The sequence below is a fragment of the Fluctibacter halophilus genome (genome assembly GCF_020687825.1).
GTDB lineage: Bacteria > Pseudomonadota > Gammaproteobacteria > Enterobacterales > Alteromonadaceae > Fluctibacter > Fluctibacter halophilus.
Map to the genome: position 1 here is coordinate 115,344 of NZ_JAJEWP010000007.1, position 57,245 is coordinate 172,588.

Below are 57,245 nucleotides of genomic sequence, written 5' to 3' on the forward strand. Positions count from 1 at the left end.
CAGCAAGACCCGTTCACTGCAGGATACCCAGTCTAAACTGGAGGCGGTCACCGAGGATCTGAGTGCCAAAGAATCGGCCTTCAGCACCTTGCAGGCGGAGCATGCCTCTGTCACCGACCACCTCAATAAGCTTCAACAGGACTACCAGCAAAGCCGTGAAAAACTGGCCCAGACCGAGCAGAGCAATGCCGAGCTGGAGGAGCAACTGGCCCAGTCGAGCGAAAAGGTGTCGGCCTTGCAGCAACAACGGAATCAGATTGCCGATGCCTTGCAATACAGTGAACAGCAGCACAAGCGTGCCCAGCAGCAGTTGCTGGAAAGTGAGCAACTGACCGAAAAACTGCAAAAAGAGCAGCAGCAACAGGCCGAACAGATCAATCAGTATGAGCAGCAGGTCAGTGGCCTGAAAGGTGAAATCACCGATAAAGATCGCCAGCTCCATGAAGTCAGCGGTCAGATCAATACCTTGCAATCGCAATTGACCAGTTCCAGTCAGACCAGTGACAAGTTGCGCGAGCAACTGCAAATGCAGCGCAAAGCCAGTGAAGAAGCGGCCAGACAACGTCGTGAACTGGAGCAGATTGTACGTCAGGCAGAATCGGAACTGGGTTCCAAAGCCCGTCATATTGAGCACTTGCAGCACGAAATGAGCAAGTTTGAAGAGCTGTCGCAGCAAGAAAAAGGCGACATGGAGAAACAGCAAAAGGCGCTGGCCGACGAACTGGCGGCCAAGCATCAGCAACTGGAAGCGATGCAGACCAAGCTGGAAGAAACCCTGCAACAGTCAGAGCAGGAGAAAGCCGAGAAAGAAGCCCAGCAGCAACGGTTGCAGCAGCTTGAAAAAGAATTGAATGATGTGGAAGCGCGCACCGCTGAACAGCAGCAAAAAATGGCCGAGGCGGACGAATACTGGAAAGCCCAGCAAGCCGAGTTGCAAGAGGCGCTGAAAGCCAAACAGCAACAATTGCAGGATACCCTGGCGACGCTGGAAGACACCACCCAGCAAACAGAAGCAGAACGCGCCGAGCGGGCCAGACAGGAACAGATCTACGCCAAACTGGAGAAAGAACTGGCCGAAATGGAACAACGGGCGGCAGAACAAAACGCCAAAATGGCCCAGAGTGACAAGCAATGGCAGGAGCACCAGAAGTCCCTCAGCGAGGAACTGGAAGCCAAGCAACAACAACTCATGCAGACCCGTCAGCAACTGGATGAACAGCAGCGTCAGGCCGATGCCGAGAAGCATCAGCGTGATGAGCAGCAACAGGCGTTGGAGCAGTTGAAGCAGGAACTGCGTGATGTGGAAAGCCGCGCCAGCAAGCAAAAAGAAATGATGGAAGGCTCCGATGAGCAGTGGCGTCAGCACCACGCCGAAATCGAAGCCCAGAAACAGCAGTTGCAAGAAGCCCTGGCGCAGGCACAGCAACAGAATCAGGCCATGCAGGAAAAACTGCAAGGCAACCTGGAAGCCCTGCAGGTGGCTGAAACCAAGGTCAGCGAAACCACGTCCGGCGAGCAGAAATTGCAGGGCGAACTGCAAAAAGCCCGTCAGCAGGCGGAAGCCCTGCAAGCCAAACTGGCAGCCCAGGAAGCTCAGGAATCGAGCCTGCAACAACAATTGGCCGAGCAACAAAAGGCCCTCGAAGAGCGTGAACGCAACATCAAGGCGCTGGAAGAACAGCAGCAGGCGTTGAGTGATTCGCTGCAAACGGTGCAAAAAGAATACGACGCCACCAAGCAGGATTTGTCCAGTCAGGACTCCAACCAGAGCGAGCTGGCAGAGCAGTTAAAAGCACTGGAGCAGGAGTTGCAGGACAGCAAGGCCCAACTGGATACCAAAGAGTCTGCATTGCAGGATGCCCAATCCAAGCTGCAGGACAGCCAGAGTAAGCTGGCCGAACAGGAACAGGCGCTGCTGGAAGCCAGTAAAGCCGAGCTGAAACAGGCACAGGAAGAGGCGCCAAAGGCGCCCAAAGAATTGCCCCCTTATGCCAAGCTGCCGTTACCCAGTTCGCCCTCCGCGTGGTTTGATTTACTGCCGTTTTTACAGCGTAACCCCGACAGTGGACCATTGGCTGAGGGGCTGAACAAGCTACTGGATGAACTGGATGGCATTATTGAGGGCATGGGGCAGGCCCTGGACAGCGAAGACAACGGTAAGCTGTTGTTGTTCGTGCACAAACTCAATCAGGTAGCTGAACGGATCAACTCGGCACCGCTACTGGATCTGGCTGCCCGCCTGGAGGCCGACAGCCGCGCCGGCGAACTGGACAACATCGCCATCTCCTGGCCCAGCATGGAACAGTCACTGCAAAACACCCAACGGGTGATCTACTCCCACCTGCATCAGGGCTAATCTATCTGTCACCCAAGTTCGGGCTAACAGCCTGAACTTGGGTGACTGATTTCGTTCAATCAACCAGGAATCGGGACAGGCGAAAACGCCTTCAACGCAAGTTGGTGCATACTGGGACGGACAAACATTGTTCAACCCATCAAGGAGGACGTGCTATGCGTTACATTCGACGGATTGTGCTGCTGGCCCTGTGCTTTACCCTACCGGCGCAGGCTGAAAATGCCGAACAGGCGATCACCCAGGCGGTGACAGACTACATAGAATCCCAAATTCATCCTGACCGTGAACAGATGGCGCGGGGACTTGATCCGGCATTAAAAAAGCGCACCTACTGGCATGACAAAAACGGTCAGCCCATGCTGCTGGAAACCGACTACGACACCATGCTTGAGGTGGCCGAAACGTACAACGCCAACGGCGACAAGTTTCCTGCCCAACCTCGCATCGAGATTGACATTCTGGACATCGACCAACGGGCCGCATCGGTCAAGCTGACGGTGGATGATTGGATAGACTACATGCACCTGTACCGTACGGATGAGGGGCAATGGAAAATTATCAACGTGTTGTGGCAGTTCCACGATACGTCTAAACACGGCTGATGTGGTGGTCCCATGCCCAACGGATGTGGGCATGGGGATCCGGTTGTTTACAGGGTGGCGGCCAGCTCTGCGCCCTGACGGATAGCCCGTTTGGCGTCTAATTCAGCGGCCACATCGGCCCCCCCGATCACGTGCACTGCCATGCCTTTGGCTTCCAGGCCGGCTTGCAGCTCCCGCAGCGGTTCCTGACCCGCACACACGATGACATTGTCGACCGCAAGGGTTTTGGGCGTGTCATTGACGGTGATGTGCAGACCCTGATCGTCGATGCGATCGTAGCTGACGCCAGGGATCATCTGTACGTGGTGATGCTTCAGTGTGGTGCGGTGGATCCAGCCGGTGGTTTTACCCAGCCCTTTGCCCACTTTGCTGGTTTTGCGCTGCAGCAGGTAGACCTCTCGTGAGGACGGTTGTAATGCTGGCTCACGCAAGGCGCCGGGGTTCTGATAGTCTTTGTCGATCCCCCAGTGTGCCAGCCAGGCATCCGGTTGGGTGGTCAGGCTTTCCTCCTCGACCAGGTATTCTGCCACGTCAAAGCCAATGCCGCCGGCACCGATGATGGCAACCCGTTTGCCGACCGGCTTGTGGTCCCGCAACACATCCAGGTAGCTCATGACACTTGGATGATCGCTACCGGGAATGTCCAGTTGTCGGGGCTTGATGCCAGTGGCCAGGATCACCGCATCGGCGCCAAGGGCGGCGATCGCTTCTTCGTCCATTGCTTGTCCCAGGTGCACCTGCACGCCGGTTTGTTTTATTCGGGTGTCAAAATAGCGCAGGGTTTCGTTGAACTCTTCTTTGCCGGGGATCTGCTTGGCGTAATTGAACTGTCCGCCAATGACCTCGGCCTTGTCATACAGATGCACTTCATGACCCCGCTCGGCGGCATAGGTCGAAAACGCCAGCCCTGCCGGACCTGCGCCAATCACTACCAGCTTTTTCGGCGTGGCGACGGTTTTAAAGATCAGTTCGGTTTCGTAACAGGCCCTGGGGTTGACCAGGCAACTGGCACGTTTTTGTTCAAACACGTGGTCCAGACAGGCCTGGTTACAGGCGATACAGGTATTGATTTCATCCGCCGCGTTACGTGCGGCTTTATTGACGAAATCTGCATCGGCCAAAAACGGACGGGCCATCGACACCATGTCGGCATGGCCATCGGCCAGCACTTTCTCGGCCACATCAGGCATGTTGATGCGGTTTGTGGTGATCAGTGGCAGCGACAATTCCTTCTTCATCCGCTGAGTGATCCAGGTAAACGCTGCACGAGGCACCGAGGTGGAGATGGTCGGTACCCGGGCTTCGTGCCAGCCGATGCCGGTATTGATCAGGGTTGCCCCTGCCTGCTCGATGGCTTTGCCAAGGTAGACCACTTCATCCCAGCTTGCTCCGCCTTCGACCAAATCGAGCATCGATAAACGGTAAATAATGATGAAATTGGGACCGACTTTTTCACGCACGGCTTTGACCGTTTCAATCGCCAGCCGGGCGCGGTTTTCCAATGAGCCGCCCCATTGGTCGGTGCGCTGGTTGGTGCGCGGGCAGAAGAACTGGTTGATCAGATACCCTTCAGAGCCCATCACTTCGACACCGTCATAACCGGCTTGCTGGGCAAGGTAAGCACTGCTGGCGTAGTCCTTGATAGTTCGCAGTATGCCCCGGTGAGTCAGAGCACGAGGTTTGAACGGCGTGATCGGCGATTTAACCGCCGAGGCAGACACGGCAAAGGGATGATAACCATAGCGGCCGGTGTGCAGGATTTGCATGCAAATCTTGCCGCCTTCTTTGTGCACTGCTTCGGTAACCACGCGGTGTTTTTTGGCATGCCGTCTGGCGCTCATGCGCCCGCCAAAGGGCGCCACCCAACCTTCAATGTTGGGACTGATCCCTCCGGTAACGATCAAACCGACGCCGCCTCGGGCACGTTCGGCATAAAACGCGGCCAACTTCTCGAAGCCATTTTTTTCTTCTTCGAGGCCCACATGCATCGAGCCCATCAGGGTTCGGTTGCGCAGTGTGGTAAAGCCCAGATCCAGCGGGGCCAGTAGATGTGGGTATGGAGATGCTTCACTCATGATCTGTCTGTTATTGTAATGAGCAGGTAAGACCAGTGTAGCGAAGATTTTCAGTCGCGCCTAGCATCAGCGCTGTACCCGATGGGCAAACATGGCTAAGCTGACCGCCTATCCGGAGTTTGTATGTTATCGAAAGCCACCCTTGACCATTTGTCCCGCCAACTGGGGCCGCTGAGATACCTCGAAACGGTGCAGTCACTGTGGAGCGGGTATGGTGAAATTGCCCGTATTGCCTTGCTCGACCCCGCACATCACCTGATTGTCAAAAGTGTCACGCCACCCACACAGGTCCAGCATCCGCGGGGTTGGAATAACCCCACCGGCCACCAACGTAAACTGCGCTCTTATCAGGTCGAGCTGGCCTTCTATCAGCATTACGCCCGGCGCTGTGACGAGGACTGTCCGGTGGCGTCCGTGCGCTATGTTGGCCAGGGGCCAGAGGGCGACTTACTGGTGATGGCGGATCTCGATCAACAAGGCTATGGTCTGCGTACCCTTAACCCGACGGCGGCACAAATACGGGCAGGACTGGTGTGGCTGGCGGAGTTTCATGGCACCTTTTTCGCCGATACGGGCAGCAAATTGTGGCCGCAGGGCAACTACTGGCACCTGGCCACACGACCTGACGAATATCAGGCCATGAGCGACGGCCCGCTCAAGCAGGCCGCACAGGCGCTGAATGCGGCGCTGCAGGCATGCCCTTATCAAACCCTGCTGCACGGCGACGCCAAGGTGGCCAATTTGTGTTTTGGCGCCGACGATGCTGTGGCTGCGGTCGACTTTCAATATGTGGGGCCGGGACCGGGCTGCACCGATGTAATGTATTTTCTCAGCAGTTGTCTGGATGGTGCAGACCTTGCGCAGCAGGCTCAGGGGTGGGAAACGGTTTATTTTAAACAACTCAGCGCTGCTCTTGCCCGCCGCCACCCGCAGGTTGACGGAGACGCGGTAGTGCAGGCCTGGCAAACGTTAATGCCGATTGCCTGGGCCGATTTCGCCCGCTTTCTGGCGGGGTGGAGTCCCTCCCACCCCAAATGCCATGATTACCTGGCCGCACAAACCGCCCGGGCCCTCAGCATGCTTTAGGACGCCGACGGTGCGGTAGTCTGGTTCAGGCCTTGAAATCGAGGCGTTTGTAGCGTCTCCGCCAGTTGATTCAATTCAAAGCGGTACAGCGCCATGGTGTGATCGATGGCCGATTCTGCCAGTGGTGAATCATCCGACATGGTGGCCTGTTCCGGATCAACGCTCCATTGCTGAAAGGTCGTGGATGCCGCCTTACAGGATTGGTTCGCCAACTGCACCAATCGCTCTTTATGGGGATTGGCCGGGCCGTTGTAGCGCACATGATGAAAGATGGTGCGGGTCAGGCGGCGAACCTGTTTATCTAGCTGACTGGCCACCTGAGTGGACGGGGAGGGCATGCGCGTCAGCGTAGAGGCCTGCCACAGATACTCAATCAGCAACGGGATTTCCCGCCACATCAGGGTGACGTTGGCAAAACCGGCCAGGGCCTGTTTATTGAGGTTGGCGCGTATGGCGATGTCTTCAATCAGCTGTTGCAGGTTGAACACCATGTGGGTGCACTGTTGCACGCGGTTTTGGCCATCGCTGTCGATGGCATACAAACGCAGACGCTGCCAATGGTCCAGGCAACTGCGCCAGCGATCCTGTTGACTGACCAGCGGTTGTGCATCCAGCATGTCAAACAGCTCTTCCAGTTTTCCCAGTAGCAGGTTGATACTGCGCGGTGCTTTGCCCGCCTGGGACTGAAACCAGCGTAGCTCCTGCCAATAGCCAATCAGTTGTCCGATCAGAATAATGCCACCGAGTGCTTCGGTCTGTTGCTGTCGGGCGTGCTGCTGACGTGTGTGTTTATGTAGCCACCATGCTGCCAATCCGCTGATGGCCGCAACGATCATCCAGGTGAATGACATATTGTCCTCCTCAGGCATTGCCCGTTGTTGAAAAAAGGGTGTCCTCAATACGCACGCTGCAACTTTCTGACCAGCTATGCAAAAAAGCAGAAAGTGCAATAAAATCAATTGAATGAAATTTTCTCTTGGCGAGGAGAGTGGCGGCATGTGGCAATTAGGGGGCGACGCTGCACCAAATCAGCGCGCTTGGTGCATGTTGTTATTTGCGTTACCTCAGATGGTCTGCACAGGACCTGCTACGTAAGACCAGTACCGCCGGTCATCCTTTTTGAACGCTCTGCCAATCCAGCTACCCGCGCACGGGTTACTCTGTCGCTATTGTCAGCCTGACGAACGCGTCGGGTGTGGAACTAAGTGGAGTAAAAGCGATGGAAACCAGTTTGTTGTTCTTTGCCATGGTGTTGAGTGGTGTCATGACGGGGGTCTATTTTGTGTTTTCGGTGTTTGTGATGAAAGCGCTGGGAGCAATACCGGTCGAGCAGGGAATGGCAGCGATGAACAGTATTAACCGCGTTATCCTCAACAGCCTGTTTATTCCGGTGTTCTTTCTGTCATCCCTGGTGGCGTTGTCATTGGTCATACTGGCCCTTGACGAGCTCAGTGTGCTGGCGTCAGTCGCCTATTTACTGGGCATGTTCCTGTGTACCGTGATGTTCAATGTGCCGTTAAACAATGCCTTGCAATCGGTCTCCGCGGCTGAACGTAACAGCACCTGGCAACACTATCTGCGGGTGTGGACCCGCTGGAACCATGTACGCACGGTCAGCTGCTTGATGGCCTTTGTTGGCTATGGCTATGCCATGGTGCAGGCATAAAAATGCCGCGCCCATATCCTTCAGGTATGCTTGCGCACTTCTCCTGGGCTGGTACCAAATGTTTTTTTGAAGGCTCTGGAAAACGAGGATTCGGACTGATAACCATAATCCAGCGCGATGGCCAGTATGCTGTCCTGGCGTTGTTGCAGTGCGGCATACGCCTGGTTCATTCGCCATTCGGTCAGATAGTCAATCGGCGAGTGGCCTATCAGTTGTTTGAATTGCACCGCAAAACTGGTGCGGGACATGCCCACTTCCCTGGCCAGTTTATCCAGCGTCCAATGGATGTCCGGGGATTGGTGAACCCGTTCGATGGCTTTTGCAATCCGGCTGTCTTCCAGCGCTCCGATCCATCCCGGTAATTGATCTTTTTGCTGCTCGAGGTACTCCCGAATTGCGGTAATGATCAAGACATCGGCCAATTTTTTCAGCACACCATCGGCACCAGGGCTGATATTGGCAGCTTCGGTCAGCAGTAGGGCGCTGATGGCATTGATGACCTGCGAACACATCACATTGTCGCGGGGAATGACGATATGGCTTGGCAACAGGCCCAATAATTTCAACGTCAGCGGATGGGTAAAGGTCACTGAACCACACACCAGACGGGCAGTATTGCCCGTGCCGCCATAGTGCAACACTTCATACCGATCGGAGACAATTTTTATGGGTAGATCATGCAGTGGGGTTGCGGGAATGTCGCTGCCATCACTGATGTGGTGACCCTGGCCTTTGGGCAGCAACACAAAGTCCCCTTTTGTGAGGGGGAACTTGTCCTTGTCGACCTTAACGGTGGCACTTCCTTCCAGCACCAGGTGAAACATCATGCACCCCTCCATGGCGGGTAACGCGATGTGCCAGGGAGCGCTCAGGGTTGAGTCGGTATAAAACACACTCTGCATGGTCATCTGGCTGAGCAATTGACCCAGTGTGCTCTCCTGCAGTGTGGTTTTAATCCGGTTTTGGTAATCAAATTGCATTGTCTGGCTCTATGTCGTCGCTTTACACATCAACGCGCTCTTTCAATCAGTGGTATCTTGGACGTAGCCTACGCTATTCAAGATCCTATGCATAGGTGTATAGCGCCTGTGCATAAGTTGCTATGTCCTGTAGCAGAATAATCCCGATAGAATGCCGCCATCGAGTTTTGACCGCAAAAATCGGCCCGCAGTTATTTTATAGCGGGGCTTAAGGAGGTGTCTTCTCTGCAGCCGGAACACCGCCAGACGAGGGCAGAAAACTGTGAGGGGATTGGAACGTCGTGACAATAGATTTGAACGATCTACAACGTACGAGCCCGAAAGCTTCTGATACTGTTCCCCGTCTCGATGCCTGGTCATTTACAGTCTGACAGCATTGCATGTCAATGCATGAAAGGCTTCGTTGACAAAGGTCGAAACAATTCATTAAACCAACGTCATTCGCTGGATTAACCTGCTCCTGTACAGCCCAACTGCGTTAACGAAGAGCGAGATATCATCCGAAACGTTGGTTTGGCCGGAACAATAGAGGTAGAGAGATTTGCACGGTGTTGTGGCAAAAGTAAAAAGGTGGAGAAAAACAGTGTCTCACATGCATATCATTTGTGAACATGGCCTGTCAGCCATTGAACAGATAGCAACGGCAGCCCGCGAGCAAGGTCTTGAGTGCAATGTGGTTGACTATGAAAATATGCTTAATGCAATCCAGAGTATCGGTAATACGTCTTTAGCGATTGCTTTTTTGCGCTATGACACAAGCGCTGCTCTTGAGGAGTATGTCGTGCAATTGCAGTCCCCTGATACGTTCGTAGTGCTTGTTGTTGAGCACTTTGAACACTACAGTGATGCGCTTAAGCAAAATGCAGACGGCTACTTGTTGATACCCTTTACAACCCGTAATGTTATCGCGCAGATTGCCAGCATCATCACTCAGCACCAAGTGGTAAACACGCTACTGAGCAATCGTCAAAAGCCGGTCAAGTCGTTACAGCACTCCCCGCGCATAGCGCTTCGGGAAGTGGGCAGAACACGGTTTATCAAACTCGATGAGATCTCCTATGTCAGAGGGGCGGGAAATTATATTGAGTTGTGTTTGAACAGTGGCAAAAAAATCTTACATTGCGCGTTAATGAAGGACATGGAGCGTGATTTGATAGCCACTCAGTTTGTACGTATTCATAAGTCGGTGATTGTGAGAAAAGATCTGATTAGCGAGTTGAGGCGAAACAGGAGTGGTTCGTATGATGTTGTGTTGGATAGTGGTGAAGTGTTTCAGGTCTCTCGTTCCCGAAAACACATTTTGGAAGCCTTGTAGTGCTTGCTCAATGCCCTAATCCATATTGGTTTGCCTTGTGGCCGTAGCTATCCCAATGGCAACGATGCAGTCATTCTTCAAGCCTGACGATTCTTGGCCATATCACCTATCGCTGTACCGAGGTTTCTGTTATTTCAGTGCAGTGCTCAGGGCCTTTTTTATTGTTAGTGACGGGCTGGCGATCAGGCCAGACGGGTCCCTGTTTGCGAACGATTCGACAAGGTTTTTGAACGCAGGGCTAAGCATTCGCCACACAGGATGTTTACTATCCCCTGTCAGACGAACAGTACACCTGACCATTGTGCATGATAGATTTGCCTGGGGAGCGCTCGCGTTATTTCTCTTTGCTGCGCTCCCATTTTTCGAACTCAATTCAACCCGTGAACTGCGGGTCATGGCAGGCGGTTAGCGTGGACGTAATTTAATAAAACGGGTTGATGGCCTCCTGAGAGGTTATTGACTGATTGAAAAGTTGAGATAACCCAATGTTTTGTTCATTTTTCTTGCGTATCGCTTGGTTGTGGATGTTGCTACCAACATCGTATGCCATGGCCGTCGTTGTCGCTGTTGACGAAGCACACAACAATTTACACACCATAGATCACAAGTACTCAGCGTTTGCTAAGGTGCTTGAACAGCATGGCTATGAGGTGGTCAAAAATACCCAGAAATTCAGTCCCGCGGCATTGCGGAATATTGACGTGTTGGTTGTTGCGAATGCTCTTCACGTCAGTGATGTAGAAAACTGGGCTTTACCCACGGCTGAGGCTTTCGACCGTGGGGAAATTGAAGCGGTTAACCATTGGGTGAAGCAAGGCGGCGCATTGTTGTTGATTGCCGATCACTTTCCGTTTCCCCGCGCAGCCCAATCATTGGCTTCCTCGTTTGGTTTCTTTTATGTTGACGGATATGTCCGTGACGACTCTAATCCGAAGCAGATTTTCAGTGTTCAAAGAGGCAATCTTACTCGTCACGCCATTCAGCAAGGAAGCGCTGCTTATGCGCCGATAAAAACCATACGAGTGTTTACGGGAAGCGCAATTTTAGCGCCGCCCAATGCTCAGATCCTGTTGTCATTGAGTGAGCATGCAAAGGCAACAATGCCAGCTGATCCCCATGATGCACCAGAGGATACCATTGAGCTTGTGGTGGGTGGATTCAGTCAAGGGGCAGTACTTGACGTCGGTCGTGGAAGAGTTGCTGTGTTTGGTGAGGCTGCAATGTTCACTGATCAGGTTTTCGAAGCTAGGATCGTTGATGGTAAGCGTTTTGAGCAACGTCACGTAGGGTTTAGTTCTGAAGGTGCGGAAGAGAATGCGCGTTTTGCCACCAATGTTATTCGTTGGCTAAGTGGAACGCTCTAATCGTATGTCTAGCCATCACCTAGCTCTCGGTACACCCAAGTGGAGAAGACCATGAATGCAGTGATTGCGTATTGTTATCAAGTCTATTTTTCGCTGTTCGGTCGAATAGCACCGCAGCGTGCGGCGGCCAAAGCGTTGGCACTGATGTTCACCGTGCGCAGGCGTGGCTTCCCCTTTATCAAGGTGCCACAACCGGATCAAATCACTACCTTACCCAGTCACGGATACTTGCTGCGCTGGGCGGGAAACAATGGTAAATCAATACTGCTGCTGCATGGATGGAACGGCACGTTGGATCAGTTTGAACGGCTGTTTCATTGTGCCCGGGCTGAGGGGTATACGGTATATGGTTTGCAGCCCCGCGGTTACGGGCCCTCGTCATATTCACAATCAAACCCTGGCTGGTTTATCCGTGCTATCGAAGAAGCTATCCACACGGTACCGGGCTTGTTTGATATTGCGGTGGGTCATTCAATGGGGGCTGGTGCGTTGGCCTATTCGGCATCTAAGGATGCAATTGCTAAACAGCTGGTATTGATCAGTGGCCCGGCGTCATTTGAAAACATTGTTACCCGCTTTGCAGCCTTGTTGAAGCTCGGAAATCAGGCCACCCGATGCTTCTCAGCGCAGGTGCAAGACATCGTCGGTTTACGTCATGAACAGCTGGACATTGAGTCGCTGGCGAGCAACATTAGTGTACCGGTGACCTTATTGCATGATGAGGACGATCCACAAATTCCGATAGCGGACGCGCGGGCGCTGGAACAAGCCCTGCCCAACGCAACGCTGATAGTCAGTCGTGGCTTTGGCCATGTGCGTCTGCTCAACAGTGACGCTACAACGGATGCCTTTGCGTCGCTGATGTCTGATCAGTCGTCGTGAAACGCCAACCTTTCAAACATTGGAAAAACGTGTGCGAAGCAGGTGCTGTGCTCCTGTGTGTCCGCGCCAGGAGAAGTTAACGATGAAAGCCCCGCTAAGCAGCAAAGTGATGATCACCATTGGTGTATTTTTCTACCTCGTTGTGATCCCTTATCTGGAAACAAACCAATCCCACGTGTTCAATCAGACCTGGCCGCCCCATGCGCGGTTTCACGAAGTCTGGCAGTTGTTTACCCACTGCGCCCTTGGCATCGTTGCACTGTGGCTAACCTGGCATCGTCAGGCTATTGCCATGGCCGCCACACTGTCGACGTGTATTATGGGAGGCGTACTGGTTGCTCACGCCATGTCTGGGGAGTATGGCGGATCGGTGCAATCGGGTAATTTGAGTAAACAAGTGTTGGGCATGGAGCTGGCTGTTTTTGTCGCGCTGGTGGTGGTTCTGTTGTCACTGACCGCTGCCTTTATCGCTCGTTCACGACTTGGGTAGTCATACTGCAAGGAGGCTGGAAATGCCTGTTAGGCACATTATCTACGGTGGACTGGGCATCGCCCTGTTGACCCTGTCGGTTTCTGCACAGGCGGCCGACGTCGCCCCATCGTCCACGTCACCCACGCCAAGCGGCGGCATTTCGTTGTCGGCGGTGACTGAACAGATTGTCGGCGAGTACGTTGAGCGGGGATGGTTTTCGGGTAATGTGCTGGTGGCGCATCAGGGACAGGTACTTTTCCAACAAAGCTACGGACTGTCGGATCGTGAAAACTGCACCGCCAATCAACCCTGTACCCGATTTAACCTCGGCTCCATTGCCAAACACTTTACCGCGGTGCTTGTGTTGCAGCAGATTGAAAAGGGCAAGTTGCAGCTCAATACACCGATTGCCCGGTTTAAGCTGGGGATTGCACCTGACATTGCAAATAAGGTAACGGTGCAGCAGTTGTTGATGCATCGGGCCGGATTTGGCGACATTTTCACGCCTCAATACATGGCTGACCCACTGGCATACGACACGCTGGAAAAGAAAATCGCGCTGCTTCGGGACCGACCGCTGCTGTTTGAACCGGACAGTGAATACCGTTACAGCAACTATGGCTACATTCTGCTCGGTGCAATGCTTGAAAACGTTACCGGACAAAGGTTTGCCGATTTGTTGCGCAATAACATTTTTACCCCACTGGGGATGGCCCGGACTTCGGTTTCTCCCGAACCTGCGTCGTCGTGTCAATCACAACGCTATCATTTCACGCTGTTTCAATCTCTGGAGAAAAGTCGTCTTTATGAGGTGCCCGGACCGGACGGTGGCATTGAATCGACCACCAGAGATGTGTTGCAGTTTTACCGCGCACTGTTTTACACCGATGGGTTGGTCAACCGCGAATCCGACGCGTTTAAAGCGGTGTTTGGTGCGCAGCCATCTCATTTTGCCGGGTTTGGCGGTGGCACCGGGATCAGTGCAGCAGTGGAATTGGACCTCGCCGCCGATTATCAGGTGGTCGTGCTGGCCAACACGGATGAGCTGGTCGCCGAACGGATATCTTCTCGCATCCTGCAGCAACTCCGCCAAGGCAGATATGATCCGGTTCGCTTGCCGGCAAAACATTTTGTTTATCAGGTTTATCAGCAACACCGCGAAAACAATACCGCAGAGGCTATACAGCAGGCCTACACGGATGCCGGCTTTACCCGGTTTATCGGCCGCGCCATCAATGAAGCCGGCATGGCATTGCTTGAACACCACCAATGGCAAGATGCGATGGGGTTGTTTGACGCGCTCATTGCATTGTTTCCCAATGCACCCCAAGCCTACGACAGTAAAGCCTATGCCTTTCTTGCTCAGGGAAAGCAGGCGGCAGCCCAAGCAACCTTTGCCCAGGCCCTGGCATTGGATCCGGACTTTTTAAGTGACTATGACGCTGATCAATATGCGGTAGAGGCGTTGTCGACGATTATGCAGTAAGGTATCTTCGCCGCCAAATCATCAGTAACAGCCACAGGTTTAGCAGTAACATACTGCCACCACCGGATGACGACGCCTTGTCATCGTCGCGGATGTTGACTGTTATCTGCCCAAATTCGCCAATCTGATCCCCGCGCAGATTAACCGTGAAACGTCTGTCGCCGTCTATGCGGTTGTTATTCATGATCGGCACAGTAATGGTCTGTATGTCATCACCTTCTGAAAACACTAACTGGCCTGAAACAGAAGCATAGTCAGTACCTGCGGTGGCATTGCCGTTTTCAGTGAAGTAATCAACCACTAGCTCACCTTGTTGGCTGTTTAGACGTATTACCGGTATCGAGATCGTACTGACGGTTTCAGCTACGCTTATGGAGGCTTGTTCAAAACTGACTTGGCCGAGGTTTATCTCCGCGGATGTCAACGATACCTGTATCGGGACACTGGTGATCGTCAGGTTCTCAGGGTATCTAATCCCTACTTCGAAGGTTTCAGTGTCTTCTCCCTCGGCATCATCCACTATGTGCACCGTGACGCTCTGCTGCTGTACGCCAGCATCAAATGTAACACGTGTCGTCAGTGGCAAAAAATCCTCACCTGCAGTTGCCGTCATGGAGCGGGTGTAGAATTCGACACTGGTTGCTTGAGAGATATCACCACTACGCTCAATGGTCAGGTAAAGGTCAAGGCCTTCCTCTGCCTGTTCTACGCTATCGATATGGGATGTGATGGCGACCTCACCGTAAATCGGCATTTCACGCCAATGGGCGTAATCGAGACGTGCATGCTCCTGAGCCAGGGCCATATGCTCGCGTAAAAGTCGTGCGTTGTCGGCTTGTTCAGCAATACCACAAGGATCGCCCTCAATAACTATGTCAGGAGAAGAATACAGGGGGTGTCTTGTTGTTCGGTCCACCGATTCATTCATGATTGTTCCGTGGCCCGCGCACTGCCAGGCGTAACTGTAGTTGGTCAGTGGATAGTTGGCTTTGTCCCGATCATGTTCCATGCCGTCGTTATGGCCCCATTCATGGGCTGCGAGAGACGAAACAAAACAGCCCGCGCCGTATTCCATCACGGCGACGGTTCCTTGAATAGAAGCCCAACCGCAATAGCTGCCACCCTGGCGAGCGCGCAAGACTAGAAGGCTGTCTGCAGAGAATCGTTCCATCTGATCATATCGTTGTGTGTCGCTTAGTACCCGCTGATAAAACCCTTGCAGACTCGGATCACCATTATCTTCAAAAAGCAAAGGTTCCACTGCAACAATCCGCCGACGCAATGGGATACCATGATTTTCCAGTGCCAGATTGGCAAACCCTGTTTGGATCTCAAGGTAAGATTGCAGCGTTTCACGGCTTGTCGAAGACGCCAGCTCAGCGGTGTACAGCACCAGAATGTCGACGTATCGAAGCTGATTGTCATCCGTACGGGGAGTTATTTTACGTTTCACGCCCTTAATCTGTGCGTAGCGTTTGTACAGATCCTCGGCCTGCAATGGCCCAGTATCTTTGCTGACCCGCGTGCTTGCCATATTGGATTGAAAGGGGAGAATACAGAACAAGGCAATGAAGAAGGCGGTTTTCGTCACGATGAAACCTCATGTGCTGCGGTTATTGAATAGCACATTTTACTGAGCTGGCGCAGATGGGGCAGCAGGATGTGATGAATAGCGTTTTCTTTATAGTGAATAGTCGAAACGGGGCAGCCAATGACGAACTGCACCTTCATATGATGTCATCAAAATGATTGTACCGTTGTCAGGGACACGTTAACCTGCGTTTTTGACCATGCAACGGAAATGATCATGCAAATTGCCGGTATGAACCATGCTCAGCGGGAGCGCCTGGCGTTCATTGATTTCAGCTTACAGTATTTCGGCCATGTCAGTCGTCAGGACCTGGTTGACCGGTTCGCTACCGGCCTGGCAGCCTGCACCCGCGATTTTGCCACCTACAAGACCCTGGCCGAAAACAACCTGGTGTTGCAACACCAGAGCAAGCAATACGTCAGAACCGATGCCTTCAAGCCCCTGTTCAAACACGACCCGGAAGTGATCCTGACGTCACTGAGCCGTGGGTTTGGCAATGGCCTGTCGACCCGAGTACAGCCCTCCGAGCAGTGCATGGATGCGGTGCGCTTGATCCATCCCAAACCAGACATTATTGCGGCATTGATGCGTGCCAGTCACCTTCAGCAGGCAGTGCGCTGTGACTACGTGTCTCTGAGCTCCGGTGCGTCCCAGAGAGTTCTTGTGCCTCATGCCATAGTCAACAATGGCCACCGTTGGCATGTGCGCGCCTTTGACCGTGCCAATGGTGGCTTCCGCGATTTTGTCTGTACCCGTTTTACCGCGGTGTCGGTGTTCAGCAATGACATCAAAGCCCATGAAGGACGAGGTCATGATGATGCCTGGCACGCAATGGTGGATCTGATCATGATCCCCCATCCGTCCATTACTCACCCGGAAGCCATCGCACTGGATTACGACATGCATGACGGCAAGCTGACGGTGCAGTGCCGCGCGGCGTTGGCGGGGTATTTATTGCGCCAGTGGCAAGTCGACTGCAGTGAGGGCTACAAGTTTACCGGACAAGGTTGTCAGTTGGCGCTTGCTAACCGGGAAGTGCTTGGCAAGCTTGAGAACCCAGGTCTGGCCCCAGGGGGACGCTAAGCGCTGCTACGGGTGGGGATTCTCAGCGGCAGGCGGGTTTCCAGTCGCGCCAGTACATTGCCCGGCGCCGAGTGGATCACGATCATGCCGCGGCTCTGTTCAAGGTAACCGAGGCTTCGCTCCAGTGGATCATCATTCTGGGCACCCAGGTGCTCAAACAAGGCCTGGGCCTCGGTCAAGACCACCAGCCAGTTGGCGGCCTGGGCATCGGCCAACAGCCGCGCAAGGGTGCGCAGGCGATCATCCTGATAACCACGGGCAAAGGCCGGGCAGTCCACCCAGCACAAGGGCAGCTTGAGGCGATGTTGAATGCGGTTGAGCAAAAAGACCGTGGGATATTCGGGCAAATCGGCCAATAACACCGGGCAATAGCGCTTCTGGCTGGCCTGGCCGGTGGCATCGTCCAACTTAGCAAGCTCTTCCTCACTCAACGACGGATCCCGTTGCAGTTTGACCGGTTGCTGAATGAGTTGCACACCCTCGTAACGTGTCGCTTCAACACGTTCGAAAGCACTGCGTATCATGTGCGCTTCCATGTTGACTCCTGCATGGACAAAGGTCTTGTACAATTGTTGACCAACAATGCCATTATTGCCAGTTTAATGCGCATTGTTTACGCCTTACATCGGGCAAACTTTGACTCTGAATCAACGACTTACAAATCCCTGCCGGACAAGGCCACAGGATGCTACACATCATCGCCGAATCCCGCTAAAATCGTGGCTGTTTTCGAAAACTTTTTGCAGTTTGCCGGCGCCCGATTGCGCCCGCGCTTCGCATAGCAATAATAACGATTAGGACGTCTATGCCCGGTTTACATCGTATCATTCTGATAGACACCCACTTGCCCGGTGTGGTGGAACTCAAACTCAATGGCCACACCAATATCTGCGGTACCAATGCGTCAGGGAAAACCACCTTACAGCGCCTGATCCCGGTGTTTTATGGTGAATATCCCAGTCGGGTAGTCCCCGCAACCCGGGACAGCTTTGAAAAGTGGTATCTGCCCCGCGAGTCCAGTTTCATTATTTATGAGTTTGCCCGCAACGAAGACGATCTGTGCCAGGTAGTACTGGCCTCCAGTGGTAACGGGGTCAACTACCGTTTTATCGGTAAACCGTTTGAGATTGAAGACTACCTGTACCCGAAAAAGGACGGTAGCCATGCCAGCGTGACCATGAATGAACTGGCCCGCGCCCTCAAGCGCAACAATGTGTTGGTTACCAACCTGCTGAACACCAAGGAATACCGGGCGGTACTGCAAAATGATCGGATGGTGCTCAACAGCAGTGCCAACAGTCGCGAATTACTGGGCTATGCGCGGATTTTCAGCTTGTGTGATCAGAAGCACCACCTGCGCCACATTGAGAAACTGGCCAAGGCGGTGCATTCCAAAGAAGGCAAAATGGAAACCATCAAGGCCATGATTGCCGCCATTCTGGAAGAGGACGGCGTGCAGCCACCGAGTTCCAACCTGAGCCGCAATCGGGTCGAAGACTGGATCCGTGAATGTCACCTGATCAAAGAGTTTGATGCGATTCGCCCCGAGTTTGCCAAGCTGGAGCAGGCTGATCATGAACTGACGGTGTCTGATCAGCGTCTGGCCCAGTTAAAGCAACAGTTCAGTTTCGACATCAGTCACCTCAGCGCCAGTATCACTGAGCACGAGCGGGTGTTGGATGATGTGATCATGGCCAGCAAGCAACACGAACAACAGTGGAGCGAGCTGCGTGACAGCCTCAATCAACAGTTGTCATCGGCACGGGCTGACAGCGAAAAGTTTGAAAAAGACCTGGATCAGGTCGAGCAGGAGTTTGAGCGCTGGCAGGCTCAGGATATCGATACCCTGCAGGCCAATGTACAACGCTTACCCCAATGGCAGAGTGAGCTGGATATGGCCAGCACCCGTTACAGCCTGCTAACCGAGAAGCATCAGGACATTGAGTCAGCCTACAACAAACGTTTGGCCGAAATTGCCGACAAAGTGGCGGCTGAGATGGACGGTCTGGGTGAGCAGAAACAAGCCCTGCAGGATAAACGTGCAGAGCAGCAGGCGGAATCCCAGTCAAAACTGCAGGACATCAAAGACGAACACCAACAGCAACGTGAAGGCTTGGAAGGCGAATTCCGCCAGCAACTGAATGATCTGAAAATCGAACAGGCGCAGGTCAATGCGGCGATCAAAAACGCCGGTTACTCAGAGTTTGAACAAAGCCAGCTGGACTTGCTCGATGCCAGCATTAAAGAAGCCAGCACTGCAGAGGACGCGGCCCGTGACAACCTGCGCAAGGTACAGCAGGGTTATCAACAGGCGGTGCAGCAGCGCGACCGCGCAACATCGGAGCTTGAAAAAGCCCGTCGCGCCTATCAGCAACAGCAACAGGTGGTCAGCGATGTGGAAGCATTGCTGTACCCCGGTGAAGGTAGCCTGCTGGAGTTTCTGCGTAAGGAGATCCCCGGCTGGGAAAGTCGTCTTGGTAAAGTCATTCGTCCTGAGTTGCTCAATCGCGTTGATCTCAAGCCTGCGGCGGCCGACGGCAACGATGCCCTGCTAGGGGTTTCTCTGCACCTGGATAATCTTGATACGCCCGCCTATGCCGCCGATGAGAAGGCGTTGCAAACCCGCCTCCATGAGGCTCAACAGATACTGGCTGAGCGACTGGAAGCCCAGAATGATGCAGAGCTTGCGCTGGCCCAGGCCAGTGAAGGGGTGCGCAATCAGGAATTGGTGCAGGCCAAAGCGGAAAGTGAAGTACGTACCGCCGAAGCCAACCGTAAGCGGGCCCAGCAAGACAAAGATCAGGTCCAGCGTGAATACGCCCAGGCCCTGTCCGAACGTAAGCAACAGAATAAAAAGCGTCTGGCTGAAAACGAACGCCAGCAGGACAAGCTGCAGGCTCAGCACAGCGAAGCATTGCAGGAGCTGCAGGATCAGCTGCGTGAAGCCCAGACCGAACACCAATTTCATTGGCAGCAACTGATCGGTGATACCGAAGAGCAACTGCAGCAGGTTGATAGCCACATTCGCAAGGTCAAAGACAATGCCGCAGCGGATCGCAAACAGACCGAGCAATGGCTGGCCAACGAACTGGATAACCGTGGCGTTGACGTTGATGAAATCGGCGAACTGCAAAAACAGATTAAGCAGTTAAAGCAGGATATTCAGTACACCGACAGCAACCGCAACAAGGTCAAAGACTACGAACGCTGGTACGAAACGGTCTTTACCGGCCACAAGGTGACCTGGCAGCAGGGCCTGGCCAAGGCCCGCAAAGCCGCAACCCACGCCGAACGTGAGCTGCAAAAGCAGGATGCCCAGTACAAGCAACAGCGCGACAGCCATAAAGCCCAGCAGAGTGAGACTGAGCAGGCCCTCAAGCAGGCCAAAGAGCAGCAGGTTGATGTGCAGAACATCCAGCGAGCGGTGGCTAAACTGACCCTGCCCGAGGCTGAAATGGCTGCCGAGCGCGGTGCCGATACGGTCAACATTGCCCAGCGTATTTCTGAAGGTCAGGCGTTGTTGCAACAGCGGGAGCGCCTGCTCGGTGATGTGAAAGCCTATGTGGAACATTTTGATCAGCTGATTGCTGCCCAGGCCGGTACCGGCTTGTCGGATACCTGGGAGCGGGCCCGCGATGAATGCGCCGTGATCAGCGAGCAGGGGATCCGTGGCATCGATCACCGCCGCATGGTCAGCCACCTGGCCCAGCTACTGAATGTGATCGTACCGCAGAAACTCAACGGCTTGCGTGAGCAGGGGCGTATCTTCGGTGCGGACCTGACTCAGTATTATCACGTACTGGAAGACATCGATAAACGTATTGCCGGACAGAGCCGACGGATTTCCCAGGAAGTGGAAGAAGAGCTGTTTCTGGAAGGGGTATCCGATTCGGCGGTTAAGATCCGCTCGCGGATCAGCGAACTGGAGTTCTGGCCCGAGTTGGCAGCGTTTAACCAGCACTACAAGACCTGGATGGACAGTGGGGCGGTGGAACTGCCGGATGATGAATACGGACAAAGCATGCGTCGGGTATTGGACATCCTCGGCAGAGCGGCGCTCAGTGGCGGCATCAGTCGTCTGCTCGACATCGAGCTGCACATTAAGGAGGGCGCCTCCAACCTGGTGATCCGCACCGACCGCCAGCTTAACGAGTCTTCCAGTCACGGCATGGCCTACCTGATCTTGTGTAAGTTCCTGCTTGCGTTTACCCGCTTGTTACGGGGAGAGGCGGATGCCACCGTGCACTGGCCAATTGATGAGCTGGGGACCTTGCACCAGAGCAACATCAAAAAGATTTTTGATGCCTGTCAGAACAATAACATCAGTGTGGTCGGGGCGTTCCCGAACCCTGAGTCTGAGGTGTTGACCCTGTTTGACAACCGCTACCTGATCGACAAAACCACCCGCAAACTGCAGGTGGTGCAACCCAAAGTCAGTGCGATTAAAGCCCGTCTGCAACAGCGTCAGGAACAAGCCAATGAGGAGGTCAGCATATGATCAGTGAACAAGGCCGTGTGCTGGAAGCCCTGCTGGGAGGCAAGTTTATCTGTCAGGTCAGCGATGAAGATGCCTGGCGGTTCCTCAAAACCGGAGGTAACGCCGAGGCGCTGGAAAGCCACCTGAATGTGCTTAACCGTACGCTGGCCAAGGCGGCCGACGGAGACGTGTTCTATGCCGCTTACCAGACCCTGGGCGACGCCGAGCGTAAAGTGTTGTCGCAGCAGTTTCAGGACATTACCGCCAACCTGATGCCGTTGGTGGAGTGGCTGTTGCTGGTTCAGCAGGCCAATGGTGCCGATGTGCCGGTGACCCAGGGCAGTGCCATCCGTCTCGGTGAATTGCAGACCACGTTGGAAGACACCCCAGCCTACGCAGAGCAACTGGCCAAGATTGCCCGCTACCGGATGTTTGGATCAACCAGTACCCAACTGGAAGGCCAACTGAAGCAGGTGTTTAAACGTCTGACCGAGCTGGGATATCTGCTCAAGCCTAACCAGGACAAGCAAATCTACATTGCCACCGGCAAGGTCGAATATCTGTACGAAGTGTTGCGTTTCATTGACGAAACCGAAGGCTTGTCGCTGGCCGAACAGGCCGAGCAAGCGGTTCAACAGGGCAGCCTGATCTAGGGGATCGTATGAACAACAACCTTCATCAGTCCGGGGTTAAACTGCTCAACGCGCTGAGTCGCCATGCCGATTTGATCATGCAGGTGTACCTGTCAGGCTCACTGAACGAAAAGCAGCACAAACCGGGGGTTATCGACAACCTGATCCAGCTGGGCATTCTGTGGCGTCCCGAAGACAGCAGCGAATTGCGTCTCAAAAATGCCGTGCGCAGTCTGCTCGAAGGCAGTTTGCAGGATGAACGTAACCGCCAGGTCGATGCCAACATCGGCTCTGCGTTGGCCAGCCTGACGACCCTGGCGGCTCACTACAAAGAAGCCCTCACTCACGGGCGCTTTGCCGAAGCCGATGCGCACCTCAACGATGTCACCGAGCATGTGTACAGTCTGACCGAGAACCTCACTAACAACGTGCGGGTGTTATTCGGCCGGATCAACAATGAGTTCGGCTATGTGGCGTCCATCGATGCCAAGATCCGTGAGAATGAACTGGCCCAGCGCCAGGTGTCGGAAATGCTCAAACAGCTCGAATTGTTCCGCTTTGATGAGCTTAGCGAGCTGGCGGGCAGCAACCGTGAACTGCGCCATTTGTTGGTGGTCACCCTGCAACAGTGCTTCTCGCGGGTGACCCAGGAGCTGGCGATTGTGCAGGCCCGACTGTTGGAACTGCTCGGCCGTTTCCGTGAGTTCCGTGGCCGCACCCGATTGCTGAAAGGCTTTTTGCTGCACATGGAGCAACAGCCCGATTTCACCCCCGGCAATTATGCCAACCTGACCCAGGTGCCGATGTTGTTCAACCAGGCCGACAGCCTGTTGGCGCCGGCCAGTGTCGATGTCTCGCGGGTTGAACATGAAGATGTGCTGCAACAACTGGTGGCGGATCTGACCGTCATCCACCGTAACACGTCGGCCCAGCCGGAGCGTGCGGCGCAGCACATTCAGGTTGAGGCGCAGGGCGCGGTTGATATGACCGATGACGCCCTCAAACAAGCGGTGGAAAATTACTTCTGTCATGTTATCGATACCGGCCAGCGTATGACAGCACTGGATTATCATACCCAGCACAGCCTTGAATTTGACCCGGAAGCCTGGTTGTATCAGGTGATTGGTGGCTATCAGGGCCTGAGTGAAGAGGAACAAGCCTACTTTGCCATCGATACCAGTGGCGAACCTCACCCGATCTACAGCGGCAACTACATCATTCGTGATGTCGAACTGGGATTACGTTAACAATACGCTATAGTGCAGCAGATACCTGCTGCGAATTATCGGCCAGCCGGTGACATAGGGACCGTTCACGGAGTAGCAAACGACATGAGTTGGTTGGGCTTTTTTGCAGGCATTGGCATTTTTCTGATTGCCATGCAGACCCTGGAACAGGCGTTACAGCGTCTGAGCGGGAAAGGCATGCGCAACCTGCTGCAACGGACCACCCATTCCCCGGTGGGTTCGGTATTGAGCGGTGGATTTTCCACCGCGATCCTGCAAAGCAGCTCAATGGTTGGCCTGATGGTGCTGGCCATGGTGGGCAGCGGTCTCCTTCCTTTGTACAACGCCATCGGCATGATGCTCGGTGCCAACCTCGGCACCACCATGACCGGCTGGCTGGTCACGATATTGGGCTTCAAGCTGTCGTTGTCGGTGGCCAGTATTCCGTTGATGGGGCTGGGTGGACTGGTGATGGTCAGCAATACCGGTCATGGCCGCCGTAAGGCCGCCGGTCAACTGGCGTTCGCGCTGGGCCTGCTGTTGTTCGGCCTGGACGTGATGAAAGACAGTGTCGCCGTGCTCAGTGAGCGGTTCGACCCGGGCATGTTTGCTGATGCGCCGTTGTGGTTGCTGTTGGTGATCGGCTGTGTGTTTGCCGCCATTATTCAGTCCAGCTCCGCGACCATGCTGATCACATTGAATGCGCTGAGCCATGACGTGATTTCGTTACCGATGGCTGCGGCAATCATTGTCGGTGCCGATCTGGGCACGACCTCAACCTTGCTTCTGGGTGGTATGACGGGCACGGCCAATAAAAAGCGTGTCGCCATGGCCCATCTGGTGTTCAATGTGTTTACTGCGGTGCTGGCCTACGCATTGTTGCTACCGTTCCTTCCCGATCTGCTGGCCTGGTTTGGCATGTCAGATCCACTCTACAGCCTGGTGTTTTTCCATAGCTTGTTCAACCTGATTGGCGTCTTAGTGATGATGCCGTTGCTGAAACCATTGGCACGACGATTGGAGCAATGGTTTGTGCACGTTGCAGAGCCGACCTGCGCTTTCCTCGCCGATGTGCCCGCGCGGTGGGACCCGATCGGTCAGGTGGCAGCACTGCGTCAGTTTCAGATCTTGTTTCAGCGCGTGCTATCCAGCATTGAGTCACGACTGTATCCACCGCCGCAACGGGCGCTAACTGAACCATCCTGGCCGGTTGACGTGCAGAGCACCCGCGCCAAGGCGCAAGTTGCCCAGCAGGGTTGTGCGGAGATGACCCAGTTTCTGGTCGCGGCCAGCACGGCAAACCATCACAGTGAAGGGCCACTGCAATTGCTCCACGGTGTCAGAGCCCTGCAGTATGCGCTGCAGGCACTGGAAGACCTGCAGGATGAGCAGGAGCACATGGAAGGGGTGACAACGGCGCTATTGAAAGGAGAATTGGAACAGCGCCTGGAACAGGAATTGTCGGTACTGGAAGCGCTTGCGCAGTCAGCCCGACAGATGCCACCCGCGGCTGACTGGCGAGCGACCCTGGAGCGGCTGGACGGGCAGATCGCACAGCGTCATGACGCTTTTGTGGTACGTCAGTATCAGTTCGGCGCTGACAACACGATCACCGTCACGGACATGACGGTGGTGATCGGGTTCAGCAAAGCCCTTGAACAATTACTGCGTCATCTGCTCAAAGGCTGCCGGGACTGGTGTGAACTACAATCACTCAGTGTTAATGAAGACGGGTCTACGGCATCGTCTTCATAAATTCCCGGAAGCGATCCTGTCCGCGAACGACCCATAAGGGTCTGGCTTCACCGGTGCCCGCCAGGCGTAACCGGGGATGTTGTTCGACAACGTCATGCAGTGCATCCTGCTGGCTTTCTTCGACGTCGACAAAAAACACGTGGTAGCCTTCACGCAACAGCTTCTGAAAGCGCTTGAACTGATAATTGGGCAGTTGAATACCAATCAGGCCACCTTCCCAGGTACAAAAACCCAGCAGTACCACTGCCAGAAATCCAAACGGCACCCAGCCTACCGGTGACAGGTGCCACTCGAACAGGTACGCAACACTGAGCACCAGCGCTGCCGAGAGCAGACCAATCACAGCGCCCACTTCGGTGGAGTGGACAACGTCTTTTTTCAACACCGATTCAATGGCATTGAGGTGGTATCGCTCAACGTCGGCATCCGCCTCACTGAGGATGTGGAGTTGGGGGGTGGTTAACCCTTTTCCTTCTAATTCGCTTTCAATCACTTTCAAATCGGCAAGATCATCACTGATGTAATAATGTCTCAACATGGTGGCACTCCTTGGTACGGGACGCCTTCGCGCCGCTCACGCATCAATTTGCGTGGGTAAAAAAATTATAGCAACGAATCTGCTCTGTATAAAAAATAGACAGATTTGACGTATTTGGTTCATCGTTGGTTGCAATTCGAATAACAAGCGCTAATTCTATAATCATTGAGAATATGTGAGAGTGGGTCATGGAAACAGCGATGGTGTTTCTGGCGGCGGCGGTGATCGCCGTGCCGGTGTTTAAAAAATTTCGACTCGGGGCGATTCTCGGCTATTTGATTGCCGGTGTGGTGATCGGCCCTTCGTTGCTGAACTGGGTCACCGATCCCAACACGATTCTGCACGTGGCGGAGCTCGGTGTGGTGCTGTTATTGTTTGTGATTGGACTGGAGCTGGAGCCGCAAAAGTTGTGGCAGCTTCGGGACAGGATCCTGTTGACCGGCGGCAGTCAGCTGCTGATCAGTGCCACCGTGTTGGCGGCGTTGGCCGGCTGGTGGATGGGCTGGCCCTGGCAGACCGCGGTGGTGGTGGGTCTGGCCATCGCGTTGTCGTCAACGGCGTTCGCGATTCAGCTGATGTCGGAGCAGGGCATTTTACGGGCACCACCGGGGCAGAGTGGCTTCGCTATATTGTTGATGCAGGATCTGGCGGTCATTCCGATTTTACTGTTAGTCAGCAGCCTTGCGCCCGCAGCTGCCGACGACGCAGCACCGATTTGGGTAGGGGGGCTGGCCATCATTGCGGTCTTGTTGATTGGCCGTTACCTGCTAAATCCCTTTTTACGCATCATTTCCCGCTATGGCAGCGCAGAGATCATGACGGCAGCTGCGTTGCTTATCGTGTTGTCCACTTCACTGGGGATGGCCAAGGCCGGTCTGTCAGCCGGTCTGGGAGCCTTTGTGGCCGGAATGTTACTGGCCAATTCAAGCTTTAAGCACCAGCTTGAAACGGAAATCGAACCGTTCAAAGGGTTGCTGTTGGGGCTGTTTTTTATTGCCATTGGCATGAACATCGACCTGGCGCTGTTGTGGGCGCAACCGGTGTTGATTGTCGGTGCCGCAGTGCTATTGGTGCTGATCAAGACCGCGATCATTTTCGCCATTTTGCGCGCCAACCGGATTGACGGCAGTGATGCGATGCGTGTGGCATTGATGTTATCCCAGGGCGGTGAATTCGCATTTGTGGTGATGGCCCAGGCCAGCAGTGATGGACTGATTGCGCCGCTGATTGCGAACCAGATCACGCTGGTGGTTGGTCTGTCGATGGCCCTGACATCGCCATTGGTGATCCTTTACAGCCAGTGGTTTAACAGCCGTGACTGCCCGCCGGTATACGACAGTCAGCGAGACACGGATGAGCCGAGGGTACTGATCGCCGGGTTCGGCCGCTTTGGCCAGATCACCGCACGGATCCTGGCGGCCAACCATATTCCCTTTACCGCATTGGACAAAGACGCACAGCAGATTGAATTCGTGCGTCAGTTTGGCAACAAAGTGTTTTTCGGCGATGCCAGTCGGTTGGATCTGTTGCGTACCGCGGGGATTGAGCATGCGAAAATTCTGTTGATTGCTGTTGACGACGAAGGGATCGGATTAAAAATCGCCGACATCGTGCGTCAGCACTATCCAGACGTACACATCGTTGCCCGGGCGCGCAATCGTATGACGGTGCGTCGTTACGCTGAACTGGGGATCAGAGACGTGATCCGTGAACTGTTTGATGGCAGTGTTGAAGCTGCCAACCATGTGTTGCGACAATACGGCTTCAGTGACAGTCAGAGTGAAACCATGACCCGCGTGTTCCGTGAACATGATGCCGCAATGCTGGCAGAGACCCTCGACAAACAAATGGACATGCAAGCACTGATTGCCCGCAGTCAGGCCGGTCGGGAAGAGTTGCAGTCCTTGTTCAGCAAGGATCACAAAGGCATCGCCGGTCAGGGCTGAGCGACGGTGTCTGACAGGCCTCTCAGGTAGGCGACCAGTTGTTCACCGGCTTCACTGATGTGTTGTTTAAGGATGCTTTTTGCCAGTCGGGTGTTTTTGTCACGAATGGCGTCAAGTAAGTCATGGTGCTCTGCCTGACTGGTGTGCAGATAGTCGAGGGTCAGCGACTGATAGCCAATGTAGCGGGCACACTGGCGATGCAGGTCGGCGATGGTCTGATACAACACCGGACGTTGGGCGGCCTGATACAACAGGGCATGAAAAGACCAGTTCAAAGCGCCATGTTGATGGGGATCGAGGGTTGTATCATCCAGTTGCTGCAACAGATCCTGTGCCTGGCCCAGGGTCTGATGGCTCAGGTGTGGGATGGCATGGGTCAGGATCAGAGGCTCAAGGTACATGCGCATCAGGTACAGGTCTTCGGCTTCGGTAGGATCCAGCGGCGGGATCATCACTCCGCGCTTGCCATGTTGCGCCAGCCATCCCTCGGCCATTAACTGCTTGATGGCATCCCTTACCGGAATGCGGCTCACGCCATACCGTTGCGCCAGTTCGGTTTGTTTTAGCGGTGTACCGACCGGTAAACGACCGGCCTGGATATCCTGTTTGAAGGCTTTATACAGGGAGCTACCGGGCTGATTAGCTGACATAGCGGCGTTGCTTCTCCATCCACAGTTGAACGATGATGCCGGTAACAATACCCCAGAACGGCGCTGCAATGTCGGCAAAATTGACCCCGGAGGCGGTGATCAGAAACGTGATCAAGGCGGCATCCCGGCTGTCCGGTGTTTGCAGTGCGGTATGTAACGCATGACCGATCACCGGTAGTAACGCCAATCCTGCAAGCGCCGCAATCATTTCAACCGGCAGGGCGGCGAACAGACTGACCACGGTAACACCGCCCAATCCCGCCAGTACGTTGAAGACCCCGGCGGACAAACCTGCCACATAGCGCTTGGCCGGGTCCGGGTGGGCTTCTTCGCTGGTGCAGATGGCTGCTGTGATGGCAGCCAGGTTAAAGGTAAAGCCGCCAAACGGTGCGAGCAGAGTGGTTAAACCGCCGGTGGTGGTGATCAGTGGAGATACCGGCTGATCGGCATAGCCGGTGGTTTTAAGCACCGTCACTCCCGGCAGGTTCTGTGCGGTCATGGTGACAATGTACAAGGGCAGTGCAATACCAAGCCAGGCCTGCAGACTGAATTCCGGTGTGATCCAAACCGGTGTGGTTAATCCCCAGACCCATTCGGCATCGCTGAGACGACCGTCGACAAGGGTCCAGCAGACGCCCAGCACCAGCACACCGACGATGGCCAGACGTGGTCGCCAGCCCTTGAGGACGATATAACAAACCACCATTGCACCAACCATCCAGGGCGCCGTTGCCATCGCAGAAAAGGTTTTCAAGCCGAATTGCAGCAGGATACCGGCCAGCATGGCGCCGCCCAGGGCCGGTGGGATCCGGCGCGTCAGCGTATCGGACAGGCCACTCAGGCCGGTGGCCAGCAACATCACGCCAACCATCACGAAGGTGCCTGTCGCCTGGGCCAGACTGTAGCCACCAAGACTGACTGCCAGCAAGGCGGCGCCGGGGGTTGACCAGGCAATGATCAGCGGACGTTTGTAAACCCACGACAGGGCGAAGCTGCCAACCCCCATACCAATCCCCAGCGCCCACACCCAGGATGCCATCACCTGCGCCGTGGCGCCGGCCGCAGAAGCGGCCTGAAACACGATAGCCATCGCGCTGGCAAAGCCGATCACCACCGCCATGAAACCGGCAGTGATGGCGGAAAGACTCAGATCGTTTTGCATAAATGTATACAAATATAAAAATGTATACAAAATTTATCGATATTCAAAGGCAGACGCAAGCACTATTTGGCGTGCAGTGTGCTAGTGGGCGGCAGGAATCTCCATGTATTCGCTGTCGAGCAGGTAGTAGTCACCCAGCAGACGGTGCAAGGTGCCATCACGGCGGTAGGTTTCTAAAACCGACTGCAGTGATGCGTAGGCGTCGGCGAATGCTGAATGACAAATCAAACCATCGCCAATCACCAAGGGACTGAACGACGCCGCGTAGGGAAAGTGGTGTTCGATACCCAGTGAACGGTAGGCAAAAATGACATCGGGGTAAAACACCATGATGTGATCGGCGCGTCCGTTGATCAGCATGTTAAGGTTCTCTGTTTCGCTGCGAACATTGAATAACTGGCCAGCGGCTTCTGCCATACGCCGCATGGCGTGGCTCATGGGGGTGCCTCTGACCATGCTCAGTACATCCTGCCGGGTGATATCCGTTTCACGGTAGACCAGCTCGTCGCTGGTTCGGGAAACAACCCGAACAATGGCGCTGTTAAAGGTAATGCCGCCCAGCACATCGCCCAGTTGTGCCCGCTCGACGGGATCGTCAAAGGTATCCATGCCCGGTGAGTAACAGGCGAATTCGCGGCTGATAAACCCGGCCTTGGCCCTTTTCATGGGCATGATAATGATTTCAAATTGATCGTTCAGGGCACTGTCTGTTAGCGCCTGTTGCAGAACCGTGTAATACACACCCTGGTTGATGCGCGGGTTGTCTGGCGCATGGTGGAACAGACCACTCAGTTCGGCGGCGGCAATGATCTGACGTTGTGGGGCTTCATAAGCCGCAACAACACTGCTCATCAAGCCGATGACAAGCCCTGCCAGCATGTAATAGATTCGTGAGCCATTCACCGAGTGCAATCCTTGTGTGGTGGGTGACAATCCTGCGCGCAACTGATGAGTTTCCTTAAATGTAGCCTAAACGGGGAGCCCGGCAAATTTTTACCCTTTGTGGGGTGATGAGCGCCGACATTGGCGTATAATTGTGGGCTTGTTGAGTAAACGACCGGCGCGCAGTGACCAACGTACACCCTTCAACCTTTGAGCAGCTTTCTTCCACTTTGGCAGGGCTGGCACCGCTGTGGCGCGAAGCGGCGTTTTATCACCGCCAGCCGTCCTGGCAGGAGGATTATCCTGATCTTTACCAGGGGTTGTTGGCCCTCAACGATGAGGAGGTCGCGGCGCTAGAATCCCAACCACAGGCCCTAATGACCTGGCTGGCCACTTATGTGCCGGACATGGCGCTGCTACAGAATTGTCTGCAACTGCCTCATACCTTCCAGTTACTGGACGTGCCGGTGCACCAGAGTGTTGGGGTGCCCGGGCGAAAATGGACCCAATTACGCGCCTTTGCCAGTCATGTACCTGCGCTTCCCGCACCTGCCCGGGTGGTGGACTGGTGCGCCGGTAAAGGCCATCTGGGCCGGACCCTGGCTGCCGCGCAGGGGCACGGATTGCTGGCTGTCGAAAAAGATCCTCAATTGTGTGAAGCCGGACAGGCATTGGCCAACCGTTGGCTGTCACACAGTCATTTTGCCTGCTGTGATGTACTGGCTGAACCGGTGGCATTTTCCGCCGAGGATGCGGTGGTTGCCCTGCATGCCTGTGGTGATCTGCACCGTACCTTACTGACACGCTGGTTGAACAGTGATGCCGCACTGTTGGTACTGGCCCCCTGTTGTTATCACAAGTGGCTGGAGGGACCCTATCAACCGCTATCGGCGGCGGGACGACGCAACGATCTGGGGTTATCGGCGGAAGACGTTCACCTGGCGGTGCAGGAAACCGTCACCGCAGCGCCCCGGGTAGCCAAACAAGTCGCGGCGTTACAAACCTGTCGGTTGGCGTTTGATGAGTTGCAGCGTGATCTGCGCAACTGTGACGAATACCTGCCGACACCGTCGTTACCCTACTCGGTGCTTCAACAGGGGGATGCAGGGGTGATCCGTACGCTGGCCCGTGCAAAGGGCATATTGCTGCCTGACGGGCTGGATCTGACGCCTTATCTGCAGCGAGGTCAACAACGGTATGCCCGTGTCCAGCGCCTGCAACTGGCGGCCCATGGTGTCAGGCGGGCGCTGGAAATGTGGCTGGTCATGGATCTGGCCCTGTCGTTGCAGGAGGCCGGCTGCGAGGTTCGTTTGCAGACCTTCTGTGCCCGTGACATCAGCCCGCGAAACATCCAACTGATTGCCCAGCGACGCAATGCAGGATAATACGGACATCGTAGTTTGTGCCGTAATGGGTTATGCTTATTCCATGCATAAAAAAGGAGTGTCGTAGTGGTATTCAGACGATGTGTCCTTGTCTACCTGATGAGTTTGTTGTTCGCAGTGCCGTGGGCACAAGGCGCTGCCAAGCGCCTGCTGGTGGGTGTGTACCAGGATCATATCCAGACCATTCAGTCGTTGCCGGGCACACCCTGTCCTTCGTTACAGCAAACCGCACAAACCAACAATCAGATGCTGCTCGAATATGCCATCCTGTGCCATGTGTTAACCGACACGCAGGATGACAGCAGCGAAGTGACGCTACAACTGGTGCCTTTTCCGGTCGAAGACAGACTGGTGCGAATGCTGAGAGCCCAGCGCATCGACGTTTCAGGCTTCGGTGTCTGGCGCTCGCAACTGCAGAGCAATGATGTGCCCCTCGGTCCGCCGCTGTTGCGAGAGGGGGAATTCAGCAAAGGATTGTATACCCGCGAACGTGATGTTGAGGCTTATTCATCGCTGTTGCCAGCGCAGTGGTCGAGTCTGCTGGCGGTGGTTAACCACAATTGGCAGTACGATTGGCAAGCGCTGGGTTGCGCCGGTTTCCAGCGCAAGCATGTGGACCGCTACGGACAAATGTTTGAATTGATTGCCCGCGGACGGGCGGACGTCGTGCCGTTGTCATTTGGCAACCAGCCAGACATGGTGAAACGGGAATACGGCGTGACGCTGTATCCGGTCGAGGGCGTCAAGCTGGTGTTTCCCTCGTCAACCCATTACGCCATCAGTCCGGGGTCTGCCCATCGGGTATGGCTGACCCAGCGGATTGAGCAGGGCCTGGCCGATTTGCGCCGCGATGGCACGCTGCAGCGTCTGTACCAAAGGGCCGGCATCCTCAATGCCCAAACTAACGATTGGACAGCGCTTTGTCCGGCAGATGAAACCAACCCGGCGTCAGTTACGCTGTAGAGAAGATCACCACCAACAACACGGTTCCGAGGATGGCGGGAAACAACGTAATATGGCCGAGCATTCGGCTTTTGGAGTAACCGCTCAAACCAATCCCCGTCATCAATGCGATGATACCGAACATAAACGACAACTCGGCTATCCACTTTGTCCGGTACAGTGAGGTCGGCCATGCTTCAAAGGCATAGGTCAACTGCAATTGTTGTACACCTATGAGAATATAAGTTGCGCCCAGGGTCGCTACCAGTAGCAAAACGACTGCCACGGTCAACGCGCCGATTGCGGTCAAAAACACCTTCGCTGAGGAGTCGACAAGGGTCATCAGGATACTCAGGAAGGTCAATGCAAAACCGCCCAGTATCGAAGAACTGAACGCGGTTTGACGATACAGTTCTGCCGCAATTTCACTTTCTGTCATTGTCTATTCTCTGCCAACGGTAGGTCATGGTGTTTATCAGACAGCTCAGCACATTCGCGCCAGGCCAGTAGACGGTGCCTGTAGAGTATAGCCATATTTTGAGCGTGTTCTTGGCACGGCACGTAGTTGGCGTATCATGCTGAGCACAGGACACCGGTTCGTCAGCAGCACCTTCGCGTCAAAAGCCCGTTGATGTGCCACAAACCTTTTCTTCGTCCGGCCTTGCTGTTGTGTCTCGTCCAGATTGGCAACCGGATGGCCCTCAATCAGCTCATTCTCGCGCTCACTGAAGACAGTAAAATCTGCAATCGTTATGCATGGCTGAATGAACGACTGTATCGCCAACCGGAAACCGATGAAATTTACACAGGCCTTGACAGAGCAGAGGCTTAACGCCGTACAGACAAAGGGCACACTGCAGCCGGTCGAGTAGACCGATGACGATTCTTCGTCGATAAAACTCGATGCCCGCTAACACCCAGAAGCAGGCCTAACTAAAACAATCATCAACCGTCCACGATTAGCACAAACCGCCCCTTTAACAACTGACTAAATCACCGTTGATGGCAGTGCGCAATAGCATCCCTGCGCTTCTGTGATCACCGCGCTGCCCAGGTGCTGGTTGTCGGCAATTTGTTTGACCAGCGTATCCACCAGACTGGTGGCCGTACCACAGGATAAACCGCTGGCATAGGGGCCAAGGTAGGCCAGCTCACCTTGTTGATCAAACACAATCAATGCGGGCGCGGCGGTCAGTGCATGGGCCGCTTCAGGTAACTGCTCGGGACTTATGGCGACTGAGCGGAATCCCTTGTTGGCCACCAACGCGTTCAGTGAGCCTTGGTGAGACCGGTTGCTGCTGTTGCAGTTGCAATTGTCGGTCTGCAGGTGAAACAAGGTTCCCCGCACGTCGCCGAACTGTTGACTAAACCCTTGTGCAATGTGTTGGTCGAAGCCGGGCGTGATGCTCGCCATCGACAGTTGTTCCTCAGGATCGAAAGGCCGTAAGCGGTCGCTGGCCACCACGTTCAAGCCAACGACAAACAATGCCACCCAGGCGGAAAATCCCATCACATAGCGCCACATCAGGCAAACCTGTCCAGTTGTTGCTTCAGGGTCGCGGACTGCGCTTGTAAGGTATCTGCCCCCTGACTGATGGTGGTGACCAGTTCGCCTTCTGCATGGTTAATGGTCTGCAGTTCTTCGGCGGCATGGGCAATCCGATCACTGCGATTGGCTTGCTCCTGGAACTCATTGGTCAGCGCGACAATGGAAGCGTGTAGTCGTTGTACATTGTTTTCGATGCTTTCCACCGAGGATTGGGCATGCTGGGCGCGCTCGGTTGTTGTTGCACTGAGGGTCAGGCAATCCTGCATTGATTCGCTGGAGCGCTTGGAGGAGTCTAGCAAGTTGCCGATGATATCGGTGATCACTTCTGTGCTTTCTTTGGTACGGGATGCTAAGGAGCGTACCTCATCGGCGACCACGGCAAAGCCGCGACCTTGTTCGCCGGCCCGGGCGGCCTCAATGGCTGCATTTAGGGCCAACAGATTGGTTTGGTCGGCAATGGATTTAATCGTTTCGAGCACGTCGGAAATACTGTCACAGGCCTGCACCAATGCCACAATGTTGTCGTTAGTGACGGTCAGTTTTTCACTCAACGTGGTGATGTCATTGCGGGTTTCCCGCATTGCAGACAGCGTCTGCCGGGCATTTTCACGCACTTCAGACACGCTGTCGTTGGCTTGCTCAGACTCTGTGGTGAGTTGCTGGATCCCGGTCGACATGTGCGCTGCATCCTGAGCGACACGGGTTACTTCGGCATGACTGGTTTTTTTGTTGTCCACCAGTGTCTGGGAAGAGCGTCGGTTGGCTTCGACATTGTCATCCATTTGGCGCGATACCTGTTGCAGCTGCGTCACCAGTCCACTGAAACTGGCCAACAGCTCATTAAAACGCTGGATGGTCTCGGTGTTGCCGACATCCGCAATGCGCACATTCAGGTTGATTTTGCGCGGATCGGCAGTCACCTGATTAATGCCGGATAAAAAGCTGGCGGACTCCCGGGCTTCAGCGGCATTGCTTCTGGCCATGGTCGCCAACATGCCTGCCTGGGTAACGGCATACGCTGCATGTACCAAAATCAGCGTAAACAGCAGACCACTGTCCTGTAACACATACACCCCCACGCCTTGTGACTGCAGCCAGAAAAATGACAGGTGATGAATGGCAACCACGGCGGTTGCAGTAGCGAACAAGTGCCAGTTGCGGTAATAACTCAAAAAAGACATCAATACGAAGATGCCGAAATGCATTTCTACCAGTCCCTGCATCTGGTGAATGTGCAGTGCGCTGAACAGCATCACGGCGATTGCGACGGCATGCTGGGTGGCAGGATGGTCCGGTTGTGTGCGCATCATCGCAATCGGGATCGCGGCGGTGGGCAATCCAAACAGGAGTGCTTCCAGCCAGGTATCATAAAAACCCGCAATCAACAGGCTGATCAGCACTAGCACGCCGAACACTGCTGTAAAAAGGGTGTGGCCATTTCGGATATGGCTCAACGACTGTCGAACATTGGGCTGTTGCATTTATAACCTCACGCAGTGCACTATTTCTATCAAACTAGTCGGTTTACGTGAATTAACAACATTTAGTTTTTGGGGCGCGTCGGGTGGCAATAAGGATGCACAAGCCGAATCGTAAAGTTTCAGCTACAACCTAACCACCCATTGGCGAACATCACCGTTTAAATCAAGCCAGTGTCGGCACAACACCAGTCACATGGTGAGGTATCGCGATTTTCCTTCACTCTAACGCAAGGGGTTTGCATTCAAGACGGCGTTCAACCACGTTGGTTGCTGATCAACTGACACGTAGAGGGAACTTCATGGCAAACCTTGCAAAAAGGCTGCTACTGAGTGGCGGGCTGTTAAGTCTGATGCCTGTTGCACAGGGGGCTGAAACTATCCCCATGAACGCCACGGACAAAGCAGCCTTGCTGGACGGGCGTTGCTGCAGCGATGAATGGGCGGCGGCGACAAAACTGGCGCTATCCGATCAGGCCCTGGTTTATCTGATGCACGACAAAGACTATTTCTACATTTGTGCCCAGGGTAAGCAAGGCGACATCACCGTACTGGACCTGTACATTGAAAATGCCCAAACCGGCTACCCGCACAAATTTCACCTGTCGGCGCAGATGGGGGAAAGTGTGCGCCGGGAAAACGGCTGGGAGCCGGCGTCGGATAAATGGGTGTTGAACGGTTATGCTGGCTTCTGGGTACCGTACGCTGGCCTGAAAGATGCCGAAAATCGCAAGGACCCCCGCTTTGCCGACAATACCGACCGGCAAGTTCAGGTGTCGCGGAGTAAATTCCCCGGCAATACGTGGAACATGATGTTTGCCGTCAGTGCACGGGATCCGAAAGGTGAATGGTCAGAATTCGTATACCCTGAAAAAGCCCAGGGCGAGGATGTCTCAACCTGGGCGCGCTTCTCATTTCAGGAGTAATGGAAGTCAGCATCAGCAATACGCGGTGCCATCGGCAATAACGGTGGATGCTGGGGGCCTGGGATTAGCTGAGCTTCTTCAGCATCGACAGGGGTGCCAGTTTCAGCACCCAACGCATCCACGCCCAGGGCCATGGCGGTACGTAACTGTTGGCACCTTCTTTTTCGATGGCCTTTACCATCGCTCTACAACCCACGTCGGTGTCGACGATAAATGGCACTTTCTTGACCTTCTCGTTGATCTCACTGCGGATAAAACCGGGGTGCACCGTGCTGACTTTGATGGGGGTGCCGAGCATTTCGATGCGTAATCCTTCACTGAGGGAACTGAGTCCGGCCTTGGTGGCTGCGTACACATTCAGTGCACGTCTGGCCCCGCGCAGGGCGCTGATGGAGGAGATGGTTACCAGGTGGCCGTTGTTCTGTTCGCGGAAGATGGTCATGGCCGCTTCACACTGGGCAATGGCCGACACAAAGTTGGTGACGGCGGTTTGTTTATTGGCGTAGAAGTAGCCGGTGCCCAGCGAGGCGCCTTTGCCCATGCCAGCATTGACGATGATGCGGTCAATCTGCCCCATGTCTTGTTTAAAGGCATTAAACACCTCAAACACCTGGTCGTGATCATCAACATCCAGCGAGCGGATAAACACCTGAATGTCGGGATTGATTGCCAACAATTCCTGTTGCAGTGCTTCGAGGCGCTCCATCCGGCGGGCACACAGGGCCAGGTTGCGGCCCATGCGGGCAAATTCGATGGCCATGCCACGGCCAAGACCGGAGCTGGCGCCGGTGATCAGAATGTTTTTTCGAGACATAAAAAGTGTCCTGCTTATTTGTACGTCAACATGGATTGGAATTCGCCTTCAAAATGCCCGTGATCGTTGAGCGCGGCCAGAAAGGTCTGGCGCGGACTGTGAACCAGTTTGGTGATCCCGGCGTTGAGCAATGTCCAGTTCAGTTTCATCAGGTGGTGCTCGGGGATCCCGAGTAAGCGCTGGGCGACCAGCGAAATGGGGCCACCAGACGTAAACACCGCAATGGATTTGTGCTCGGGCGCAGCTTCAAGGGTTTTTGCCAATGCCTGTTGGATGCGTTGCTGATAACCTTCCCAGCTCTCAATGTAGTCGCCGTCATGCTGTCCCGACAACCAGCGGTTCATGGCTTTATTGAACAGGGTGGCGAAGGTCAGTTTGGGATCGGGCTGAGCGGCCAGATAGGCTTTCATTTCCACCGGATCGCAGAAGGTCGGGTTAAACGCGGCGATGATGTTCTGGTGATCATATTCATTCCAGTTGGCATCGGTTTGCCACTGAGCTTCGGGTAACTGTTGGTCGCTTTGGGTCAGGCACAGGCTGGCCGTCTGGCGGTGGCGCTTCATCGAGCCGACAATCACATGGTCAAACGGCGGTTGGCGCGCGGCGAGGGCTTCGCCGAGCCGGGCGGCCTGTTGCTCTCCCAACGGCGAAAGGCAATCGTAATCGTGTTGGCCGAAGGACGCCTGGCCGTGGCGGATCAGGTATATGCAGCTCATCGGCGTTGCCTGCGACTTTGACGGATGGCTTTGTTGCAGCGATACAGCAGATAGTGGACAAAGAACCACAGGTTTTTAAACGCCGGGTTGTCGGTTTGCTTGTGGTGATAGCGATAGTAAATTTGCTGCACGATACCGGCCAACCGGAACAGTCCGTACACTTCATAAAAGGTGAAGTCGTCGACCTCAAATCCAGTCTTTTCCAGATAGTAAGTGATCACTTCCTGGCGGGTCATCATGCCTTCAAGATGGGTCGGCTGGCGACGGGTTCCGCGCGCTATCCGATCATCATCCGCCTGTATCCAGTAGGCCAGGCTGTTGCCAAGATCCATCAACGGGTCACCCAATGTGGCCAGCTCCCAGTCCAGTACGCCGATGATCCGGGTCGGGTCATCACTGTCCAGTACCAGATTATCAAAGCGGAAATCGTTGTGGGTCAGGCAAATGGTTTCATGTTTGGGCAGGTTATCGGCCAGCCAGCGCATGACTTTTTTGCCACTGGGCACATTCCAGGTTTTGGCCTGCTGGTAACGCTTGCTCCAGCCTTCAATCTGACGTTGGGTGTATCCTTCCCCTTTCGCCAGGGTATCCAGGCCCGCGGCCTTGTAATCAACCTGGTGCAGCTCAATCAGGCTGTCCAGTGCGTTTGTGCACAGGGTACGTACCTGCTCAGCAGACATCGCCAGTCCGCGGGGCAGGTTCTTGCGTGGAATGATCCCGGTGAGTTTTTCCATCACGTAAAATTCTGCGCCAATCAGAGCGGCATCGTCGCAATGGGCCAGCATTTCTGGCACGTAGGGATAGACCGGCTTGAGGGCTTTTTGCAGGCGGTATTCCCGGCCCATGTCATGGGCACCTTTGGCTTTCGTGCCCCTTGGGGCACGGCGCAGAATGATTTCGCGGTTAGCAAAGGTCAGACAATAGGTCCAGTTGGAGGCGCCGCCGGAATATTGGCTGACCTGCGGCTCGCCTTCCAGGCCGGGTACCTGAGTGTTCAGCCATGGCAACAGGCTGACCAAATCGAGCTCTTCGCCCGGGCGAACAGTGCCGCCCTTATCAACGTTACTTTTAGTGTTTATCGTCACGGGGCTGTCCCATTTTTTGGGTTTTGTGTTTGACCATCGCCAGATACCAGCGATTCGGCAATAGTCGTTTCATCCAATAGACTTTGCGGCCTTCGGGGTGGGTGATGCTCATAAAGCGGTGGCTGTCGGCATCACGGATGATCCGTGTGGCTACCTGCTCAGCGGTCATGCTGCCACGGGTCAGTAGCTTCTTGACCACCTTGTCAAAACCCGGTTGCTTACTGCGCAGGGATTGATCCAGATTGGTATTGAAAAACGACGGGCAGGCCACGGTGACGGAAATATTGTCCCGGGCCAATTCCAGATGCAGGGTTTCGGAAAAACTCACCACTGCCGCTTTGGCGGCATTGTAACTGCCCATCATGGGGATGGGTGTGATCCCCGCCTGTGAGGCAATGTTGATCAATTGAGCGGTGGTATCGCTGGTGGCGCCTACCCGCAATAAACCGATCATGGCCCGGGTCACGCGCACCATGCCGACCACATTGACATCCAGTACCCATTGCCATTGTTCAATGTCTTCGTATTCGAGGCTGCCTGCAGTGGCAACGCCAGCATTGTTGATCAGAACATCGATACCCTGCCAATGCTCACCCACAGCGACCGCCAGTGCGGCGACCTGTTCACTGTCAGTGATGTCGCAAGGGACAAAAAAGCCGTCACCACCGCTGGCCTGGATTTCCTGCAACACCTGTTGTCCGGCTTCCTCATTGCGGTCACTGATACACACTTCCGCGCCCCGCGCTGCATAGGCGAGCGCAAGCGCCCGGCCCAATCCTGAGCCGCCGCCGGTAATGACTACCCGTTGTGTCATAGCTTGTCCTGGTATTTTTTCAATTCAAGGCGGGTGACCATGCCCATGTGGACCTCGTCAGGGCCATCCGCCAGTCGCAGCGCTCTTGCACCTGCGGCCATTCGCGCCAATGGGAAGTCACCGCACATTCCGGCGCCGCCGTGGATCTGGACCGCCATATCCACCACCGATTCCAGCATGTTGGGTACCACCACTTTGATCGCCGAAATTTCGGTCATGGCCTGCTTGACTCCCACGGTATCGATTTTCCAGGCCGCGTGCAATGTCATCAGTCGGGCCTGGTCGATGGCCATTCGCGCTTGGGCGATGCGCTCCCCATTGCCTCCCAGTTTCAACAGCGGTTTGCCGAAAGCGACCCGTGACAGGCTGCGTTGCATCGCCAGTTCCAGGGCTTTCTCTGCCATGCCGATGGCGCGCATACAGTGATGAATACGGCCCGGACCGAGGCGGCCCTGGGCAATCGCAAAGCCTTTACCCAAGCCCATGATAAGGTTGTCTTTGGGCACCCGTACGTTGTCGAAATGCATCTCACCGTGCCCGGACCAGGCGTCGTAGTCGCCATAAGCAGTGAGCATGCGTTTGATGCTGATCCCTGGTGTGTCCAGCGGCACGATAACCATGGAATGCTGATTGTGTTTGTCATTCTCCGGGTTAGACAGGCCCATAAAAATCACCACTTTGGCGTTGGGGTGTCCAAGGCCGGTGCTCCACCATTTCTTACCATTGAGCACCAGTTGATCGCCATCGACGTCGATCGTAGCTGCCATGTTGGTGGCATCTGAAGACGCCACATCCGGTTCGGTCATACCAAACACCGAGCGGATCTCGCCGTTCAGCAGCGGCGTCAGCCATTGATCCTGCTGTGCCTGATTGCCAAAGTGATACAACACTTCCATGTTGCCGGTATCCGGTGCGCTGCAGTTGAAAATTTCCGACGCAAACAACACCCGGCCCATCTCTTCCGCCAGCGGTGCGTAGTCCTGACAGCTCAGGCCCTGGCCTTTGTCGGCGTCTGGCAGGAACAGGTTCCACAACCCGGCCTCACGGGCTTTTTGCTTGAGCGGCTCAATTGCGGGGTGCACCTGCCATTGGGTCCAGTCACCGGTAGGGTTGAGGGCGTGGGTTTCGGCATAGATCTGTTGTTCAACCGGGTAAACATGCTCGGCCATAAAGGCCTTGAGACGAGTCAGGTAATCCTGGGTTTTGCTGGAAAGGGAAAAATCCATGGTGGCGCTCCGTGACAAACAATGTGGGTAAAGCTTAGAACACACCAGACATTGAATGAAATGAAAGTTACTGCCACAATACTGTGAATTAAATTCATGGTTATTGTGATGGATCTGAAAGCCATTCAACAGCTCGATCTTAATCTGCTTAAAGTGTTCAGCAGTTTGTATGAGCAGCAGAATATGACCCGTACCGCAGAGGCGCTGAACCTCACGCCATCGGCAGTCAGCCACGCCATTCGTCGCTTGCGTGACGCCCTGGATGATCCCCTGTTTGTGCGCGACAAGCAGCGCATGATCCCCACACCGGCATGCCAGCACATGGCGCCGATGATCATCGATAACCTGTCACGGCTGCGTCAGATCCTGCAGCAATGGGGGGCCTTCGAACCCTCTACCAGTCGCCATCACTTTCACATTGGTCTGCACGATGCCCTTGAACCTGCTGTGCTGCCCCGATTGCAGGCAGATCTGCTACACCACGCCCCCAACGTTACGGTGTCCAGTATCAAAGTCGAGCGGGGCCAGATGGCCAGAGCCCTGGCGTCCGGACAGGTGGACGTGGTGTTGGATGTGGCGATGCCCCTTGATCCGCCGGTGCATCACCAACCGCTGCTCGATGATCAGTTTTGTGTGTTGATGGCCAGGGATAACCCCAATGTCAATGAATTAACCCGGGAACGGTATTTTGAGGCCAGCCACATCAGCGTATCGAATCGGCCCAGTGGGCCTTCGGTGGAGGACTATGCATTGTTGCAACAGGGGCTCAGCCGCCACATCGCCTGGCGCTGCCAGAGTTACTATGCGGCCAAGGCGATGGTGGCTCAGTCGGCACTGATGCTGACCTTGCCCCACATGATGGCTGATCAGCTGGCTGACGACAGGGTTGTGATTGCACCTCTGCCGGTAACAGTGCCACCGATATCGACCCATATCTACTGGCACCAGCACAGTAGTCAGGACGCGGCCCAGCAATGGCTGCGGGAGCGTTTGATTGAGGTGTTGTCGCCTCAGGATATCCGGTAAGCAGGCAAATCGGTACGCAGCACTTTGTTGCCGAGCATCACCAACGTGCCCTGGCTGGCATCTTCGCCATTGCCGGAAAAATCGAACAGAAATTCGTTGTACCAGGTCAGGCGACCCTGATACACCCGCAAGCGGGTTTTGTGTCGGGCCAGCGCGATAAACTGGAGGGAATGTTGTTCACAATAGTGGCGCATGTACCGGTTGGCGGCTTCGGTAATGGCGCGGATACGCCAGAACTGGCCAATCACCAGGGCCAGGATCAGCAGCACAACCACATCCGACAGCGCGAAGGTCATTGGCCAGCCTCGCTGAACAATTCACCAATGGCTGCGGACAGAACCTGACTGCGATTGGGATCCCGCAGCACACCCAGCATGGCTGCGCGCAGGTCTGGTAACTGGACCAAATCCGCATACACCCCGTGAAACAGGCCTGGCGTTGTCTGGTTAAGCTGAGCGACAGCGTCGAGAAAGCGCATCAAGCGGGTGTTATCAAGGTGATGCCAAAGGCGACCGGCAATCACAATCAGCACATCGAGACTGCGGGCCAATTCACCCTCCAATACGGCATCAATCTGCTGCGCTACAAGGCCTGTGCATGGGCTTTGCGCCAGCGCACGCAGGCCCTCGCTCCATAAGGCGCCGTCGTTTGGCGAGGCGTTGAGCAGGTGAGTAATGACCTCGGCCAGTCGCACAGGTACCGGTTGGTTTTCCAGCGAGGTCAGCAGTGATTTGCGCACCGTGGCCGGCAGCGACGGCAGGTTGTCGCACAGTGCGGCCAACACCTCTTCATCACCGATGCGGGCCGCGACATCTGCCAGTCCCTGTACAGCCAGTTCATGCCAGTTGCCTTGTGCAGGTGCCTGAACATAACTCAGCGCTGCATTGAAGTGCTGGCTGGCCGGCAACCCCAGTCGTACGCGACTGATGCTGTTGAAATCCGCCAGTTGTTGTTGGGTCGGAATAAAGGTAAATGGGTTTTCCGGTAGCTGACCGTTTTTTTGCTCGGTGTGTTCCAGTTGTGCACCCAACGCTTCGACGATGATGTGCATGAACTGATCACGGCCGGCGGGCATGATCAGGCCCTGTTCGTCCAGTGGCAGTTTGATAAACCAGATGTACTGCTGTTCGGACAATTGTTTGTTCCAGAACACCAGACCGAACCAGCCGTGCTGCTGGCGAGGGCAGGGCGCGGGCTTGCGCGCGTTTTCCATATCGAGAAAATCCTGCGCGGCAATTTTGCGGATCCCGCGACCGAGATCAAAAACCCGGTATTCGGTACCGGCCTGCAGTAAAAATTCACTGATCGTGGTAATCTGCGCACCCATGAAACGACTGTATCCCGCTGCTGTTGATAAGGCGGGGCATTATACCCAGACAACCCGCAAGGAGAAAGCATGCCCGGGCAAAACCCTCCAAGCCCCGTGGAAATGGCGTTGATATCGCTGGCAGACGCACTGCAACGCGCCGGTTTGTGGAGTGACACTCCACCATCACCACAAGCGCTGGCCAGTCAGGCGCCGTTTGCCTGTGACCACTTGCCCTTTGAAGGCTGGTTACAACACCTCTTTATACCTCGTCTTCGCGCCATGCTTGCCGCTGGCGACACCCTGCCCGCCACCAGTGGCATTGCAGCGATGGGGGAGGTGGTGTGGCAAGATCACCACGATTATGCCCAGGTGATGATTCAGTTGCGCGAAATCGATACCCTGCTGCAAGGGCAATACCCTGGGGAGGACAAGGTATGACGATGTCCATCGTCTATCAGGATGACGATCTGCTGGCGGTGCACAAGCCGCCAGGGTTACTGGTACATCGCAGCCTGATCGACAAACATGAAACCCGCTTCGCCATGCAGATGGCCCGCGATATGGTGGGCAAACACGTGTTCCCGGTGCACCGACTCGACAGGCCCACCTCCGGCATTCTGTTGTTTGCCCTGTCCAGTGACGTTGCACGCCTGTTGACCGAGCAATTCACTGCCCAGCAGGTGGATAAAACCTACTACGCCATTGTGCGTGGCCATCCGGATGAGCAGGGCCATATCGATTATGCGTTGAAAGAAAAGCTCGACAAAATCGCCGACAAGATGGCCAATCAGGACAAACCGGCGCAACAAGCACAAACGGACTACAGCCGTTTGGCCACCTTTGAGCTGCCGCATCCGGTGGGGCGCTATGCGAGTGCCCGCTATGCCCTGATGCGCTTGTCGCCCCACACTGGCCGCAAACACCAGTTGCGACGCCACATGGCACACATTAGTCATCCCATCCTGGGGGATACCACCCATGGCGATGGCAAGCACAATAAATTCGTGCGTCAGACCTACGGATTCAATGGTCTGGCACTGACCTGTCAGCAAATGGTGTTGCAACATCCGGTGCAGGGTGGTCAACTGGTATTACGGGGTGAATTTGATGAGCGTCTGGTTAAATTGCTTGGTCAATGGGGCATGAGCCGGGCCGAATTACGACAATTGGAGAATGATTAAATGGCAAGTTTCGGACTTTTTGTGGGCTCGGTGTACGGCAATGCAGAACATGTCGCCGATGAGTGCCGCACGGTGTTGGAAAAGCACGGCCACAGCGCTACGGTGTACATGGACCCGTCCATCAGTGATTTTGAAAAAGCCGACGCTGTGCTGATGATATCTTCTACCACCGGGCAGGGTGACATTCCGCCGAATCTGGAATTTTTCATCATGGATTTACGCGACAAGCTTCCGTTGATGAACGGCAAGCCCTTTGCCGTTGTGGGGCTGGGTGACAGCAGCTATGGCGACACCTTCTGTGGCGCCGGCAAGCAGATCTTTGAAGTGATGCTGGAGTGTCAGGGCAAGCCGGTGGCAGACCTGTTTATCGTCGATGCGATGGAAACGCTGGAGCCGGAAGCGGAAGTGCTGCCCTGGCTGGAACAGCAGTTGCCGAAATTCGAATCCTAGCGTCAAACCGCTGTAAAAAAGGCCGCTTATGCGGCCTTTTTTTGTCGCTGTCACAGGCACGCTTAACAGCCCATTGTTAAAACTTATCTATCACGTTTTATCTCGTCTTTAACAATTCGCAGGTGCCTGTCGAGGTGGTCACTGTTCGTATCAAATGCCCTTTGCATTGACTGATGGTGACTTTCTATCTGAGAAGACACTTCGCTGAAGGCTTTCTTTAAGTCAGCATCTGAATGACCCGCTTGGGGATGTTTGAGCTTGGCGCTCAATTGTGCAATTTCCCGGGCGACGGTATTGATTGATTGGTTGATTGCTGACAATTGCTCAGTCAGCGTTACATCCTTGTTTATATCTTCTTTATTGGTGATGTAAGTGGCACCACCAACTGTCACAATAATGAGAAAAGCAAAGGCCAGCATACACTGCTTCCAACGCATGATGTTGAAAGCTAGCCAATTGTTTTTCTTCAAATACTCTTGATAAATGGAGTTTTGTATCTCAATTTCATTGCCGGAAGCTTTTTCAAGTTTTTCCCTTGTGTCACCTCTTTTTCTCTGCACGACAGCAATGGTCAACTTGAACGAATACTGAAAACTTACCACGAGTGGAAAGATGGCGATTAGGCAATATAAATAATGACCTTTAAATGCTGTCACCAGAGACAGGGTTGCGACCAGCATGAATGACGATATCGAAAAAAGAAATTTTCCGGTGTCATATGGTCTTCCTGCCAACGCTGACAAGTCTTGAATGACATATTCATGCAACCCTTCTACCAGCTTGTCCTTGTAGAGGGGCTCTTTCATTGGTTCAGGTTTAGGATCGGGACCAGCCACGCTAATATCTACTCTTCAGGCTGGTGAATGCAAGTGTGTCCTTTTTCGACATACCCACAATATGCGCACCAGTTTAAATTGGGTGATAAATTCACGGTTACGGGCTCTATGAATCTGCCACCGAAACTGCTTCGATTGACCGGTTTTATCGCCTTTGACGTAATCAGCTGATTATGGTTGCCGCGCACATTAACGATATTCCTTCCCAAAGCGCTTTCACCCACTTCTAACGTGATGTCTTCAAATACCTCGGCGACGGCGCCCTTTTCAAGTGGGAGACTGATGGTGCTGATGGCTTTCTTTCTGGCACCTTTAACTGGCGCAAGAACGCGTACTTGAACAAATTCGCGTTCGAACAACACCCGACGGTTTTCTCCCCGCTTTTTTCCTGCTGCGATGCGTCTGTGGAGAGCGCTTTTTTTCTTTGGTCCCATTGATAATATCCTTTTTATTGTTCAATTGCGGACAACGTATGTGGGTTAATTACTTAACCATTTACGAGAATATTATGAAATTGAAAAGTTTGCCAGTTGCCGCTGACGTGTAGATATTGCTAGCACAAAAAAGGCCGCAATGTGCGGCCTTTGGGGAGCTTGAGGGGGTTAGTCGGCGCGCAACAGGGCGTTGATACCCACTTTGGCGCGGGTTTTGGCGTCGACTTTTTTAACGATAATCGCGGCGTACAGGCTGCACTTGCCGTCTTTACTGGGTAAGCTGCCAGGCACTACCACGGCACCGGCTGGCACGCGACCGTAATGGATTTCGCCGGTTTCACGATCATAAATGCGGGTGCTCTGGCCGATGTACACGCCCATGGAAATCACCGCACCTTCTTCTACAATCACCCCTTCGACAATCTCCGAGCGGGCGCCGATGAAGCAGTTGTCTTCAATGATGGTGGGGTTGGCTTGCAGCGGTTCCAGCACGCCACCGATGCCGACCCCGCCGGACAAGTGAACGTTTTTACCAATCTGTGCACAGGAGCCTACGGTGGCCCAGGTATCTACCATGGTGCCTTCGTCAACGAAGGCACCGATGTTCACGTACGAGGGCATCAATACCACGTTTTTACCCACATACACGCCGGTGCGTACGGTGGCAGGCGGCACGACACGCACGCCTTCAGCCTGGAACTGATCGGCGGTGTAGTCAGCATACTTCAGTGGCACTTTGTCGAAAAAACGGGATTCCGCGCCATCCATGACGGCATTGTCGTTAATGCGGAAATACAGCAGTACGGCCTTCTTCAGCCATTGATGGACGACCCATTCGCCGGCCACTTTCTCGGCAACCCGGGCCTGACCGCTGTTCAGCATGGCGATGGCATCGAGCACCGCCTGGCGGGTTTCATCGTCTACCGTCGATGGGGTGATGTCGGCACGACGCTCAAAGGCGTCTTCGATCAAGGTTTTCAATTCAGACATGTTTCTTCGCTCTGCTGTGACTGATCCAGTAGTGTTGTCAGTCGTTGTTTAAGTTCAACTTGTTGTTCGGTGGTCAGGGCCTGATCGTCGGCGTTACTGATGATGAACAAATCTTCCGCCCGTTCGCCAATGGTGGAGATTTTCGCCATGTGCAGGTTGAGGTTAAGGGCCACAAACAAATGGCCGATTTTGGCCAGCAGGCCCGGTGCATCCAGGGCCTCCATTTCCATCAGTGTCACGTCCGCCTGGTTGCTGTAAAAGCGCACCTTGGTGGGCACGTTCAGTTGCTTCATCTGGCGTGACATCTTGCGCTTGTTGGTGTGCTCGCGCCCCGGTTTGGTCAGTTGGGTGGCAACCGCTTTTTCCAGGCTGGCCAGCCGGCTGGGCGAGGTGATACGGGTACCATCCTGCTCAAGGATCAGGAAACTGTCGAACACATACCCATCCATGGTGCTGAGAATTTGCGCGTCGTGAATGGAGCAATTGCGGCTGTCGAGCACGGATGCGACCTGGGCAAACAGGGCAGGGCGGTCTTTGCCGTAGACCAGCAATTCGGTGCCCGCCTTGTTGGTGGTTTCACTGATATCAACCAGCAAATCCTCTTCATTCTGTGGTGCTTCGGTCAGAATGGTTCGTGCGTGCCAGGCCAGTTGGGCCGGTTTAAAGCGCGCAAAATAGTCTTCGTTAAGCCGTGCCCAGAAGGTGTTCAGCGCGGTTTCGTCGATGCCTTCCTGCAGCAGCAGTTCACGGGTTTCGGCCTGGTGCTTGGCAACCCGCTCCTGCAGGGTGACCTGACATTGCAGGCCGTTGTCGAGGGCTTTCTGGGTCAGCAGGTACAGCTCCCGTAACAGTGATGACTTCCAGTCATTCCACAGGTTGTCATTGGTGGCGCGAATGTCGGCCAGGGTCAGGGCATACAGATGATTCAGGTGGTTGTGGCTTTTTACCTTGCCGGCAAAATCATTGATCACGTCGGGATCGTAGATGTCCCGTCGCTGGGCAACCACTGACATCAGCAGGTGACTGGCCACCAACCAACGCACCAGTTCGGCGTCCTGGGGTTCAATGCCATGAGACTCGCAAAATTCCGCCACATCCACAGCGCCCAACTGTGAGTGGTCGCCACCGCGGCCTTTGCCGATGTCGTGGAAAATGGCGGCGATATACAGCAGTTCCGGTTTATCCAGATTTTTGACAATGCGCTTACAGCGTGGAAATTCATCGTATTCGGGCTGATGATACTGGTAGACATGCTTCACCAGCCGGTGAGTGTGTTCGTCAACGGTGTAGGCATGGAACAAATCAAACTGCATCATGCCGACAATCTGATCCCATTGGGGCAGGTAAGCCTGCAAAATGCCGTGACGGTGCATCAGATCCCAGCCCAGACCAAAAAAGTCCGGGTGTCGCAGCAATTGCATGAACAGTTCGCGACAGGTTGGCCGGGTACAGAAGTATTCGGTGTGGAATGCCCGGCGTGCGTTGCGTAACTGCCGTAGACAACTGCTGTGAAGCCCTTTGACGGCGGGCGTGTCGGCAACCAGCAGCAAAAACTGCAGAATGCTTTCCGGGCTGTCAAAGACCTGCTCGTTGGTGGGGGTGATCAAGCCGTCGTTGAGTTCAAAGTCAGCATTGATCGGCACCTGTTCCTGCACCTTGAGGGCCAGGATGTCCTGGGTAAAATGCTGCAGCAACATGTCGTTCAGTTCATTGACCCGGCGCACGATACGGAAAAATGCTTTCATCATGCGTTCGACCGATGCCTTGCCGTCGTCACCATAGCCGAGGCGGCGGGCCACGTCGGCCTGGTAATCAAACAGCAGGCGGTTTTCGCTGCGCCCGGCTTCCAGGTGCAGAGCAAAACGGATTTTCCACAAGTGGGAACGGCATTCGATCAACTCTGCCCATTCGCCGGCAGTAAAGTAGCCGTGCTCCACCAACTCTTTGCCGTTCCAGACCTGGAAGTGCTTCTTCGCCACCCAACCGATGGACTGGATGTCCCGTAAGCAGCCGGGATTTTCTTTGACGTTTGGTTCAAGGTTGTAGGCAGTGCCATGAAATTTGGCGTGGCGGGCCTTTTGTTCGTTGTGCTTGGCGATGAAAAAGTCTTTGCTCGACCAGTAGCTGCGGCTGCGCATTTTGGTTTGCAGTCCGGCAAAGGTATCCTGGCAGCCTATCAACAAACGCGACTCCACCAGATTGGTGGCGATGGTGATGTCTTCCTTGGCCAGGCTGATGGTTTGTTTCACGGTGCGTACCGCCTGACCCACATCCAGCTTGATGTCCCACAACAGGGTGATAAAACGGCTGAGGGTTTCCTGGGTCGATTTACCCAACGGGCGCTGGGAAAGGATCAGCAAGTCGATGTCAGAGTGGGGTTGCAGTTGCCCCCGGCCATAACCGCCAACGGCCACCAGTGACAGGTGTTTGACCTTATCCAGCTCCAGCAAACGCCAGGCGTGGCATAACAGCGCATCAACAAAGGTCGCGCGACCATGCACCAGTTCGTCAACCTGGGTCTGGTTGAATTGTTCATCTAGCCATTGGTAACTGCGTTCAACGCAGTCTTTGAAAGCCTTGGTGTCATCGACACGAGGGATTCGATCAACCAGGTAGAGCAAATCAGACAGTGACAAAGGGTTCTCCTAGCGAAGGTGCTTTTCGGGTGGATAACCGCATGCATTAACGGCCAGGAGGATGAGTGTCAATCAAACGCTGGCCTAACGCAAATAACTATTTCGGGCGATAAATAGCCAATTATCATAAGCTTAGACCTGCAGGCCCAAGCCTGATTTTAGTGACTGATGACCCGCTCGATGTCCTCATCGCTGCGCAGGGTCAGAATTTCCACGCCATTGTCAGTGACCAACAGTGTATGCTCCCACTGGGCGCTGAGGCTGCGGTCTTTGGTGACGACCGTCCACTCATCCGGCAGGATTTTGGAGTAGCGCTTGCCGGCATTGACCATCGGCTCGATGGTGAAACACATGCCTGCTTGAAGCACTTCGCCGGTGTTGGGGCGACCATAGTGAACAACCTGGGGCTCCTCGTGGAAGTTGGCGCCAATGCCGTGGCCACAGTATTCCCGTACGATGGAGTAGTTGAACGACTCCGCGTATTCCTGGATCACATGGCCAATATCACCCAACCGTACACCCGGCTTGACCAGGCGAATCGCCTTGTACAGGCTTTCCTGGGTAACGCGGATCAGGCGCTCGGCCAGAATACTGGGTTTACCCACCACAAACATTTTAGACGTGTCGCCGTGATAGCCGTCTTTGATCACTGTCACGTCAATATTGATGATGTCACCGTCTTTGAGTTTTTTGTCCGACGGAATGCCGTGACAAATGACGTGGTTTACCGACGTGCAGATGGACTTCGGAAACGGTGGGTGGCCGTAATTCAGCGGTGCTGGAATGGCCTGTTGCTCATTGACTATGTAGTCGTGGCAAATTTGATTCAGTTCGTCGGTGGTGACGCCTTTTTTGACGTGCGGCCCGATCATTTCCAAAACTTCGGCGGCCAGCTTGCCGGCCACGCGCATTTTTTCGATTTCTTCAGGCGTTTTGATAATTGCGCTCAACGTGTCGTCCTATCGTGATCTTCAGACAAGGGGGTTTTCAGCCCCAGAGTCTAACTTTTCAGGCGCGAATTGTATAGCCGATTGACCGCCAAACCCCCGCTGGTTGCGGCCTTTTTATTGTGGTTTTTCTTGTAACTGGCCGGTCATCATGATATAAAGCGCCCGCAAATTTTCCCGATGTCCAAGCTGACAGACGGACAATGTTGTAAATCATGACTTAATAACACACATACATCGTCACGACTGGCGGGGTGTCTGAGGTCACTAAGGTGGCATCGGATCGGCAGTTGGGATGTATGGAGGCCTAACCCCAATTGAGGAAAAATTATGCCTAACGTATCTATGCGCGACATGCTGCAAGCCGGTGTCCACTTCGGTCACCAAACCCGTTACTGGAACCCTAAGATGAAGCCTTTCATCTTCGGTGCACGTAACAAAGTTCACATCATCAACCTGGAAAAAACCGTTCCTCTGTTCAACGAAGCACTGACTTACCTGTCTGGTGTTGCGTCCAAGAAAGGCAAAATCCTGTTCGTAGGCACCAAGCGTGCTGCCGGTGATGCTGTGAAAGAAGCTGCGCAGAAGTGTGATCAGTTCTACGTTAACAAGCGCTGGTTGGGCGGTATGCTGACTAACTGGAAAACGGTTCGTCAGTCTATCAAGCGTCTGAAAGACCTGGAGCAACAAGCTCAAGACGGCACTTTCGACAAGCTGACCAAAAAAGAAGTACTGATGTTGCAACGTGAAATGACCAAGCTGGAAAGCAGCCTGGGTGGTATCAAAGACATGGGCGGTCTGCCAGACGCGCTGTTTGTTATCGATGCCGACCACGAGCACATTGCGATTACTGAAGCACGTAACCTGGGTATCCCTGTTGTTGCAGTGGTCGACACCAACTCTGATCCAGACGGTGTGGACTATGTGATCCCTGGTAACGATGACGCGATCCGTGCGGTACAACTGTACCTGAACGCTGCAGCTGACGCTGTTGCCGCGGGCCGTGAGCAAAACCTGGAAGTTCAAGCCGAACAGGACGATTTCGTCGAGGCTGCTGAGTAAGCACCCCGGTCGTCATTCTGTTGTCATGGACTGCCCCGATAGTGGGCACAGGCAAACGCTAATGACAGATAACAGGGGCGGTACACTGTACGCGCCCCTGTTTTTTATCGAATATTTGGATCAAATTTTACTTATTTGCTGAGGAAACCAACAATGGCAGTTACAGCAGCCCTAGTTAAAGAGCTTCGTGAGCGTACCGGCGCCGGTATGCTGGATTGTAAAAAAGCGCTGGTTGAGACCGATGGTGACATCGAGCTGGCGATTGAAAACATGCGTAAATCTGGTCAGGCAAAAGCCGCCAAGAAAGCGGGTCGTATCGCCGCTGAAGGTGTGATTCTGACTAAAGTAAACGGTGGTGTTGCCACCATGATGGAACTGAACTGTGAAACTGACTTCGTTGCTCGTGACGAAGGTTTCCTGAAGTTCGGTAACGCGTTGCTGGAAGTTGCTTCCGCGAACAAAATCAACGACATCGACGCGCTGAATGCCGCTGAAATCGACGGTGGTAAAGTGAGCGACGTACGTGACACGCTGGTGGCTAAAATCGGTGAGAACATCTCTCCTCGCCGTGTTATCACTGTTGAAGGTGACAACATGGGTGCTTATGTTCACGGTGGCCGTATCGGTGTTGTTGCTATCCTTAACGGTGGTGACGAAGAGCTGGCTAAAGATGTTGCGATGCACGTTGCAGCAGCAAGCCCTCAGTACGTTAAGCCTGAAGATGTTCCTGCTGACGTTGTTGAGAAAGAAAAAGGCATCCAAATCGAAATCGCGATGCAGTCTGGCAAACCAGCTGAAATCGCAGAGAAGATGGTTGTCGGCCGTATGAAGAAATTCACTGGCGAAATCAGCCTGACTGGCCAGCCTTTCGTGAAAGATCCTTCCATGTCTGTTGGTGACTTGCTGAAGAGCAAAGGTGCTGACGTGATCAACTTCGTTCGTTTCGAAGTGGGTGAAGGTATCGAGAAGAAAGAAGAAGACTTCGCGGCAGAAGTTGCTGCGCAGATGGCTGCTGCCAAGAAATAATTCGGCGATTGGCTTTTGAATCAAGCCATTGTCATATAAACTACGGGCACTTCAAATTAGGCTTAATTTGAGGTGCCTTTTACTATCTGTTCACTGTCCGTGTTAGACCAGAGGATGCACCACGTCATGAGTATCACACCGAAATCCGCTTACCGTCGAATTCTGTTAAAACTGAGTGGCGAAGCCCTGATGGGAGAGGAAGGCTTTGGCATAGACCCCAAAGTGTTGGATCGCATGGCAACCGAAATCAAAGAATTGGTTGAGCTGGGCATTCAGGTCGGTTTGGTGATTGGTGGTGGTAACCTGTTTCGCGGCGAAGGCCTGGCCAAAGCCGGGATGAATCGTGTCGTCGGCGACCATATGGGGATGCTGGCCACGGTCATGAACGGACTGGCGATGCGTGATGCACTGCACCGTGCGTTTGTGAATGCCCGACTGATGTCTGCCATTCCGCTCAACGGTGTGTGTGATGCCTACAACTGGGCTGAGGCCATCAGCTTACTGAAGTCTGGCCGCGTCGTGATTTTCGCAGCCGGTACCGGTAACCCGTTCTTCACCACTGATTCTGCCGCGTGTTTGCGTGGCATTGAAATCGAAGCCGACGCGGTGCTCAAAGGCACCAAAGTCGATGGCGTGTTCAGTGATGATCCGGTTAAAAACCCTGATGCAGTGCTGCACAGTGCACTGAGCTACCAGGAAGTGCTGGAAAAAGAACTGAAAGTGATGGACCTGGCGGCGTTTACGCTGGCCCGGGATCACAGCTTGCCCATTCGTGTGTTTAACATGAACAAGCCTGGCAGTTTGCGCCGGGTTGTAATGGGTGAACAGGAAGGTACCCTGATTGACCATTCGGAAAAACTTGGTTAAAACCAACCAATCAACCGACCACGTAATAGGAACGACATTGTGATCAATGACATTCAATCCGATGCCAAGCAGCGCATGGAAAAGAGCATCAGCGCTCTGAAAAGCCAATTAAGCAAGATCCGCACAGGCCGTGCCCACCCCAGTCTTCTGGACGGCATTATGGTGCCTTACTATGGCACTGATACGCCTCTGCGTCAGGTCGCTAACGTGGTGGCGGAAGATGCCCGTACTCTGGCCGTATCCGTGTTCGATAAAAGTGTTGCTGCGGCGGTCGAAAAAGCGATCATGCAATCTGACCTTGGGCTTAACCCCATGAGTGCCGGAACCGCGATCCGTATTCCCATGCCACCGCTGACCGAAGAGCGTCGTAAAGACTTCATCAAGCTGGTACGTGCCGAAGCGGAGCAGGGGCGTGTAGCCGTGCGCAATATCCGCCGTGATGCCAACAGTGACATCAAAGATCTGCTGAAAGAAAAAGAAATCAGTGAAGATGAGGCCCGTCGTGCTGAAGACATCATTCAGAAGCTGACCGATGATTTCGTTAAGCAAATTGACGGCATCCTGCAAGACAAAGAAACCGAGTTGATGGAATTCTAAGATCGCCGTGCGATCGATGAACCCGTCATAATACGCATGTCTGACACTCTACCAAAACACGTTGCCATCATCATGGATGGCAACGGTCGCTGGGCGAAACGCAAAGGCAAGATCCGCACATTCGGGCACAAAGCCGGTGTTGAATCGGTACGCGCCTCGGTGCGCTATGCCCGACAGAAAGGGATAGGGGTGTTAACCCTGTTTGCCTTCAGCAGTGAAAACTGGAATCGTCCCGCCGAAGAAGTCGGTGTTTTAATGGATTTGTTCAAGCTGGTGCTGGGCAATGAAGTGAAGCGACTGCACAAAAACAATGTGCGCCTCAAAGTGATCGGTGATACATCACGGTTTGACGCCAAACTGGTGGAAAAAATCCGTGCTGCCGAAGCGCTGACGGCACAAAACGATGCCCTGACGTTGAACATTGCCGCCAATTACGGTGGTCGTTGGGACATTGTGAATGCGGCGCAAACCCTTGCCAATGAAGTCGCCGAAGGGCGATTGAAGGCACAAGACATCGACGAACAGTGTTTTGGTCAACACACCAGTCTGGCGTCACTGCCGGAGCTGGACCTGCTTATCCGCACCGGCGGCGAGCAACGCATCAGCAACTTTTTGCTGTGGCAGTGTGCTTACGCCGAGCTGTATTTTACTGACACCCTGTGGCCCGACTTTGATGAAGAGGCGTTTGCCCGTGCGGTGGAAAATTTCTCCGAGCGTCAACGGCGTTTTGGCATGACCGGCGAACAGGTCGCGTCATGACCCGCCTGACCCGACGGATGGACACTGTATGTTAAAGCAACGCATCATTACCGCGCTGATCCTGGCGCCGTTGGCCATTCTGGCCATCTTGTTTTTGCCGCTGGCCGGATTTGAAATAGCCATCGCACTGGTCATGGGCCTGGGAGCCTGGGAATGGGCCAATATGTCCGGCATCACCGGGCGCGTCAGCAAAGGCGTTTATGCGGCCTTGATTACCGCTGCCTGCCTGCTCCTCAGTTACATTGTGCCGGTGGAGAAAATCTGGTTTCAGGGCACCCTGAACGCAACCTACCAGTTTATCCTTGGGGTTGCCGCTGTGTGGTGGCTGGTGTCCCTGTTTATGATCATCGCTTACCCGCGCTATTCTGCCTGGTGGCGAACCAACCGCCTGATCCGCAGTATCTTTGGCGTGTTAACCCTGTTGCCGACCTGGGTGGCAGTGGTGTCTTTGCGCACCAACCTGTATGACATTGACCCGTTGTACGGCGCGTCGCTGATTTTTTACGTGCTGGGTATCGTGTGGGCAGCCGACATCGGCGCGTTTTTCGTTGGCGTCAAATTTGGCCGTCATAAACTGCGTCCGAATGTGTCGCCGGGCAAAACCTATGAAGGATTGATTGGCGGTATCGGCGCGTCCTCCGCCATCATCGCCTTCGCCGCGCTGCACTACCATGTGGATCCAACCCGCATCTGGTTGCATCTGGTGATCGGTGGCCTGACGGTGGGTGTATCGGCTTTGGGTGATTTGAATGAAAGCATGTTCAAACGTTGTGCCGGCATTAAGGACAGCGGTAATCTGCTGCCCGGTCACGGTGGTATCCTCGACCGTATCGACAGCTTAACTGCCGCGTTTCCGGTTTTTGCGTTCTGCTATGTCACGTGGATGGCCTGATGCAGCGTCTTTGTATTCTCGGTGCCACGGGCTCAATCGGACAAAGCACCCTGGATGTGGTGGCACGCCACCCTGATCAATTTGAGGTGGTGGCCCTTACGGCTAACAGTCACATTGAGGGACTGATCAGTGCCGCTCAGGGTTGCCAGCCACGCTTTCTGGTGGTTGCCGATCCGGACTGTGAAGCGGCGTTGCGGGCAGGCGTCAAAGCTGCGGGCCTTCAGTGCGAAGTGCTGAGTGGTCAGCAAGCGCTGTGTGAAGTGGCTGGGCATGACGATGTCGATACGGTGATGGCTGCTATTGTGGGCGCAGCGGGCCTGATGCCCACGCTGGCGGCGGTCGAAAGCGGTAAAAAGGTGTGTCTGGCGAACAAAGAAGCGCTGGTGATGTCCGGTCAACTGTTCATGGACGCGGTACAACGTCACGGTGCCACCTTGTTGCCGGTAGACAGCGAACACAATGCCATTTTTCAGTCGTTACCGGCGGATTTCCAGTACGGACAGTTGCACAGCAGCGGGATCAAACATTTACTGTTGACCGGCTCCGGCGGACCGTTTCGCGAAACCCCGTTATCGTCGTTTGAACAGCTAACGCCCCAACAGGCTTGTGCTCATCCCAACTGGGAAATGGGGCAAAAAATCTCGGTCGATTCTGCCACCATGATGAACAAAGGGCTCGAATTTATCGAAGCCTGCTGGTTGTTTGGTGCATCGCCACAAGACATCCACGTGGTATTGCATCCCCAAAGTGTGATCCATTCCATGGTGCAGTATGTTGATGGTTCCGTGATTGCCCAACTGGGTCAGCCGGATATGCGCACACCGATCGCCCATTGTCTGGCCTATCCTCAACGTGTGGCAGCAGGGGTAGAACCCCTGGATTTCACGCAACTGAGTGATTTTACCTTCGCATCCCCTGAGCCGGCCCGGTATCCCAATCTGTTTCTCGCCATCGAAGCGTGTAAACAGGGGCAGTGGGCGACAACCGCATTGAATGCAGCCAACGAAGTGGCCGTCGCGGCATTCCTGGCTGGGCGCATATCCTTCCCGGCAATCCACCGTATCAATGCCAA

54 protein-coding genes (2 of these 54 cut by a window edge) are annotated in these 57,245 nt (G+C 54.4%); 30 read left to right on the top strand and 24 right to left on the bottom strand.

The window, feature by feature from the left end; all coding sequences use genetic code 11:
• Together LJ739_RS17765 and LJ739_RS17770 are read left to right on the top strand one after the other, a co-directional pair.
• Positions 1-2,356: the 3' portion of a PAS domain S-box protein gene (locus tag LJ739_RS17765; RefSeq protein WP_229162683.1), read on the top strand. Its footprint begins 2,033 nt before the window's first position; only the last 2,356 of its 4,389 coding nucleotides appear in the window; the start codon falls outside the window, past its left edge; it ends in the stop codon at positions 2,354-2,356.
• Between the two features lie 155 nt (positions 2,357-2,511).
• Positions 2,512-2,958 carry a nuclear transport factor 2 family protein gene (locus LJ739_RS17770; protein WP_229162685.1) on the top strand — a complete coding sequence of 149 codons (447 nt, stop codon included), beginning with the start codon at positions 2,512-2,514 and terminating at the stop codon, positions 2,956-2,958.
• Positions 2,959-3,005: 47 nt separating this feature from the next.
• Here the strand turns inward: LJ739_RS17770 and LJ739_RS17775 are convergent, their stop codons facing one another.
• Complete coding sequence (locus LJ739_RS17775; RefSeq protein WP_229162687.1) at positions 3,006-5,033, bottom strand: NADPH-dependent 2,4-dienoyl-CoA reductase; 2,028 nt, start codon at positions 5,031-5,033, stop codon at positions 3,006-3,008.
• Between the two features lie 123 nt (positions 5,034-5,156).
• Between LJ739_RS17775 and LJ739_RS17780 the strand changes: the two genes are divergently transcribed.
• Positions 5,157-6,119 (top strand): phosphotransferase, encoded by a 963-nt coding sequence (locus tag LJ739_RS17780; protein ID WP_229162690.1) that lies wholly within the window; start codon positions 5,157-5,159, stop codon positions 6,117-6,119.
• Here LJ739_RS17780 and LJ739_RS17785 read toward each other — a convergent pair.
• Positions 6,116-6,970 carry a hypothetical protein gene (locus tag LJ739_RS17785; protein ID WP_229162692.1) on the bottom strand — a complete coding sequence of 285 codons (855 nt, stop codon included), beginning with the start codon at positions 6,968-6,970 and terminating at the stop codon, positions 6,116-6,118. The genes LJ739_RS17780 and LJ739_RS17785 overlap by 4 nt on opposite strands.
• Positions 6,971-7,338: 368 nt before the next feature.
• Here LJ739_RS17785 and LJ739_RS17790 point away from each other — a divergent pair, with 368 nt between their 5' ends.
• Positions 7,339-7,785, top strand: coding sequence for an anthrone oxygenase family protein (locus LJ739_RS17790; RefSeq protein ID WP_229162694.1), 447 nt, complete (start codon positions 7,339-7,341; stop codon positions 7,783-7,785).
• Positions 7,786-7,805: 20 nt separating this feature from the next.
• Here LJ739_RS17790 and LJ739_RS17795 read toward each other — a convergent pair whose 3' ends face one another.
• Positions 7,806-8,765, bottom strand: a complete 960-nt coding sequence (locus tag LJ739_RS17795; protein ID WP_229162695.1) for an AraC family transcriptional regulator — start codon at positions 8,763-8,765, stop codon at positions 7,806-7,808.
• Between the two features lie 592 nt (positions 8,766-9,357).
• On the opposite strand from LJ739_RS17795, the gene LJ739_RS17800 reads away from it, so the two are divergent.
• The 5 genes from LJ739_RS17800 to LJ739_RS17820 all read left to right on the top strand — a co-directional run bounded on the left by LJ739_RS17800 (position 9,358) and on the right by LJ739_RS17820 (position 14,284).
• Positions 9,358-10,080 carry a LytR/AlgR family response regulator transcription factor gene (locus LJ739_RS17800; RefSeq protein WP_229162859.1) on the top strand — a complete coding sequence of 241 codons (723 nt, stop codon included), beginning with the start codon at positions 9,358-9,360 and terminating at the stop codon, positions 10,078-10,080.
• Between the two features lie 485 nt (positions 10,081-10,565).
• Complete coding sequence (locus LJ739_RS17805) at positions 10,566-11,444, top strand: DUF4350 domain-containing protein (RefSeq protein ID WP_229162697.1); 879 nt, start codon at positions 10,566-10,568, stop codon at positions 11,442-11,444.
• Positions 11,445-11,495: 51 nt separating this feature from the next.
• Complete coding sequence (locus tag LJ739_RS17810; protein ID WP_229162698.1) at positions 11,496-12,326, top strand: alpha/beta fold hydrolase; 831 nt, start codon at positions 11,496-11,498, stop codon at positions 12,324-12,326.
• A gap of 82 nt (positions 12,327-12,408) precedes the next feature.
• Positions 12,409-12,816 (top strand): DUF6640 family protein, encoded by a 408-nt coding sequence (locus tag LJ739_RS17815; RefSeq protein WP_229162699.1) that lies wholly within the window; start codon positions 12,409-12,411, stop codon positions 12,814-12,816.
• A gap of 22 nt (positions 12,817-12,838) precedes the next feature.
• Entirely contained in the window at positions 12,839-14,284 is a 1,446-nt protein-coding gene (locus tag LJ739_RS17820) for a serine hydrolase domain-containing protein (RefSeq protein ID WP_229162700.1), read from the top strand.
• On the opposite strand, the gene LJ739_RS19165 is transcribed toward LJ739_RS17820, so the two are convergent.
• The gene (locus LJ739_RS19165) at positions 14,274-15,875 is read right to left on the bottom strand and encodes a Calx-beta domain-containing protein (RefSeq protein WP_229162701.1); all 1,602 of its coding nucleotides are present in this window, start codon (positions 15,873-15,875) and stop codon (positions 14,274-14,276) included. The two genes, LJ739_RS17820 and LJ739_RS19165, sit on opposite strands and share 11 nt — an antisense overlap.
• Before the next feature lie 216 nt (positions 15,876-16,091).
• Here LJ739_RS19165 and LJ739_RS17830 point away from each other — a divergent pair, with 216 nt between their 5' ends.
• Positions 16,092-16,958 (top strand): WYL domain-containing protein, encoded by an 867-nt coding sequence (locus LJ739_RS17830; protein ID WP_407646811.1) that lies wholly within the window; start codon positions 16,092-16,094, stop codon positions 16,956-16,958.
• On the opposite strand, the gene LJ739_RS17835 is transcribed toward LJ739_RS17830, so the two are convergent.
• A complete protein-coding gene (locus LJ739_RS17835; protein WP_229162716.1) occupies positions 16,955-17,494 on the bottom strand; it encodes a hypothetical protein in 540 nt (179 codons plus the stop codon). The genes LJ739_RS17830 and LJ739_RS17835 overlap by 4 nt on opposite strands.
• Positions 17,495-17,506: 12 nt before the next feature.
• On the opposite strand from LJ739_RS17835, the gene LJ739_RS17840 reads away from it, so the two are divergent.
• The 5 genes from LJ739_RS17840 (at position 17,507) to LJ739_RS17860 (ending at position 25,048) form a co-directional block, all read left to right on the top strand.
• Complete coding sequence (locus LJ739_RS17840) at positions 17,507-17,740, top strand: hypothetical protein (protein WP_229162718.1); 234 nt, start codon at positions 17,507-17,509, stop codon at positions 17,738-17,740.
• A gap of 23 nt (positions 17,741-17,763) precedes the next feature.
• Positions 17,764-21,456, top strand: a complete 3,693-nt coding sequence (locus tag LJ739_RS17845) for an ATP-binding protein (protein WP_229162720.1) — start codon at positions 17,764-17,766, stop codon at positions 21,454-21,456.
• Entirely contained in the window at positions 21,453-22,088 is a 636-nt protein-coding gene (locus tag LJ739_RS17850) for a condensin complex protein MksE (RefSeq protein WP_229162722.1), read from the top strand. Before LJ739_RS17845 ends, LJ739_RS17850 begins: the two co-directional genes overlap by 4 nt.
• Positions 22,089-22,096: 8 nt before the next feature.
• Positions 22,097-23,314, top strand: coding sequence for a phosphoenolpyruvate carboxylase (locus LJ739_RS17855; protein WP_229162724.1), 1,218 nt, complete (start codon positions 22,097-22,099; stop codon positions 23,312-23,314).
• An 84-nt stretch (positions 23,315-23,398) separates the two neighbouring features.
• Positions 23,399-25,048 (top strand): Na/Pi cotransporter family protein, encoded by a 1,650-nt coding sequence (locus LJ739_RS17860; RefSeq protein ID WP_229162726.1) that lies wholly within the window; start codon positions 23,399-23,401, stop codon positions 25,046-25,048.
• On the opposite strand, the gene LJ739_RS17865 is transcribed toward LJ739_RS17860, so the two are convergent.
• Entirely contained in the window at positions 25,029-25,586 is a 558-nt protein-coding gene (locus LJ739_RS17865; RefSeq protein ID WP_229162728.1) for an NAD/FAD-utilizing enzyme, read from the bottom strand. The two genes, LJ739_RS17860 and LJ739_RS17865, sit on opposite strands and share 20 nt — an antisense overlap.
• A 188-nt stretch (positions 25,587-25,774) precedes the next feature.
• On the opposite strand from LJ739_RS17865, the gene LJ739_RS17870 reads away from it, so the two are divergent.
• Positions 25,775-27,532 carry a monovalent cation:proton antiporter-2 (CPA2) family protein gene (locus LJ739_RS17870; RefSeq protein WP_229162730.1) on the top strand — a complete coding sequence of 586 codons (1,758 nt, stop codon included), beginning with the start codon at positions 25,775-25,777 and terminating at the stop codon, positions 27,530-27,532.
• Here the strand turns inward: LJ739_RS17870 and LJ739_RS17875 are convergent.
• The 3 genes from LJ739_RS17875 to LJ739_RS17885 all read right to left on the bottom strand — a co-directional run bounded on the left by LJ739_RS17875 (position 27,523) and on the right by LJ739_RS17885 (position 30,247).
• Positions 27,523-28,182, bottom strand: a complete 660-nt coding sequence (locus LJ739_RS17875) for a GntR family transcriptional regulator (protein WP_229162732.1) — start codon at positions 28,180-28,182, stop codon at positions 27,523-27,525. The genes LJ739_RS17870 and LJ739_RS17875 overlap by 10 nt on opposite strands.
• The gene (locus LJ739_RS17880) at positions 28,172-29,344 is read right to left on the bottom strand and encodes a benzoate/H(+) symporter BenE family transporter (RefSeq protein WP_229162735.1); all 1,173 of its coding nucleotides are present in this window, start codon (positions 29,342-29,344) and stop codon (positions 28,172-28,174) included. Before LJ739_RS17880 ends, LJ739_RS17875 begins: the two co-directional genes overlap by 11 nt.
• Positions 29,345-29,425: 81 nt before the next feature.
• Complete coding sequence (locus LJ739_RS17885) at positions 29,426-30,247, bottom strand: hypothetical protein (RefSeq protein WP_229162738.1); 822 nt, start codon at positions 30,245-30,247, stop codon at positions 29,426-29,428.
• Between the two features lie 164 nt (positions 30,248-30,411).
• Between LJ739_RS17885 and LJ739_RS17890 the strand changes: the two genes are divergently transcribed.
• Both LJ739_RS17890 and LJ739_RS17895 read left to right on the top strand, forming a co-directional pair.
• Positions 30,412-31,611 (top strand): methyltransferase, encoded by a 1,200-nt coding sequence (locus LJ739_RS17890; RefSeq protein ID WP_229162740.1) that lies wholly within the window; start codon positions 30,412-30,414, stop codon positions 31,609-31,611.
• A gap of 66 nt (positions 31,612-31,677) precedes the next feature.
• Positions 31,678-32,574, top strand: a complete 897-nt coding sequence (locus tag LJ739_RS17895) for a type 2 periplasmic-binding domain-containing protein (RefSeq protein WP_229162742.1) — start codon at positions 31,678-31,680, stop codon at positions 32,572-32,574.
• Here the strand turns inward: LJ739_RS17895 and LJ739_RS17900 are convergent.
• The 3 genes from LJ739_RS17900 to LJ739_RS17910 all read right to left on the bottom strand — a co-directional run bounded on the left by LJ739_RS17900 (position 32,564) and on the right by LJ739_RS17910 (position 35,583).
• Complete coding sequence (locus LJ739_RS17900; RefSeq protein ID WP_229162744.1) at positions 32,564-32,992, bottom strand: hypothetical protein; 429 nt, start codon at positions 32,990-32,992, stop codon at positions 32,564-32,566. The two genes, LJ739_RS17895 and LJ739_RS17900, sit on opposite strands and share 11 nt — an antisense overlap.
• 549 nt (positions 32,993-33,541) lie before the next feature.
• Positions 33,542-34,078 carry a DUF6436 domain-containing protein gene (locus tag LJ739_RS17905; RefSeq protein ID WP_229162746.1) on the bottom strand — a complete coding sequence of 179 codons (537 nt, stop codon included), beginning with the start codon at positions 34,076-34,078 and terminating at the stop codon, positions 33,542-33,544.
• Entirely contained in the window at positions 34,078-35,583 is a 1,506-nt protein-coding gene (locus LJ739_RS17910) for a methyl-accepting chemotaxis protein (protein ID WP_229162752.1), read from the bottom strand. The genes LJ739_RS17905 and LJ739_RS17910 overlap by 1 nt, the downstream gene beginning before the upstream one ends.
• Positions 35,584-35,882: 299 nt before the next feature.
• On the opposite strand from LJ739_RS17910, the gene LJ739_RS17915 reads away from it, so the two are divergent.
• Positions 35,883-36,506 carry a hypothetical protein gene (locus tag LJ739_RS17915; protein ID WP_229162754.1) on the top strand — a complete coding sequence of 208 codons (624 nt, stop codon included), beginning with the start codon at positions 35,883-35,885 and terminating at the stop codon, positions 36,504-36,506.
• Positions 36,507-36,570: 64 nt separating this feature from the next.
• Here LJ739_RS17915 and LJ739_RS17920 read toward each other — a convergent pair whose 3' ends face one another.
• The 5 genes from LJ739_RS17920 to LJ739_RS17940 are packed head-to-tail and all read right to left on the bottom strand — an operon-like array spanning position 36,571 to position 41,161.
• A complete protein-coding gene (locus tag LJ739_RS17920) occupies positions 36,571-37,320 on the bottom strand; it encodes an SDR family oxidoreductase (RefSeq protein ID WP_229162757.1) in 750 nt (249 codons plus the stop codon).
• A gap of 14 nt (positions 37,321-37,334) precedes the next feature.
• Positions 37,335-38,036, bottom strand: coding sequence for a histidine phosphatase family protein (locus LJ739_RS17925; RefSeq protein WP_229162759.1), 702 nt, complete (start codon positions 38,034-38,036; stop codon positions 37,335-37,337).
• Positions 38,033-39,115 (bottom strand): phosphotransferase family protein, encoded by a 1,083-nt coding sequence (locus tag LJ739_RS17930; protein WP_229162862.1) that lies wholly within the window; start codon positions 39,113-39,115, stop codon positions 38,033-38,035. The genes LJ739_RS17925 and LJ739_RS17930 overlap by 4 nt, the downstream gene beginning before the upstream one ends.
• The gene (locus tag LJ739_RS17935) at positions 39,105-39,935 is read right to left on the bottom strand and encodes an SDR family oxidoreductase (RefSeq protein WP_229162761.1); all 831 of its coding nucleotides are present in this window, start codon (positions 39,933-39,935) and stop codon (positions 39,105-39,107) included. Before LJ739_RS17935 ends, LJ739_RS17930 begins: the two co-directional genes overlap by 11 nt.
• Complete coding sequence (locus LJ739_RS17940) at positions 39,932-41,161, bottom strand: acyl-CoA dehydrogenase family protein (RefSeq protein ID WP_229162763.1); 1,230 nt, start codon at positions 41,159-41,161, stop codon at positions 39,932-39,934. Before LJ739_RS17940 ends, LJ739_RS17935 begins: the two co-directional genes overlap by 4 nt.
• A gap of 96 nt (positions 41,162-41,257) precedes the next feature.
• On the opposite strand from LJ739_RS17940, the gene LJ739_RS17945 reads away from it, so the two are divergent.
• Entirely contained in the window at positions 41,258-42,187 is a 930-nt protein-coding gene (locus LJ739_RS17945) for a LysR family transcriptional regulator (RefSeq protein ID WP_267494475.1), read from the top strand.
• On the opposite strand, the gene LJ739_RS17950 is transcribed toward LJ739_RS17945, so the two are convergent.
• On the bottom strand, positions 42,172-42,483 hold the full coding sequence (locus tag LJ739_RS17950; protein WP_229162765.1) for a DUF3301 domain-containing protein: 312 nt from the start codon (positions 42,481-42,483) through the stop codon (positions 42,172-42,174). The two genes, LJ739_RS17945 and LJ739_RS17950, sit on opposite strands and share 16 nt — an antisense overlap.
• Positions 42,480-43,514 carry a DUF3549 family protein gene (locus LJ739_RS17955; protein WP_229162767.1) on the bottom strand — a complete coding sequence of 345 codons (1,035 nt, stop codon included), beginning with the start codon at positions 43,512-43,514 and terminating at the stop codon, positions 42,480-42,482. The genes LJ739_RS17950 and LJ739_RS17955 overlap by 4 nt, the downstream gene beginning before the upstream one ends.
• A 69-nt stretch (positions 43,515-43,583) precedes the next feature.
• Here LJ739_RS17955 and LJ739_RS17960 point away from each other — a divergent pair, with 69 nt between their 5' ends.
• Genes LJ739_RS17960 through LJ739_RS17970 form a run of 3 tightly spaced genes read left to right on the top strand, consistent with a single transcriptional unit; the run spans position 43,584 to position 45,127 of the window.
• Positions 43,584-43,934 (top strand): YqcC family protein, encoded by a 351-nt coding sequence (locus LJ739_RS17960; protein ID WP_229162769.1) that lies wholly within the window; start codon positions 43,584-43,586, stop codon positions 43,932-43,934.
• Positions 43,931-44,677, top strand: a complete 747-nt coding sequence (gene truC / locus LJ739_RS17965) for a tRNA pseudouridine(65) synthase TruC (RefSeq protein WP_229162771.1) — start codon at positions 43,931-43,933, stop codon at positions 44,675-44,677. The genes LJ739_RS17960 and truC overlap by 4 nt, the downstream gene beginning before the upstream one ends.
• On the top strand, positions 44,678-45,127 hold the full coding sequence (locus LJ739_RS17970) for a flavodoxin domain-containing protein (RefSeq protein WP_229162772.1): 450 nt from the start codon (positions 44,678-44,680) through the stop codon (positions 45,125-45,127).
• A gap of 83 nt (positions 45,128-45,210) precedes the next feature.
• On the opposite strand, the gene LJ739_RS17975 is transcribed toward LJ739_RS17970, so the two are convergent.
• From LJ739_RS17975 to map, 5 genes are all read right to left on the bottom strand, one after another.
• Positions 45,211-45,963 (bottom strand): hypothetical protein, encoded by a 753-nt coding sequence (locus LJ739_RS17975; protein WP_229162774.1) that lies wholly within the window; start codon positions 45,961-45,963, stop codon positions 45,211-45,213.
• 8 nt (positions 45,964-45,971) lie between these two features.
• Complete coding sequence (locus LJ739_RS17980; RefSeq protein ID WP_229162776.1) at positions 45,972-46,397, bottom strand: hypothetical protein; 426 nt, start codon at positions 46,395-46,397, stop codon at positions 45,972-45,974.
• 168 nt (positions 46,398-46,565) lie between these two features.
• A complete protein-coding gene (gene dapD, locus LJ739_RS17985) occupies positions 46,566-47,387 on the bottom strand; it encodes a 2,3,4,5-tetrahydropyridine-2,6-dicarboxylate N-succinyltransferase (protein WP_229162778.1) in 822 nt (273 codons plus the stop codon).
• Positions 47,375-50,023: a [protein-PII] uridylyltransferase gene (gene glnD, locus LJ739_RS17990; protein WP_229162780.1), complete on the bottom strand. Its 2,649-nt coding sequence runs from the start codon at positions 50,021-50,023 to the stop codon at positions 47,375-47,377. The genes dapD and glnD overlap by 13 nt, the downstream gene beginning before the upstream one ends.
• Positions 50,024-50,181: 158 nt before the next feature.
• The gene (gene map / locus LJ739_RS17995) at positions 50,182-50,973 is read right to left on the bottom strand and encodes a type I methionyl aminopeptidase (RefSeq protein WP_229162781.1); all 792 of its coding nucleotides are present in this window, start codon (positions 50,971-50,973) and stop codon (positions 50,182-50,184) included.
• A 327-nt stretch (positions 50,974-51,300) separates the two neighbouring features.
• Between map and rpsB the strand changes: the two genes are divergently transcribed.
• The 7 genes from rpsB to ispC all read left to right on the top strand — a co-directional run.
• The gene (gene rpsB / locus LJ739_RS18000) at positions 51,301-52,032 is read left to right on the top strand and encodes a 30S ribosomal protein S2 (protein WP_229162783.1); all 732 of its coding nucleotides are present in this window, start codon (positions 51,301-51,303) and stop codon (positions 52,030-52,032) included.
• Between the two features lie 153 nt (positions 52,033-52,185).
• Positions 52,186-53,058, top strand: a complete 873-nt coding sequence (tsf, locus tag LJ739_RS18005) for a translation elongation factor Ts (protein ID WP_229162785.1) — start codon at positions 52,186-52,188, stop codon at positions 53,056-53,058.
• Between the two features lie 126 nt (positions 53,059-53,184).
• On the top strand, positions 53,185-53,925 hold the full coding sequence (pyrH, locus tag LJ739_RS18010; RefSeq protein WP_229162789.1) for a UMP kinase: 741 nt from the start codon (positions 53,185-53,187) through the stop codon (positions 53,923-53,925).
• Positions 53,926-54,000: 75 nt separating this feature from the next.
• A complete protein-coding gene (gene frr, locus LJ739_RS18015) occupies positions 54,001-54,522 on the top strand; it encodes a ribosome recycling factor (protein WP_267494503.1) in 522 nt (173 codons plus the stop codon).
• A gap of 36 nt (positions 54,523-54,558) precedes the next feature.
• Positions 54,559-55,281, top strand: coding sequence for a polyprenyl diphosphate synthase (uppS, locus tag LJ739_RS18020; protein ID WP_229162791.1), 723 nt, complete (start codon positions 54,559-54,561; stop codon positions 55,279-55,281).
• A gap of 28 nt (positions 55,282-55,309) precedes the next feature.
• Positions 55,310-56,173 carry a phosphatidate cytidylyltransferase gene (locus tag LJ739_RS18025; RefSeq protein ID WP_229162792.1) on the top strand — a complete coding sequence of 288 codons (864 nt, stop codon included), beginning with the start codon at positions 55,310-55,312 and terminating at the stop codon, positions 56,171-56,173.
• Positions 56,173-57,245 carry the 5' portion of a 1-deoxy-D-xylulose-5-phosphate reductoisomerase gene (ispC, locus tag LJ739_RS18030; protein WP_229162796.1) on the top strand. It continues 112 nt past the right edge of the window, so the window shows 1,073 of its 1,185 coding nt (coding positions 1-1,073); it begins with the start codon at positions 56,173-56,175; its stop codon lies beyond the right edge, outside the window. Before LJ739_RS18025 ends, ispC begins: the two co-directional genes overlap by 1 nt.

Bases quoted from the DNA above. Each gene is read 5' to 3' on its own strand.
- LJ739_RS17800 (WP_229162859.1), top strand. From the start codon at position 9,358: ATGCATATCATTTGTGAACATGGCCTGTCAGCCATTGAACAGATAGCA.
- uppS (WP_229162791.1), top strand. From the start codon at position 54,559: ATGTCTGACACTCTACCAAAACACGTTGCCATCATCATGGATGGCAAC.
- LJ739_RS17950 (WP_229162765.1), bottom strand. From the start codon at position 42,483: ATGACCTTCGCGCTGTCGGATGTGGTTGTGCTGCTGATCCTGGCCCTG.
- LJ739_RS17955 (WP_229162767.1), bottom strand. From the start codon at position 43,514: ATGGGTGCGCAGATTACCACGATCAGTGAATTTTTACTGCAGGCCGGT.
- LJ739_RS17845 (WP_229162720.1), top strand. From the start codon at position 17,764: ATGCCCGGTTTACATCGTATCATTCTGATAGACACCCACTTGCCCGGT.
- LJ739_RS17905 (WP_229162746.1), bottom strand. From the start codon at position 34,078: ATGTGGCGCTATGTGATGGGATTTTCCGCCTGGGTGGCATTGTTTGTC.
- truC (WP_229162771.1), top strand. From the start codon at position 43,931: ATGACGATGTCCATCGTCTATCAGGATGACGATCTGCTGGCGGTGCAC.
- pyrH (WP_229162789.1), top strand. From the start codon at position 53,185: ATGAGTATCACACCGAAATCCGCTTACCGTCGAATTCTGTTAAAACTG.
- LJ739_RS17850 (WP_229162722.1), top strand. From the start codon at position 21,453: ATGATCAGTGAACAAGGCCGTGTGCTGGAAGCCCTGCTGGGAGGCAAG.
- LJ739_RS17915 (WP_229162754.1), top strand. From the start codon at position 35,883: ATGGCAAACCTTGCAAAAAGGCTGCTACTGAGTGGCGGGCTGTTAAGT.
- LJ739_RS17770 (WP_229162685.1), top strand. From the start codon at position 2,512: ATGCGTTACATTCGACGGATTGTGCTGCTGGCCCTGTGCTTTACCCTA.
- LJ739_RS17920 (WP_229162757.1), bottom strand. From the start codon at position 37,320: ATGTCTCGAAAAAACATTCTGATCACCGGCGCCAGCTCCGGTCTTGGC.
- LJ739_RS17790 (WP_229162694.1), top strand. From the start codon at position 7,339: ATGGAAACCAGTTTGTTGTTCTTTGCCATGGTGTTGAGTGGTGTCATG.
- LJ739_RS17880 (WP_229162735.1), bottom strand. From the start codon at position 29,344: ATGCAAAACGATCTGAGTCTTTCCGCCATCACTGCCGGTTTCATGGCG.
- rpsB (WP_229162783.1), top strand. From the start codon at position 51,301: ATGCCTAACGTATCTATGCGCGACATGCTGCAAGCCGGTGTCCACTTC.
- LJ739_RS17835 (WP_229162716.1), bottom strand. From the start codon at position 17,494: ATGGAAGCGCACATGATACGCAGTGCTTTCGAACGTGTTGAAGCGACA.
- LJ739_RS17980 (WP_229162776.1), bottom strand. From the start codon at position 46,397: ATGGGACCAAAGAAAAAAAGCGCTCTCCACAGACGCATCGCAGCAGGA.
- tsf (WP_229162785.1), top strand. From the start codon at position 52,186: ATGGCAGTTACAGCAGCCCTAGTTAAAGAGCTTCGTGAGCGTACCGGC.
- frr (WP_267494503.1), top strand. From the start codon at position 54,001: ATGGAAAAGAGCATCAGCGCTCTGAAAAGCCAATTAAGCAAGATCCGC.
- LJ739_RS17960 (WP_229162769.1), top strand. From the start codon at position 43,584: ATGCCCGGGCAAAACCCTCCAAGCCCCGTGGAAATGGCGTTGATATCG.
- LJ739_RS17900 (WP_229162744.1), bottom strand. From the start codon at position 32,992: ATGACAGAAAGTGAAATTGCGGCAGAACTGTATCGTCAAACCGCGTTC.
- LJ739_RS17935 (WP_229162761.1), bottom strand. From the start codon at position 39,935: ATGACACAACGGGTAGTCATTACCGGCGGCGGCTCAGGATTGGGCCGG.
- LJ739_RS17785 (WP_229162692.1), bottom strand. From the start codon at position 6,970: ATGTCATTCACCTGGATGATCGTTGCGGCCATCAGCGGATTGGCAGCA.
- LJ739_RS18025 (WP_229162792.1), top strand. From the start codon at position 55,310: ATGTTAAAGCAACGCATCATTACCGCGCTGATCCTGGCGCCGTTGGCC.
- LJ739_RS17855 (WP_229162724.1), top strand. From the start codon at position 22,097: ATGAACAACAACCTTCATCAGTCCGGGGTTAAACTGCTCAACGCGCTG.
- LJ739_RS17925 (WP_229162759.1), bottom strand. From the start codon at position 38,036: ATGAGCTGCATATACCTGATCCGCCACGGCCAGGCGTCCTTCGGCCAA.
- LJ739_RS17805 (WP_229162697.1), top strand. From the start codon at position 10,566: ATGTTTTGTTCATTTTTCTTGCGTATCGCTTGGTTGTGGATGTTGCTA.
- LJ739_RS17945 (WP_267494475.1), top strand. From the start codon at position 41,258: ATGGTTATTGTGATGGATCTGAAAGCCATTCAACAGCTCGATCTTAAT.
- dapD (WP_229162778.1), bottom strand. From the start codon at position 47,387: ATGTCTGAATTGAAAACCTTGATCGAAGACGCCTTTGAGCGTCGTGCC.
- LJ739_RS17810 (WP_229162698.1), top strand. From the start codon at position 11,496: ATGAATGCAGTGATTGCGTATTGTTATCAAGTCTATTTTTCGCTGTTC.
- LJ739_RS17820 (WP_229162700.1), top strand. From the start codon at position 12,839: ATGCCTGTTAGGCACATTATCTACGGTGGACTGGGCATCGCCCTGTTG.
- LJ739_RS17780 (WP_229162690.1), top strand. From the start codon at position 5,157: ATGTTATCGAAAGCCACCCTTGACCATTTGTCCCGCCAACTGGGGCCG.
- LJ739_RS17840 (WP_229162718.1), top strand. From the start codon at position 17,507: ATGGACAAAGGTCTTGTACAATTGTTGACCAACAATGCCATTATTGCC.
- LJ739_RS17870 (WP_229162730.1), top strand. From the start codon at position 25,775: ATGGAAACAGCGATGGTGTTTCTGGCGGCGGCGGTGATCGCCGTGCCG.
- LJ739_RS17970 (WP_229162772.1), top strand. From the start codon at position 44,678: ATGGCAAGTTTCGGACTTTTTGTGGGCTCGGTGTACGGCAATGCAGAA.
- LJ739_RS17910 (WP_229162752.1), bottom strand. From the start codon at position 35,583: ATGCAACAGCCCAATGTTCGACAGTCGTTGAGCCATATCCGAAATGGC.
- LJ739_RS17860 (WP_229162726.1), top strand. From the start codon at position 23,399: ATGAGTTGGTTGGGCTTTTTTGCAGGCATTGGCATTTTTCTGATTGCC.
- LJ739_RS17830 (WP_407646811.1), top strand. From the start codon at position 16,092: ATGCAAATTGCCGGTATGAACCATGCTCAGCGGGAGCGCCTGGCGTTC.
- LJ739_RS17775 (WP_229162687.1), bottom strand. From the start codon at position 5,033: ATGAGTGAAGCATCTCCATACCCACATCTACTGGCCCCGCTGGATCTG.
- LJ739_RS17795 (WP_229162695.1), bottom strand. From the start codon at position 8,765: ATGCAATTTGATTACCAAAACCGGATTAAAACCACACTGCAGGAGAGC.
- LJ739_RS17815 (WP_229162699.1), top strand. From the start codon at position 12,409: ATGAAAGCCCCGCTAAGCAGCAAAGTGATGATCACCATTGGTGTATTT.
- LJ739_RS17865 (WP_229162728.1), bottom strand. From the start codon at position 25,586: ATGTTGAGACATTATTACATCAGTGATGATCTTGCCGATTTGAAAGTG.
- LJ739_RS17875 (WP_229162732.1), bottom strand. From the start codon at position 28,182: ATGTCAGCTAATCAGCCCGGTAGCTCCCTGTATAAAGCCTTCAAACAG.
- LJ739_RS17940 (WP_229162763.1), bottom strand. From the start codon at position 41,161: ATGGATTTTTCCCTTTCCAGCAAAACCCAGGATTACCTGACTCGTCTC.